The 57,671-nt window shown below is 36.0% G+C and carries 40 protein-coding genes (1 of these 40 running past the window's edge); 19 read left to right on the top strand and 21 right to left on the bottom strand.

All coding sequences use genetic code 11. The features are described 5' to 3' along the window. Positions 1-510 carry the 5' portion of a TerB family tellurite resistance protein gene (locus F1003_RS04210; protein WP_155087970.1) on the bottom strand. It extends 279 nt beyond the left edge of the window, so only the first 510 of its 789 coding nucleotides appear in the window; the start codon lies at positions 508-510; the stop codon falls past the left edge of the window. A 177-nt stretch (positions 511-687) separates the two neighbouring features. Here F1003_RS04210 and F1003_RS04205 point away from each other — a divergent pair, with 177 nt between their 5' ends. The 3 genes from F1003_RS04205 to F1003_RS04195 all read left to right on the top strand — a co-directional run bounded on the left by F1003_RS04205 (position 688) and on the right by F1003_RS04195 (position 2,659). Beyond that, positions 688-1,098: a BrxA/BrxB family bacilliredoxin gene (locus F1003_RS04205; protein ID WP_155087969.1), complete on the top strand. Its 411-nt coding sequence runs from the start codon at positions 688-690 to the stop codon at positions 1,096-1,098. A gap of 170 nt (positions 1,099-1,268) precedes the next feature. Next, complete coding sequence (locus F1003_RS04200) at positions 1,269-2,006, top strand: lysophospholipid acyltransferase family protein (RefSeq protein WP_155087968.1); 738 nt, start codon at positions 1,269-1,271, stop codon at positions 2,004-2,006. Continuing rightward, a complete protein-coding gene (locus F1003_RS04195) occupies positions 2,003-2,659 on the top strand; it encodes an HD domain-containing protein (protein WP_155087967.1) in 657 nt (218 codons plus the stop codon). Before F1003_RS04200 ends, F1003_RS04195 begins: the two co-directional genes overlap by 4 nt. Position 2,660: 1 nt before the next feature. Here the strand turns inward: F1003_RS04195 and F1003_RS16795 are convergent, their stop codons facing one another. Beyond that, positions 2,661-2,834: a hypothetical protein gene (locus tag F1003_RS16795; RefSeq protein ID WP_202913877.1), complete on the bottom strand. Its 174-nt coding sequence runs from the start codon at positions 2,832-2,834 to the stop codon at positions 2,661-2,663. Positions 2,835-2,847: 13 nt separating this feature from the next. After that, the gene (locus F1003_RS04190; RefSeq protein WP_155087966.1) at positions 2,848-3,732 is read right to left on the bottom strand and encodes an AraC family transcriptional regulator; all 885 of its coding nucleotides are present in this window, start codon (positions 3,730-3,732) and stop codon (positions 2,848-2,850) included. Between the two features lie 216 nt (positions 3,733-3,948). On the opposite strand from F1003_RS04190, the gene F1003_RS04185 reads away from it, so the two are divergent. Next, positions 3,949-4,512, top strand: a complete 564-nt coding sequence (locus F1003_RS04185) for a T9SS type A sorting domain-containing protein (protein WP_155087965.1) — start codon at positions 3,949-3,951, stop codon at positions 4,510-4,512. 65 nt (positions 4,513-4,577) lie between these two features. Here F1003_RS04185 and F1003_RS04180 read toward each other — a convergent pair whose 3' ends face one another. The 7 genes from F1003_RS04180 to hemH form a co-directional block, all read right to left on the bottom strand. After that, on the bottom strand, positions 4,578-5,651 hold the full coding sequence (locus F1003_RS04180; RefSeq protein ID WP_155087964.1) for a PA0069 family radical SAM protein: 1,074 nt from the start codon (positions 5,649-5,651) through the stop codon (positions 4,578-4,580). A gap of 61 nt (positions 5,652-5,712) precedes the next feature. Next, positions 5,713-6,495 carry an enoyl-CoA hydratase/isomerase family protein gene (locus F1003_RS04175; protein WP_155087963.1) on the bottom strand — a complete coding sequence of 261 codons (783 nt, stop codon included), beginning with the start codon at positions 6,493-6,495 and terminating at the stop codon, positions 5,713-5,715. Positions 6,496-6,557: 62 nt separating this feature from the next. After that, positions 6,558-8,012, bottom strand: coding sequence for a sensor histidine kinase (locus F1003_RS04170; protein ID WP_202913876.1), 1,455 nt, complete (start codon positions 8,010-8,012; stop codon positions 6,558-6,560). Between the two features lie 71 nt (positions 8,013-8,083). Continuing rightward, on the bottom strand, positions 8,084-8,632 hold the full coding sequence (locus tag F1003_RS04165; protein WP_155087962.1) for a CopD family protein: 549 nt from the start codon (positions 8,630-8,632) through the stop codon (positions 8,084-8,086). Positions 8,633-8,787: 155 nt separating this feature from the next. After that, positions 8,788-11,892: a WD40/YVTN/BNR-like repeat-containing protein gene (locus tag F1003_RS04160; RefSeq protein WP_155087961.1), complete on the bottom strand. Its 3,105-nt coding sequence runs from the start codon at positions 11,890-11,892 to the stop codon at positions 8,788-8,790. Between the two features lie 47 nt (positions 11,893-11,939). Continuing rightward, complete coding sequence (locus F1003_RS04155) at positions 11,940-13,295, bottom strand: MATE family efflux transporter (RefSeq protein WP_155087960.1); 1,356 nt, start codon at positions 13,293-13,295, stop codon at positions 11,940-11,942. Then, positions 13,295-14,335 carry a ferrochelatase gene (gene hemH, locus F1003_RS04150; RefSeq protein WP_155087959.1) on the bottom strand — a complete coding sequence of 347 codons (1,041 nt, stop codon included), beginning with the start codon at positions 14,333-14,335 and terminating at the stop codon, positions 13,295-13,297. Before hemH ends, F1003_RS04155 begins: the two co-directional genes overlap by 1 nt. Positions 14,336-14,558: 223 nt before the next feature. Between hemH and F1003_RS04145 the strand changes: the two genes are divergently transcribed. Then, positions 14,559-18,080 carry a TraB/GumN family protein gene (locus F1003_RS04145; protein WP_155087958.1) on the top strand — a complete coding sequence of 1,174 codons (3,522 nt, stop codon included), beginning with the start codon at positions 14,559-14,561 and terminating at the stop codon, positions 18,078-18,080. On the opposite strand, the gene F1003_RS04140 is transcribed toward F1003_RS04145, so the two are convergent. Beyond that, positions 18,077-18,976, bottom strand: a complete 900-nt coding sequence (locus F1003_RS04140) for a helix-turn-helix domain-containing protein (RefSeq protein ID WP_155087957.1) — start codon at positions 18,974-18,976, stop codon at positions 18,077-18,079. The two genes, F1003_RS04145 and F1003_RS04140, sit on opposite strands and share 4 nt — an antisense overlap. 200 nt (positions 18,977-19,176) lie before the next feature. Between F1003_RS04140 and hemA the strand changes: the two genes are divergently transcribed. From hemA to F1003_RS04115, 5 genes are all read left to right on the top strand, one after another. Continuing rightward, positions 19,177-20,427 (top strand): glutamyl-tRNA reductase, encoded by a 1,251-nt coding sequence (gene hemA, locus F1003_RS04135; RefSeq protein WP_155087956.1) that lies wholly within the window; start codon positions 19,177-19,179, stop codon positions 20,425-20,427. After that, positions 20,420-21,997 carry a hydroxymethylbilane synthase gene (hemC, locus tag F1003_RS04130; RefSeq protein ID WP_155087955.1) on the top strand — a complete coding sequence of 526 codons (1,578 nt, stop codon included), beginning with the start codon at positions 20,420-20,422 and terminating at the stop codon, positions 21,995-21,997. The genes hemA and hemC overlap by 8 nt, the downstream gene beginning before the upstream one ends. 122 nt (positions 21,998-22,119) lie before the next feature. Then, on the top strand, positions 22,120-23,151 hold the full coding sequence (gene hemE, locus F1003_RS04125; protein ID WP_155087954.1) for a uroporphyrinogen decarboxylase: 1,032 nt from the start codon (positions 22,120-22,122) through the stop codon (positions 23,149-23,151). A gap of 140 nt (positions 23,152-23,291) precedes the next feature. Further along, positions 23,292-24,062: an EI24 domain-containing protein gene (locus F1003_RS04120; protein WP_155087953.1), complete on the top strand. Its 771-nt coding sequence runs from the start codon at positions 23,292-23,294 to the stop codon at positions 24,060-24,062. Next, on the top strand, positions 24,059-24,604 hold the full coding sequence (locus F1003_RS04115) for a GNAT family N-acetyltransferase (protein ID WP_155087952.1): 546 nt from the start codon (positions 24,059-24,061) through the stop codon (positions 24,602-24,604). Before F1003_RS04120 ends, F1003_RS04115 begins: the two co-directional genes overlap by 4 nt. Positions 24,605-24,614: 10 nt before the next feature. Here F1003_RS04115 and F1003_RS04110 read toward each other — a convergent pair whose 3' ends face one another. Continuing rightward, positions 24,615-26,459, bottom strand: a complete 1,845-nt coding sequence (locus F1003_RS04110; RefSeq protein ID WP_155087951.1) for a hypothetical protein — start codon at positions 26,457-26,459, stop codon at positions 24,615-24,617. Between the two features lie 173 nt (positions 26,460-26,632). On the opposite strand from F1003_RS04110, the gene hemF reads away from it, so the two are divergent. From hemF to F1003_RS04075, 7 genes are all read left to right on the top strand, one after another. Further along, complete coding sequence (gene hemF / locus F1003_RS04105) at positions 26,633-27,535, top strand: oxygen-dependent coproporphyrinogen oxidase (RefSeq protein WP_155087950.1); 903 nt, start codon at positions 26,633-26,635, stop codon at positions 27,533-27,535. A 64-nt stretch (positions 27,536-27,599) separates the two neighbouring features. Further along, complete coding sequence (hemB, locus tag F1003_RS04100) at positions 27,600-28,589, top strand: porphobilinogen synthase (protein ID WP_155087949.1); 990 nt, start codon at positions 27,600-27,602, stop codon at positions 28,587-28,589. A gap of 29 nt (positions 28,590-28,618) precedes the next feature. After that, positions 28,619-29,737, top strand: coding sequence for a CNNM domain-containing protein (locus tag F1003_RS04095; protein WP_155087948.1), 1,119 nt, complete (start codon positions 28,619-28,621; stop codon positions 29,735-29,737). Next, complete coding sequence (locus tag F1003_RS04090; RefSeq protein WP_155087947.1) at positions 29,737-30,210, top strand: methylated-DNA--[protein]-cysteine S-methyltransferase; 474 nt, start codon at positions 29,737-29,739, stop codon at positions 30,208-30,210. The genes F1003_RS04095 and F1003_RS04090 overlap by 1 nt, the downstream gene beginning before the upstream one ends. Before the next feature lie 37 nt (positions 30,211-30,247). Further along, positions 30,248-31,414, top strand: a complete 1,167-nt coding sequence (locus F1003_RS04085; protein ID WP_155087946.1) for a serine hydrolase domain-containing protein — start codon at positions 30,248-30,250, stop codon at positions 31,412-31,414. Positions 31,415-31,422: 8 nt separating this feature from the next. Beyond that, positions 31,423-32,112 (top strand): CPBP family intramembrane glutamic endopeptidase, encoded by a 690-nt coding sequence (locus tag F1003_RS04080; RefSeq protein WP_155087945.1) that lies wholly within the window; start codon positions 31,423-31,425, stop codon positions 32,110-32,112. 87 nt (positions 32,113-32,199) lie between these two features. Beyond that, positions 32,200-32,913, top strand: a complete 714-nt coding sequence (locus F1003_RS04075) for a 3'-5' exonuclease (protein ID WP_155087944.1) — start codon at positions 32,200-32,202, stop codon at positions 32,911-32,913. 56 nt (positions 32,914-32,969) lie between these two features. Here F1003_RS04075 and F1003_RS04070 read toward each other — a convergent pair whose 3' ends face one another. From F1003_RS04070 to F1003_RS04060, 3 genes are all read right to left on the bottom strand, one after another. Continuing rightward, complete coding sequence (locus tag F1003_RS04070) at positions 32,970-37,709, bottom strand: immunoglobulin-like domain-containing protein (RefSeq protein ID WP_155087943.1); 4,740 nt, start codon at positions 37,707-37,709, stop codon at positions 32,970-32,972. A 211-nt stretch (positions 37,710-37,920) separates the two neighbouring features. Next, positions 37,921-42,708, bottom strand: a complete 4,788-nt coding sequence (locus tag F1003_RS04065) for a reprolysin-like metallopeptidase (RefSeq protein WP_155087942.1) — start codon at positions 42,706-42,708, stop codon at positions 37,921-37,923. A gap of 166 nt (positions 42,709-42,874) precedes the next feature. Next, complete coding sequence (locus F1003_RS04060; RefSeq protein ID WP_155087941.1) at positions 42,875-46,744, bottom strand: M14 family zinc carboxypeptidase; 3,870 nt, start codon at positions 46,742-46,744, stop codon at positions 42,875-42,877. Between the two features lie 225 nt (positions 46,745-46,969). Here F1003_RS04060 and F1003_RS04055 point away from each other — a divergent pair, with 225 nt between their 5' ends. Beyond that, the gene (locus F1003_RS04055) at positions 46,970-48,661 is read left to right on the top strand and encodes an ABC transporter ATP-binding protein (protein ID WP_155087940.1); all 1,692 of its coding nucleotides are present in this window, start codon (positions 46,970-46,972) and stop codon (positions 48,659-48,661) included. A 359-nt stretch (positions 48,662-49,020) separates the two neighbouring features. On the opposite strand, the gene F1003_RS04050 is transcribed toward F1003_RS04055, so the two are convergent. The 5 genes from F1003_RS04050 to F1003_RS04030 all read right to left on the bottom strand — a co-directional run bounded on the left by F1003_RS04050 (position 49,021) and on the right by F1003_RS04030 (position 54,503). After that, complete coding sequence (locus F1003_RS04050; protein ID WP_155087939.1) at positions 49,021-49,674, bottom strand: CoA transferase subunit B; 654 nt, start codon at positions 49,672-49,674, stop codon at positions 49,021-49,023. A 2-nt stretch (positions 49,675-49,676) separates the two neighbouring features. Then, positions 49,677-50,378: a CoA transferase subunit A gene (locus tag F1003_RS04045; RefSeq protein ID WP_155087938.1), complete on the bottom strand. Its 702-nt coding sequence runs from the start codon at positions 50,376-50,378 to the stop codon at positions 49,677-49,679. A 90-nt stretch (positions 50,379-50,468) separates the two neighbouring features. Next, a complete protein-coding gene (locus F1003_RS04040; RefSeq protein ID WP_155087937.1) occupies positions 50,469-52,826 on the bottom strand; it encodes a penicillin-binding protein 1A in 2,358 nt (785 codons plus the stop codon). A 5-nt stretch (positions 52,827-52,831) separates the two neighbouring features. After that, complete coding sequence (locus F1003_RS04035; protein WP_155087936.1) at positions 52,832-53,335, bottom strand: gliding motility lipoprotein GldH; 504 nt, start codon at positions 53,333-53,335, stop codon at positions 52,832-52,834. After that, positions 53,319-54,503 carry a PSP1 domain-containing protein gene (locus F1003_RS04030; RefSeq protein ID WP_155087935.1) on the bottom strand — a complete coding sequence of 395 codons (1,185 nt, stop codon included), beginning with the start codon at positions 54,501-54,503 and terminating at the stop codon, positions 53,319-53,321. Before F1003_RS04030 ends, F1003_RS04035 begins: the two co-directional genes overlap by 17 nt. 193 nt (positions 54,504-54,696) lie before the next feature. On the opposite strand from F1003_RS04030, the gene F1003_RS04025 reads away from it, so the two are divergent. After that, positions 54,697-56,097 (top strand): T9SS type A sorting domain-containing protein, encoded by a 1,401-nt coding sequence (locus F1003_RS04025; RefSeq protein WP_155087934.1) that lies wholly within the window; start codon positions 54,697-54,699, stop codon positions 56,095-56,097. 39 nt (positions 56,098-56,136) lie between these two features. Here F1003_RS04025 and trhO read toward each other — a convergent pair whose 3' ends face one another. Continuing rightward, a complete protein-coding gene (trhO, locus tag F1003_RS04020) occupies positions 56,137-57,207 on the bottom strand; it encodes an oxygen-dependent tRNA uridine(34) hydroxylase TrhO (RefSeq protein WP_155087933.1) in 1,071 nt (356 codons plus the stop codon). Between the last annotated feature and the right edge of the window lie 464 nt (positions 57,208-57,671).

The following is a 57,671-nucleotide window of genomic DNA, read 5'->3' as shown; positions in this document are numbered from 1 at the left end:
TTGTCGCATTTCGTCTTCCGTTACATGGCCATCTGCTTTAGCAATCCCGAATAAAAAATGAAGCAGTTGCAAACGTGATGGATGATCCATCATTTGACGTATTTGAGTACAAACTTTGTGCGTAGAAATGTTTTGTTTGGTTATACCCTTAAATAACTTAAAGGCGTGGTTGGCACGTTCCTTACCATACATATTTCTAAACTGCTGACGTACGTAATCCAGCTCACGTTGATCTTGTTTACCATCTGCCTTTATCACAACTGAAGCCAATATTAAAAGGCTCACTTCAAAATCACCAGATTGTGTTTGAGGGCGACTAGTTCTGGTTTGTGTTCGTCGTTGACTATAAGGGTCCCGTCTTTGCCTTCCTGTTTGTTGCTCACCTAGCAGTGGAGTTCCGTTTCCAGCTAAATTATCAACAAAACTTCCTATTGCCAATCCGATTATAGCACCAATTGGCCCACCAAATGACCAGCCTATGGCACCTCCTATCCATTTTGCAAAACTCATGTATTCTCTCGTTATCTATTAAAATTCAAATATACTACTTGTTAGTAGATTATTTCTGCCGTTTGTTACCATTGAAAATCAAAATAGCATGATTGATACTGCTTACTAAATACTGAATACTGCTTACTTTTTTCCGTATCTTTGCAGTTCAAAATTAGTTTAATAAAAAATTGAAATATGTATCCAGCAGAATTAGTAAAACCAATGCGTGAAGATTTAACCAACGTAGGTTTTGAAGAATTACATACAACAGAGGCTGTAGATGAGGCTTTGGCAAAAGAAGGAACAACTTTGGTAGTGGTGAATTCGGTTTGCGGTTGTGCAGCAGCTAACGCAAGACCTGGTGCTCGTATGAGTTTACAGAACGCAAAACGCCCAGATCACTTAGTGACTGTTTTTGCAGGTGTTGATAAAGATGCCACGGACAAAGCAAGAGAATATATGATTCCTTTTCCACCAAGTTCACCAAGTATGGCCTTGTTTAAAGACGGAGAATTGGTTCATATGTTAGAACGTCACCATATTGAAGGTCGTCCTGCAGAATTAATTTCAGAAAATCTTATGGATGCTTATAATGAGCATTGTTAATTTCATGTCATTTCAAAGACGAATGACGCAGCAATCTCGCTAAATTTTATCTATAAATTAAAAAGATTGCTTCACTGTGTTCGCAATGGCGATTCATTTTTTAAATATTTAAACCACGAATTAATTCGTGGTTTTTTTGTGCATCTACCTCATTGATTTACTTTTGTATTATGACAAAATTGCTGGCTTACCCTCTTACAGTGCTTTATTTCATCTGCTTTGGGCTAACTTTGGTAGTATTTCACCCAATACAATGGTTTTGTAAAAATGTATTTGGTTACCAAGCCCATAAAATCAGTGTGGACTGGCTGCAGTTTTTCATCATGAGGTGCCTTAACGTTTTAGGCACGACCTTCTCTTTTACCAATCCTTATAACATTGAAAAGGGAATTCCTCTAATCTTGGTTGCCAACCATCAGAGCATGTATGACATTCCGCCTTTAATATGGTATTTCAGGAAGCACCATGTAAAATTTATCAGTAAAAAAGAATTGGGTAAGGGCATTCCAAGTGTGTCCTATAATTTACGTCATGGTGGATCGGTTTTAATCGATAGGAAAAAACCTGTTGAATCCATTAAAGCCATTGAAGCGTTTGCCGAACGCGTACAAAAAAACAATTGGGCTGCAGTTATTTTTCCTGAAGGTACCAGAAGTAGAAATGGTCATCCAAAACCTTTTAAAACCAAAGGATTGTTAACCATGGTAAAGCATGTACCAAACGCATTAGTGGTACCGATAACTATCAACAACTCATGGAAAACCTTGCGCTATGGGAAATTCCCAATGGGAATTGGTGCACATATCACATTTAGGGTTCATAAGCCTTTACAAGCTAATCATTATGAAGACAAAATTGAGTTGATAAGCCTTATTGAAGCTCAAGTAAAAAGTAGTATCGACACATGACCAATGATAAACTCATAGAAGCCACAAAAGCCTTTGTAAAGGAACAATTAAAACATGCTGAAGGTGGCCACGATTGGTTTCATATTGAGCGTGTTTATAAGAATACTCTACGGATTGCTAAACATGAAAATGTTGACTTAACTGTAGTTTCATTGGCGGCATTACTTCATGATATTGCCGATCCAAAATTCAATGATGGTGATGAAACCATTGGGCCAAGAAAAGCAAGCAAATTTCTCTTAGAACAAAATGTGGATAGTGAAATCATTGAGCATGTCACCAAGATTATTGAAAACATGTCCTTTAAAAATTCCTTTGATTTAAACACCTCTTTTACCTCAAAGGAAATGGAAGTGGTACAAGATGCTGACCGATTAGATGCTATTGGTGCTGTTGGTATTGCGCGCTGTTTTAATTATGGAGGGTTTAAAAACAGACCACTCTATGACCCAGAAATAAAACCAAACCTAAACATGACCAAGACCGAGTATAAGGCCGCAAAAGCTCCAACCATAAATCATTTTTATGAAAAACTGTTACTATTAAAAGACCAGATGAATACCAAAACTGGGAGGCGAATTGCGGCAGATAGGCATAAATATATGGAAGGCTTTTTGAAACAGTTTTATGACGAATGGGAAGGTAACAAGTAACTTAGTTTTCCTTGGCTATCTCAAGTGCTGTCAGTTTATACTCAATAACAGCCATTTCTTCACCATATTTAATAAGTTCATCTGCCGTAAGATTTGAATTTGCATTTACACTATTTAAAATATTTTGTCCTTTTTTAGTGTAATATTCTATAGCTATATCAATCTTTGTGTCCATTACGTTCTTATTGCTATTGCACCATTAATTTTAATTCGCTTCGGTATTTTGAAGCACTCTTCCCTGTAAATTCTTTAAATAGCTTGTTAAAATGCGAAAAGTTGTTAAATCCACACTCATAACAAACATCTGTAATACTCATTTGGCTCTCTGAAAGCAATTTGGTAGCATGTACAACACGGTATTCATTGACTAGCTTAGTAAATGTTTTTCCAGTAACTTTTTTAAAATAACGGCAAAACGCAGGCACCGTCATACTTACCTTATCTGCAATCTCTTCTAAACTAATATGCTCTTGAAAATTTTGATTGACATGCTTAAAGACAATATCAATCTTGGCACTATCTTGTGGTTCTGTTTCAAACGCATAACCATCTGCATTTAGTATCGTATAATCTTCTGACTTTGCCAAACCATGCAATATTTCGAGGAGCACCAATATTTTTTTAAAACCCTCTTTTTCTGATAGTTTTTCTATTTTCTTACCAATTTTTTTCTTTGTTTTTACGCCAAATAAAATACCGCTTTTAGCACGTTCGAATAGATTATTAATGCCTTCCATCTCTGGAATATTAAAGAAATACTCACCTAGAAATTCGGGTCTAAACTGTACAATCGTTTCGCTACCATTAACTGTAAGACGATCCGTAAAACCGTTATGTGGGAGATTAGACCCAATAAGTAACAACTGACTATTGTTAAAATAAGACAAGTGGTTTCCTATATGACGCTTACCCTTTCCTTTATTAACGTAAACTAACTCAATTTCTGGGTGAAAGTGCCAAAAAGGCTTCACTTCTCCAGCATATGCATCAACATTATGTTTTCTAATTAAAATAGAACTTCCAAACTCTGGACTTATCTTTTCTAATGTCGGTTTACGTTTCGTGTTATTCATTGTCATAATCAAGTGCTTAAACAAATTTAGCTGATATTAAGACATAAAACCTATGTTCAATTACCAATAATGTGTGCTATTTTAACCCATATAAATTCAAATATCGAATATAAGGTTAATTTAGAACATAAATGTGCCAAAATCCTTGTTTTCTAAGCTTTAGATGCAACATACCTTTGTAGTGTTAATTTAGTTTAACCCCAAAAATTGAAAACAATGAAAACACTTATTAAAAGTATTTTAGTAGTAGCAGTGATGTTTGGAACATACACAGGCTACGCAAGCGAAACATTAAGAACCCTACCTACATTTAAATTTATAAATGAAGGAGATAGTATATCTGTAACTGATTCATCTGGTGAAGTCATCTACCAAGGACGTATTAATTATAACGGAAACCTTATAAGACTTTTTGATTTCAGTCAATTAAATGATGGTGTTTACACTGTTGAGATCAGTAAAGACTTTGAGGTTGAAATTGTAAATTTAAATGTAAAAAACAAGGAAGTAACCTTGTTAACGGACTCTCAAGAGAAAATCTTCAAACCGGTTTTTAGAACAGAAAACAGTAAAATTATCATTTCTAAAATTGCTTTAGACACAAAGGAAATGGAAGTGGAACTTTATTACGAAGATGAGTTGATCTACAACGAAAGTGTTGATGGACAGGAAGAAGATATCTTAAATAGGGTTTATAAATTAGATGAAACTAATCGTGGTGATTATACAGCAATTGTAAGAACTAACGATAGGGTTTACATCAAGAGGTTTAGAATATAAATTGTTGTTTATATATTAGTTAATTATTTAGTGATAAAGTGGGCCTAGTTAGCCCACTTTTTTATTTAAAACAGTTTCATCTGTCCTACTTTATATTGCTCGTGCAAATCTGTGTTAAGCCTTGGCATACCTTTATCTTTAAAATATTTAAGTCTAGCTAATTTCACCAAATCATTGATTTGCTTAGCTATGTTGCCTTCTCCACGCATTCTCACTCCATATCTACTTTCGTTTAAGGTTCCGCCATGGCAATTTTCGATTTGATGTAATACTTTATCTGCTCTATCTGGTAGTGTTTTTTTAATCCAATCGGTGAAAATCTCACCAATAGCTCCGTTTAACCTTACAATGGTATGTGCAATACTGAGGGCTCCAGCCTCTGAAACTGCTTTTGCCATGGGTAAAATTTCATGACTATTTATCGATGGAATTATAGGCGCCAACATCACATTTACAGGAATGCCATTATCACTTAACGCTTTTACAACCTGAAGTCGTCTTTTAATCGTTGCCGTTCTTGGTTCTAAAATGCGTCTGGTATCTTCTGATAAGGAAGTAATGGATACATTGACTGAAATCAAATTATCTTTAGCTAATGCTTTAAGCAAATCCAAATCCCGAAGGATTAAAACATTCTTTGTTATTATTGCTGTTGGGTGTTTGTACTTTAGAAACACTTCTAAACATTGTCGGGTGAGTTCAAATTTCTTTTCAGCAGGTTGATAACAATCCGTATTACCAGACATCACTATTGGATGTGCTTTCCAATTTTTCTTTTTAAGGTGGGCTTCTAAAAGTTCAGGAGCTGTTTTCTTCACTAAAATGCGACGCTCAAAATCCAAGCCTGCGCTGTAACCCCAAAACTCATGGCTATTGCGAGCATAGCAATAAATACAACCATGCTCACAGCCTTGGTACATATTCATGGAATAAGCCATACCAACATCTGGACTGGTGACTTTATTGACTATGGTTTTAGGAAATACGTTAAGGTAAAGTGTCTTGTTTTTGTCCGCTATTTCACCTTCTTTTTCGCAGAACTCCAAGAAATCATCACGCATCTCGTGTGATAATTCGAAAAAACGGTTGTGGACATTGCGCTGGGCGCCACGACCAGATAAAGTAGATTTGGTCTTCATTACACAAAAATATTGAGTAATGCTTTAACGTATTGCTACCGATTGTAGTTTTATGAAAGTGTTACTTCCCGGGAAAATCAGCCTTACGTTTTTCCAAAAACGCTGTAGTTCCTTCAGTAAAATCTTCTGTCCCGAAACAATTACCAAAGGCTTCAATTTCTACATCAAAACCGTCGACACCATCTTTATAATTGGCATTAATGGCTCTAATGGCTTCGGCAATGGCAACGGAAGAATTTCGCATTATTTTACCTGCTATCTTTTCACAAAACGGTATCAGCTCTTCAAGTTCTGTTACATGGTTTACCAACCCATAGTGAGAAGCTTGTGTGGCATCTATCATACCAGCCGTCATTACCATTTCCATAGCTCTGCCTTTACCTACTAATTGTGGTAAACGCTGAGTACCACCATAACCAGGAATAACTCCAAGAGAGGTTTCTGGTAAGCCCATTTTGGCATTGTTGCTTGCGACCCTAAAATGACAAGCCATGGCCAATTCTAATCCACCACCAAGTGCAAATCCGTTGACGGCTGCAATCACTGGTGTGCTTAAGTTTTCAACAAAATTAAATAATAACGCTTGACCTTGAGCTGCTAACTTACCACCTTCTTCAACACTGAAATCTGCAAATTCGCTGATATCAGCTCCGGCTACAAAAGCTTTATCACCGCTTCCGGTAACGATAATAACTTTGGTGTCACTATCGTTATCAGCGTCTTCAAAAGCATCGTGCAACTCTTGGATGGTATCCTTGTTTAAAGCATTAAGCTTTTTAGGTCGGTTAATGGTTATGGTTGTAATTCCATTGTTGTATTCAGATAGAATGTTTTCGTAGTTCATTGATAGTTGATTTTTATTAGAGACCTTTCGACTGCGCTCAAGGTGACATATATTTTTGAGTATTATTCCTTAGGGAAAGACACGGTAAATATCGTTCCTTCACCTTGTTGAGATACAAAGGTAATACTTCCGTTATAAGTTTCTACAATGTTTTTTACCATAGCCAATCCCAATCCCATTCCGCTACTTTTGGTGGTGAATTTAGGTTCAAAAACCTTGGTTTTATTCTCTTCCGAAATTCCTAAGCCATTATCTTCTACTGTTATTCTAACTGAATTCTCTTCGCTAAAAACTTTAACTTCTATTTTTGGGTTTTCTGCATCTTCTGGTATCGCCTGAATTCCATTTTTCACCAAGTTGGTAACCACTCGTATCAGCTGTGTTCTATCGAACTTGGCGATAATTTCTTCTTCTTCAGCTTTAAACGCAATGTAGTGTTCGTTAAAAATATCGAGTGCCAGTTTTACGATATGTACTACATTGAGGACTTCACTTTTTTGTGCTGGCATTTTTGCAAAGTTTGAAAACGCAGAAGCTATGGAGCTCATCGTATCTATCTGCTGAATCAAAGTATTGCTATATTCCTCAACTTTTTGATGAATGTTTTCATCTTCAGGATTGAATTTTCGTTGAAAACTCTGAACGCTCAAACGCATTGGTGTTAGCGGATTTTTAATCTCGTGCGCTACTTGTTTTGCCATTTCACGCCAAGCTTGCTCACGTTCACTAGTAGCTAATTTCACAGCACTGGCTTCAAGCTCATCAATCATACTGTTGTATGAATTAACCAAGGTTTCAATTTCTTCGCTAGAAGATTCTATTTGTATTTTCTTATTCCGCTTTTCGAGACGGATTTCATTCATCTTTTCACTTATGTTCTTAAGTGATTTCGTGATGTATTTTGAAATGAAATATGCAAAAACAATAGCCGCTAATATCATGGCCAAATAGGCATAGCTTAAGCGACCTAAAAACTCTTTTAGCTCTTTGTTGAGAAAATCGTCATTCTCTAAATATGGTAAATTTAAAATAGCGAGATTCTTAAATTTTTCATCTGTAATGTAAGAGTAGGACGACTGAAATGTTTGTCCGTTTTCCTCTTTCTTTATCACATGGCGATGTTCTACCGTGTTGGATAATGCGTTGAGCACTTCTGCATCCAAACAAGTTTCGGTTGTATCTCGTTGTATTGTTCTTTTGGAACTTATCAACAACTCTCCCTCTAAATCATAAAGATTGATTTGAAGGTTATGAATGGCATCAATATCAAAGATTTCTTCCTTAAAAATTAAGGGAATATTCTCTGTTTTCACTTCCCATGTGGTTTCCCTGATTGCAAAATCTATACTTTGCCTAATGGCTTTCTCTTTACGTTCAAGCCTCTCTCTGTGGTAATCTTGAGCCTCTTCATGATATTGATAAATGGTAACAGCGGCAATAAGAACAGAAGCCAACAACACTAAAAGTATCATGGCTACAAATATTCTTGCTCTTAAGGACAGGCGTTTTATTTTCATCAAAGTGCCCTTAAAAAAGGGTAACTGTTAATTCTTAATTTTGAGTTTAAATATAGCAATAATCAAGCCAACTAAGCATTCGGGTTTTTATCACGTATGCCTTTATAAAGTTTAAAGCCCAGCATAAGAAGAATACCCAAAACAACAATCCCTATAACTCCAAAAATCCAGTTGATGGCATTTTTTAATATCACTAAAAAGACTACCGCAAATAAAATAAATGTTGCTCCTTCATTCCAAATACGCATAAAGTTAGATGTGACTTTGACCTCATCTCTTTGAAGTTGCTTGTAATAGAGATGCGTTTTGTAGTGATAAATAAAAAGTAGAAGTACAAACGTTAGTTTTACGTGCATCCAGCCTTGCTCAAGCCAACTAGGTATTAATATCAATAGCCAAATGGCGAAAATAGTTGCTAAAATTGCTGAAGGCCATGTAATGATAAACCATAATCGCTTTGCCATTAACTTGAGTTGTTTGCCCAAGATTTCCTTTTCTGGAGATGGTTTGTGAAAGGCTTCAATTTGATATACGAATAACCTAGGGATGTAAAACAAACCTGCAAACCACGTGATGACGAAGATTAGATGTAAGGATTTTATGTAGTTATAGTATTCCAATTCTGAAAATATAGTGTTAAAATAAAATCGTCATTACGAGAAATTTATTTTGAAGTAATCTCTTGATTTAAAAACTAAACTTCATGAGATTGCTTCGTCATTCTTCCCTGTCTGTCGACAGGCAGGCTCGCGATGACGAATATATTGATGTTTTGCTAGTCCTCAACAAACAAATAATTGAGATTCTTATTATTAAAGGCTTCATTAAAAGCTTTAACCTCATCACTCAAAATGTTATTGAATGCGTTTAATTGCTTCTCAATCTTAGCGGTTAATTCATTTTTTACAGCAATATCTTGTTCTGTTGGCGGGAAATCTCCCATGCTCACCAATGAATTTAAATGCCCTAATTTGTTGGTTAATTTAATTGGGAAATTTAATGGGTCTTGGCCACTTCGGTTTTTGGTTTGATAGAGTTCTTTTTCGATATTTGACAATTCCTCCTCCAATTTTTTAGCCTTTTCAACCAAGTCTTTTACGTTGTCATCATTTTTATATTGCTTTTGAAACCCACCTAATTGTTTATTGATATTTCTAATTTTCTTGATGGATTTGTGCGCATCATCCATCGTTTTATTTACATCCTTAATAAAATCGAACTGCTTTTGCATATCTGCCAACGTGCTTTCTGCTCTTGGGTCTGCAACAATGGTGAAGGGTTTCGACATCTCTATTGCATTTGATGGGATTGAATCTTCAACACGTAAAGTCACTTTATAATCACCAGGAATGGCTCTCGGTCCTTCCAAGCTTGCCCACCACAAAATCATTCCAGGCAATCGCTCTGCTCCATCGTAGGTCATGTCCCAAACAAATTGATTGGCACCTTTTTCAACCTTGAGCATGTTTTTTTTGTCTTTATTTGAATACGTTTTAATAGTGTCGCCTTTGGTATCGAAATAGGTCAAAGAGACTTTGTCATCTTCATCAAAATCTTTCAAGTTAAAATAGGTTATCACACCATTTGGATGGTTTGTGCCTGTGGTTTTGCTTCCTGTTCGACTGCCTCCGCGCATTCTGTACGTGTCTTTTGGTTTGAACAATGTTGTTTTACTCAAATCTGCGTCATACAATTGATGGATTACTGATAAATCATCAATCATCCAAAGGCTTCGACCTTGTGTGGCAACGATGAGGTTATTGTCTTTAATGGTTAAGTCTGTAATTGGTACGATTGGCAAATTCAGTTGAAACGGTTTCCAGTTTTTTCCATCGTTAAATGAAATATACATTCCTGTTTCTGTTCCAGCATACAACAACCCTTTACGTTTTGGGTCTTCGCGAAGTACTCTTGTAAAATGCTCTTCGTTGATGCCATCTGTAATTTTCTTCCAAGTTTTTCCGTAATCTGTGGTTTTATATAAATAAGGTGCAAAATCTCCTGTTTTATATTTTGTGCCTGCAACATAGCACGTGCCTTCGTCAAATGCGCTTGGCTCAATACTGTTAATCATCATCCATTCTGGCATCCCTTTTGGCGTAACGTTGTCCCACGTTTTTCCGCCATCTTGCGTCACATGAATCAATCCATCATCACTACCAACCCAAAGCAAACCTTCTTTTAAAGGCGATTCCTGTGCGGCAAAAATGGTACAGTAATATTCAACCGACGTATTATCTTGTGTTATTGGTCCTCCAGAGGATTTTAATTTTTCTGGATCGTTTTGAGTTAAATCTGGACTAATTATTTCCCAAGATTGCCCTTCATTTTCGGTCACATGAACATGTTGCGAAAACGTATAAAGTCGGTCTGGATTATGCTTTGAAAATATAATAGGGAAATTCCACTGAAAGCGATATTTCATCCCTTCAGCTCCATGACCCATTGGATTGTCTGGCCACACGTTGATGGCTCTTACTGTTCCTGTTTCGTGGTTTACTCGTGTTAGGAATCCGTCGTAGCTTCCGCCATAAACAATATCATTATTTTCTGGATCAACGGCAATATGTGCACTCTCACCTCCTGCTGTACTTTCCCAATCGTCTTCGGTGATGGCTCTTCCGTCCGTTCTATGTGGAATTCTAATAGTTGAATTATCTTGTTGTGCTACGTATATACGATATGGGAAGGCATTATCCGTTGTCACACGATAAAATTGTGATGTTGGTTGATTATGATACGTGCTCCACGTTTCTCCACCATCATAAGTCACTTGCGCTCCTCCATCATCGCCTATAACCATTCTATCTGGGTTTTCTGGTGCAATCCATAAATCGTGATGATCACCATGAGGTGCATTGTGCGTACTAAACGTTTTTCCGCCATCGGTGCTTTTATGGTAGCGCACGTTTAAAACATACACTTTATCAACGTCTTCGGTATCTGCATAAACGCGTGTATAATACCATGCGCGTTGACGTAACTTTCGTTCGTCGTTCACTTGATTCCAAGTTTCGCCACCGTCGTCACTTCGATACAATCCTCCTTGATCTTTGTTTTCAATAATTGCCCAAACACGTTGATTGTTCACTGGTGAAACTGTTACTCCAATAATACCTAAAATCCCTTCTGGAAATCCTTTTTTGGTTGAAATCTCCGTCCAGGTTTCGCCACTGTCTGTACTTTTCCAAAGTGCAGAACCTTCTCCGCCTGAGCTTAAACTGTAAGGTGTACGTTGCACACGCCAAGTTGAAGCATACAAAATTCTTGGGTTGGTTGGGTCCATAATTAAATCGACAACTCCTGCATGGTCGTTAGCGAATAAGGTTTTTTTCCATGTTTTTCCACCATCAACACTTTTATAGACTCCGCGTTCTTGGGTTGGTTTATAGATATTACCTAAAACTCCAGCATATACTATATTATGATTTTGCGGATGCACAGCAATTCGTGGTACGTGGCGGGAATTTTTCAATCCAGATTCCGTCCAGGTTTTTCCTGCATCGACACTTTTCCAAATACCGTAACCAGACGACACGTTTCCACGAACGGTTTTTTCTCCTCCGCCAACATAAATCACATTCGGGTCACTTTTAGAAACTGTGATTGCACCGATACTTCCACCAAAAAAACCATCTGAAATATTCTCCCATTCGCGACCTCCATTAGTAGTTTTCCAAATACCTCCACCAGTGGCTCCAAAATAGAACAAGTTGGGTTTATTGGGAACACCTGTTACGGCTGCACTTCTTCCGCCTCTAAAAGGGCCAAGCAAACGATACTCTAAAGCACCGTAATCGGCTTCTTCAAAATTTTGGGATTGAACGTTTAGACTTAAAAATGACAGCAGAACGACTGCTAGGATGGTTGAAAATCGCATAATTATTTGAATCGTTAGTTTTGAATTCTAAAATTACGGATTTAAAATTATTCCGTCGTCTTTGGTTTCAAATTTAACTTCACTTCACGATGTAAAAAATAAGCTGTAACTATTGTTGCCAACACGTCAGCAATTGGGAATGACATCCAAACACCCATTTCGCCATAAAAGTTTGGCAGAATTAATATTAGTGGAATAAAGAAAAAACCTTGTCGTGTCAATGTTAATAGTAATGCAGGAATGGCTTTCCCAACAGCCTGAAAATACGCGGCACCAATCAACTGTACCGCAATAATTGGTGTGGCGGCAAACACCCAACGCATTGCTGGTGGTGTCTCTTTCAATACTTGTGCGTCTTGTGTAAATACGCTTGTAATGGTTTCTGGAAACACCATTAAAAAAATGAACACAATACCAGCCAACAAAGCGGCATATTTAATCGCAGTATAAATGGTTTGCTTAACTCTGTCGTATTTATAAGCTCCGTAATTGAAGCCTGCAATCGGTAAAAATCCTTGTGTAATACCGTAAACGGGAAAGAGCGCAAACATCAACATTCGACCAACAATGGCATAAGCCGTAACTGACGTTTCTCCACCTAAATCGAATAAAATATTATTCATTAATAAATAAGTGACGCTCACGATGGCTTGTCTTGAAAGGGTCACAAATCCTAAAGATCCTATTTCCTTGACGATTGGTAAGTCCAACCCAAAATGTTTTACATTGATTTTTAGTTCTGAATTTTTCGACAGGAAAAACCAAAGAATAAATATGAAACACATGATGTATGAGCCTGTTGTTGCCCATGCAGCACCAGTCATTCCCCAATCAAAAACATTAATAAAAAGGTAGTCTAAAATCAAATTTCCAACGGATGGAAACATCATCGCGTACATGGCAAATTTCGGTTTACCTTCAGCTCGGATGACTGTATTCCCCATCATACAAAGTGCCAAGACCGGAACACCGTACAATACAATTCTGTAATAAATTTTTGCAGGCTCAAAGATGTCTCCTTTTCCTCCAAAAGCTGGAATGAGGTCGTTGATATAAATCAACCCGAAAATCACAAAAAGAATAGTTATAAAAATGGTTAGGGTAATCTGATTGCCAAACGTCTTGAGTGCCTTTTTTTCATTGTCAGCTCCCAAAGCTCTTGAAATTATAGACGAGCCACCAACACCAATAGACATACCCAAAGCCGCAATAAAAAACGACACAGGAAGCACCATATTGATTGCCGCAATGGCTGTTGGCCCAATCCAATTTCCGACGAAAATTGTATCGATTAGAATGTTGAGTGACATGACCAAAATCCCAATAGATGCTGGTACAGCCTGTTGAATCAGAAGTTTACCGATCGATTTGTTGCCTAGTTCCTGTGAGGATGCTTTTGCCATTAGGCTGGTACAGTTTTATCTGAACTTGCCCATTCTTCAATCATATTTGCAAGGACTTGAGCAAAATCTTCACGGTCGTTTAGACAAGGAATTACTGTGAATTCTTCTCCTCCTACTTCATGGAAAATCTCTTCGCCTTCCATGGCGATTTCTTCCAGAGTTTCAAGACAATCGCTTACAAATGCTGGTGTGACGATGGCCATTTTTTTAGTTCCTGCTTTGCCCATCCTTTCAATAGTTCGGTCTGTGTAGGGTTTTAACCATGGGTCGAAACCTAATCTGGATTGGAAGGTTGTGGAATAGGTTCCATTTTTTAATCCTAATTTTTTAGCCACGTTTACTGTTGTAATTTCGCATTGATGACGATAACAGAATTCGTGTTGTTTACTGCCCATTTTAAAACAGCATTTACCGTTCATTTTGCAGTTGCCATTAGTGATGTCACTTTTTCGGATGTGGCGTTCTGGAACTCCGTGATAACTAAAAAGTATGTGCTCATAATCCAAACCTTCAAGGATTTCACCAATACTTTTTGAAAGCACATTGATGTAATCTTCACGCTTATAAAAGGCTGGTGTTCTTGTAATTGTAACTTGCGGAAAATGTTCAGCAACCAATTCATCCACTTTTACGTCAATCGTTTCTGTTGTTGCCATGGCAAATTGTGGATAGAGCGGAATAGTTTTTATTTCCGTACAGCCTTTATCCACCAATTCTTGAATCCCTTTTTTCAGCGTCATGCTTCCATAACGCATGGCTAACGCAACAGGATAATCAACTTTACCCTGTACTTTTTCTTGTAGCCTTTCGGACAAAACAATTAATGGAGAACCTTCGTCCCACCAAATTTTTTGATAGGCTTCTGCCGAAGCTTTTGGTCGTGTATTTAATATTATACCTTTAACTAAAAGCGTTCGTGCCCAAAGTGGCACATCAATAACGCGTTCGTCCATTAAGAATTCGCCAAGGTATTTTTTAACGTCCTTTGGTTTTGGACTGTCTGGCGAACCAAGATTAACAAGAAGAATTCCTTTTTTCATGCTTCAATTTTTCAAATGCAAAAATACAACTCTAATTGCAATAGAACTGATTATCTCCAATAGGAATTAGTTATTGAGCTATCATCAAATATTTTCGTGATTTATTTGTTCTATTTAAAAGCTAGAACATCTATAATATGAGTTTTTAAACGAGTTTTATTGACGAACTATGGCTATTTCAATGATTTAAATATCTTTACGAGTTCTGATTATAATATTAAAAATGAAAAAAATTCTTACAGCCCTAATATTTTTAGTTTCAATAACATGCTTTGCCCAACAGAAATACCAGAGCTTACTTTGGGAAATCACTGGTAATGATTTGGAAAAACCATCGTACCTATATGGAACGATGCACGTGAGTAAAAAAGTGGCCTTTCGCTTGGATGATGTGTTCTATAAAGCCTTAAATGAAAGCGAATGTATTGCTTTAGAGTCTGACCCAATTACTTGGCCAGGTTTTAACTACGACATGATGATAAATGAGATTGCGTTTTACAATAATTACCAAAACGAGTTCTACACCAATCTTTTTAAACTAACCCATCCTGAGGAAATGGCCATTAGAGCTTCAGTAAGAATGGATAATGGTGCCGTAAATGCTTATTTGTACAGAAAGAGTAATGCATCTGACAATTTTGAGGAGGAAACCTATTTAGATATGTTTATCTATCAAGCCGGAAAGAAAAATGGAAAGGAAATTTATGGCTTAGAAGATTTAGCAGAATCTCGCTATTTAACTACAAAAGCAGCGTATAACGCTAACAAGAAAGATTTAGATCCTTGGATTCAAAAACTATATGCCAAGGAGAATCCATATTTGATTCAAGAAAATTTATATCGCGATAGAAATCTCGATTTATTGGATTCTATTGGTGCCGGAGTCAATACAAAATTCTATAGAGAGAATATGCTGTTTATTAGAAATGAGAACATGGTAAACTCTTTGGTAGAGTTGATGCCATCCAAATCCGTTTTTGCAGGTGTTGGTGCGGCTCACTTACCTGGTGATAAAGGTATGATTAATATGTTACGCCAAAGAGGATACAAAGTAAAAGCCTTAACCTCTGAGCAAACCGATTTCAGCAAGGCAGAAAAAACAAAACTCGATAGTCTCTTTGTGGCTCCTAAGCTGAAAATGCACAAAACACCTGATGGGTTTTTGGGGCTTAATACTTATGACAAGCTAAGAGAGTTTTCTTATGCTGGACAAAAATATTATTTAGATCCTGATATGACCAATGGTGCTTATTTAACCGTTACAAGGATTAGCCGTTTTATGTATTTGCCTAATGAGAAAGACAATATCACGCTTAAGGACATAGACGATTTATTGTACGAGGATATTCCTGGAGACATCATTAAAAAAGAAGAATTGGCTGAACCATATCCTGGTTTAAGTATTGTAAATAAAACCAAAAAGGGAGAGTTTCAAAAGTATCATATCTATCAAACACCCTTAGAAATAATCATTGTAAAGTTTGCTGGGCGTAGTGATTTTGTATTACATCATGAAGCTAAAATTTTTAACTCTATCACTATCAAAAAGCCTTCAAGCTTAAGTAAGGTTTTTGTGTCGCCAAACAAAAAATTCAGTGTTGATTTCCCAGAATATTACATCACAAGTAATATGAGCAATAGCGGAAAGAAGTTATTAGAAGGCTATAAAGATGATGGCTACTATTTTCTTGAAGAAGTAGCGTTACACGATTTAGACTATATTGAAGAAGATAGTTTTGAGGCTAAATATTTTCACCATGCACTGTATAAAAACTACAAGCTTAAAGAAGCTGAAGGTGGTTTTAAGAAAGGTATATATAAAACCTATGAATCTCGCGCAGTTTTAGATTCTACTTCTGGTAAAAACTTGCATTTAAAAACTGTGGTTAAAGATGGCAGTTACTATCTATTAGGTTATGTTGGCACAAATGAAACTGAAAAAACCGACTTTTTTAAATCCTTTAAGTTCAACAAAACAAATTATACAGGTTTTGAGAAAGTTGTAGACACTTCGTTACATTTCTCAGTAAACACAAATGCAAAAGCACCAATACCTAATCCTTATGGGTATGGCAGTTACAACAATAATGATGAAAAAGATTACGAAGAGAAAACAAAATCGACAACATATTCTACAAAGGCCAATGAACAAATTTTAATATCGAGACAGAAGTTTCATGATTTGCAGATGTTTCATAATGTTGATAGCCTTTGGAAAGACCTAGAGCGAAACATAAACTTCAGCACTCGATTTTATAAGCCAGAAAAAAGATTTAACATCGCTAATCGGTCTAAATCTAAATTAGAAGATGTTCATTATTACAATTTCACCTATACCGATTCAGCAAGTGCAAAGCAGGTTATGGTTAAGAATATTTTAAAGGAAGGTGTGCTTTTTCAGCTTAAAACTTTAATCGATTCCATAAGCGGACCTTCAAAGTTTGTAACCGAATTCTACGATTCCTTTACGCCAATAGACACATTAATGGGCAAAGATGTTCTTAAAGACAAGACCAAGCAGTTTTTTGAAGCCTTAAGAGCAAACGACAGTATTGTCCTAGAATCTTATGGTCTCGTAAAATTTAAAAAACATAACAGCAAGGATATTGTATCTGTATTGAAGGATTTTGAGTTTGAAAAAGACCGAATGGACATAAAGTCTCATCTGATAGGAAAACTTGTTGAGATTGACTTAAAAAACAATTTAGATTTCATTAAGCAATTGTATTACGATAGCTACTCAGATCCGCAAATACAGTCGTCTATTTTAGAAGGTTTATTCGATTCCAATAAAAAGGAAAATTACGACTTGGCCTTAGATTTAATGGAGCGCGATCTACCTTTAGGTGGTATTGGCGGAATTTTCTACAACTATTATGGCAAAGACTCATTACAATTAAAAGCCTCGTTGTACCCTAAAATACTTCAGTACAGCACTATAAGCGAATACAAGCAACCGCTTTACGATTTGTTAGCACGTGTTAAAGACAGTGGTTATATAAAGACTAAAACTTATAATAAATATAAGAATCAACTGATTAATGATGGTAAAATTGAGGTAAAACGTAGTTTGAGCAACAGCGGTTATGGCTACGGTTCTTATTCTGATGACCTTTCAACTTATATCAATCTTATTTTTCCATATAGAAAAGAGCGTACTGCCCAAGATTTCTTTGAGAAGATGCTCAATGTTGATGAAAAATTAGCACTGGTAAAGTACTATGTATTGTTATCAAAGAACAAGGAAAACATACCAGATCAGCTTAAGGAAAAATTAATTGAAGACGAGGAAAATCTATATCTACTTCTAGAAAAGCTTGATGAGGCTAAACTGCACAAAAAGATAAAGTCTCTTAATATTAGCCAACAACAATTTGCTAAATCCAAATTACTGGCACATTCTAATTACGAGAAAGAAAAGGACTCCATTAGTTTTCTTTTAAAACGCGATTTTGTTACAGACAAAGGCAAAAATGCAGTAATGTATTTCTTTAAGATAGATAAGGATGACGAGTATTCTGGTAAGTCTGAAGTACTACACTACATTTCTTTTATAAAACCTAAAGACCCTAAACAGTTGGTGGTAGACTACTATAGTATTTCTCAAAATTATGGTACCACTGTTGATGAAACTAAGGAATTAGAAGAACAATACGAAGAGATTATCAACCTAGCCATTTATAAAGACCGAAAACGAGTGACTCCGAGTGCTCGAGGTGGTTATAATGGGTATTATGATTATTAACTAGTAGCCTGTATATACTTCTTGGGTGTAGTCCCAAATTTCTTTTTAAATGCCGCAATAAAATGACTTGCTGTACTGTAGCCCACTTTTAACGCGACTTCGTTAACATTGTAATCATCAGACTCTAAAAGTTTGCGAGCCACTTCCATTTTATAGTCAAACAGAAAGCCATAAACCGTATCGCCATAAATTTGCTTAAAGCCTTCTTTTAATTTTTTAAGGCTTAGTCCTATGGTTTCTGAAAGCTCTTGTAGCGTTGGAGGCTCAGCCATATTGGCGATGATGATATCCTTTGCCTTTTTAAGTTTGGCTACATTTTCCTCATCTACTAAAAACGGACATTGCTCAATATCAGCTTCTTCGTTGCGGTTAAAGTAGAGGCTCAACAGCTCATAAACCTTACCTTTAAAATAAAGTGGCTTTATGGAATTGTGCAAACCAAAACTTATCAATTGGTTGAGCACCACAGCCATTGATGGTGAAATTTTACCATCCGTATAGTATTTTTTATCCTTGTTGTCGTCGGTTAAAAAGGTAATATAGTTGGCATCCTTAGAAAACAAACCGTGGAATTTTTTAATCGAAATCACAAAAGACACCAACCAAGACTGTGGTTGCAATTCTAAATGAATGGGTAAATCGCGTTGCGGATTATAAAGCAATAAAGACATGTCTTCAATAATGTTTAGCGTGTAATTACCATTATTAAAAACAAAGTCTGCCTTGCCTTTTGTACAAAAATGAAACTGAAGGTAGCTGCTATCAATTTCTCTTTCAAGAATTTGAACCGCATTGTCGTCATTCTTATATGTTAAGACAAAAAAGCCATCTTCTATAAACGTTTCATCAAAAGTACCTCTAGCGATACTTTTTGAAGTCGATCTTTCTAAATTCATTTTATTGTTATTTAGATTCGTTCTAAACAAAGAGCCCAAAAACCCCTAATTTTACTGTAAAAGTATGATAAAAATCATGTTTTAGTAAAAAACAATCCAAAAAAACCAGAAACGATACTTTAAGTTCTTCTAGCGTTATTTTTTCTTCATTAAGCAAATTATTTTTGTCCAGCTTAATACACAAAGCGTTTATTGCCCTAATGCAACAACAAAAAAGTACATATTTTTATGCCGTTGGCCTTAGCTACAAAAAAGCTGATGCTGAAGTTCGTGGTCATTTTAGTCTAAGTGATACGGCTAAGCAAAATTTGTTGAACCAAGCCAAGCATAACGGTATTGAAAGTGTTTTAGTGACTTCCACTTGCAACAGAACTGAACTTTACGGTTTTGCAGAACACCCTTATCAGCTCATTCAGTTACTTTGTGACAACACCAAAGGAACGGTTGAAGAGTTTCAAGAAGTGGCTTATGTTCACAAAAATAAGGATGCGATAAATCACATGTTCCGAGTAGGCTCTGGATTGGATTCGCAAATTTTGGGCGATTTTGAAATTATTAGTCAGCTTAAATTCAGTGCGCGTGCTTCAAAAAAGGAAGGGCTTCTCAACTCGTATATGGAGCGTTTGGTCAATTCTGTAATTCAAGCCAGTAAGCGCATTAAGAACGAAACGGAACTGTCTTCTGGAGCAACATCAGTATCCTTCGCCTCTGTTCAATACATCATGAACAACGTTGAAGCCATTTCAGATAAGAACATCTTGCTTTTCGGAACTGGTAAAATTGGAAGAAACACCTGTGAAAACTTAGTGAAGCACACCAAGAATTCACATATTACGCTTATCAATAGAACCAAAACAAAAGCTGAAGAAGTTGCAGGAAAGTTCAACCTCATCGTTAAAGATTATCAAAACCTTGAAGCCGAAATCAATGCATCGGATATCGTAATTGTTGCTACAGGTGCTGAAAACCCTACGGTTTATAAATCGTTAATTTCTACTCAAAAACCTTTATTGGTATTGGATTTATCGATTCCGAAAAACGTAAATGAAGATATTCGCGAATTATCAAATGTGACCTTGGTTCATTTAGATGATTTGGCAAAAATCACTGATGGCACCCTTGAAAAGCGAAAAGCGTACATCCCAAATGCTGAAGCGATTATTACTGAGATCACAAACGAATTTAATGCTTGGTTAGATACCTTAAAATTTGTGCCTACCATTCAAGCCATCAAACATAAATTAACGGATTTTAAAAATTCCGAACTTAATACCCAACGTAAAAAACTCAGCGACTTCAACGAAGACCAAGCCGAGTTGATTACATCAAATATCATTCAGAAAATTACCAACCAATTCGCGCATCATTTACGCGAAGATGGTAACACTTCAGACGAAAGCATTGAGCTTATCAAGAAAATTTTTCAGTTAGAAAACACTAGTAATGTCTAAAATTATTCGCATTGGCACACGCGACAGCCAACTCGCTATGTGGCAAGCAAAAACTGTGCAAGCACAGTTAGAAAACCTCGGCCATAAAACTGTATTGGTTCCTGTAAAATCTACAGGCGATTTGGTTTTAGATAAGCCACTTTACGAACTTGGTATTACGGGAATTTTCACAAAAACCCTAGATATTGCTATGCTTAATGGCGATATCGATATTGCCGTACATTCGTTAAAAGACGTGCCTACCGTTTTGCCAAAAGGCATAGTACAGGCGGCAGTCTTAAAGCGTGGCAATATTAACGACACTCTGGTTTTTAAAAAGAACGAAGAGTTTCTATCTACAAAAGATGCTGTTATTGCCACAGGAAGTTTACGTCGTAGAGCGCAATGGCTCAATCAATATCCTACACACAAAGTCGTTGGATTACGTGGTAATGTCAATTCCAGATTAGAGAAGTTAGAGGATAATGAAGATTGGGATGCTGCTATTTTTGCAGCAGCAGGATTGGGACGGTTGAATATTAGACCAGAAAATTCAATTAATCTACATTGGATGATTCCTGCACCAGCACAAGGAGCCGTTATGGTTGCTGCTCTGGAGGATGATGAAGAGACACTAGCAGCATGTGCGGAAATCAATCATGAGGAAACCGAAATTTGCACATCTATTGAGCGCGAATTTTTAAACAGACTCGAAGGAGGCTGTACTGCACCAATCGGAGCTTTAGCGTTTATAAAAAACGAGGAAATCAACTTTAAAAGTGTTTTGCTCAGCAAAGATGGTTCGAGGAAAATTGAATTTTCTAAAGTTGTGCCGCTAGACCAAAAAGATGATTTGGCAAAGTTTGCCGCTGATTACGTAATTGAAAAAGGTGGAAAAAAGCTGATTGACCAAGTTAAGCGCAGCGAAAAAGAGATAAATATCTATTCCACTAAAAAGTTGACGGATGACCAGATGATGCTGTTTCACAATGACGTCATAGCTGATAGTAATGATGCTATAAAAATCAGTTTGAACCGTATTCCTAAAACTTTTGTTCGAAACGAAATTGAGAATGTCATCATTACCAGCAAAAATGCTGTTGAAGCATTATTGCACAATTTTTCAGCTCCCGAATTGCAATTCAAAAACATCTATTGTGTCGGTCGAAGAACAAAGCGCATGATTGAAAGACGCATTGGCAAAGTAAAGCACACGGAAGCCAACGCTAAAAAATTAGCTGAGCATTTAGTGGAATTTATGGAGGGTACTGAAGTCACATTTTTCTGCAGTGATTTGAGATTAGATGATTTACCAAACATCTTAACTGAAAACAACATCACAGTCAACGAAGTTGAGGCTTATCAAACCAAATTTGATGCAGATAAAGTTGAAGCAGAATTAGATGGTGTGATGTTTTATAGCCCTTCTACTGTTGAAAGTTTCTTAAAGCAAAATAAAACCAGTGGTATTGCTTTTTGTATTGGAGAAACGACGGCTAAAGAAGCTAAAAAGTATTTTGAAGACGTACGTGTTGCTAAAGTGCCGACTGTTGAGAGTGTTATTGAGTTGGTGAATGAATATTATGTTTAAAAGCCCATCCTAGCTTTCCTAGAGGGAAGGAAATGGAAACGCAAAAAACATGACCTTGCAGATCTGAGATGTAATAACTTAAAGTTTAATTAAAAAGATTCCCGTTTTCAAGGGAAGTGAGCATGATAAAAAACGATTTATTCCTAAGAGCATTAAAAGGTGAAACCGTTGAGCGTCCACCAGTTTGGATGATGCGCCAAGCAGGTCGGTATTTGCCAGAGTTTATGGAAATCAAGAAAAGATATGATTTCTTTACACGCTGCCAAACACCAGAGTTAGCGAGTGAAATTACAGTTCAACCCATTAGACGTTATGGGATGGATGCTGCTATATTGTTTTCAGATATTTTAGTGATTCCACAAGCGATGAATATTGAGGTACAGATGAAACCCAATTTTGGGCCTTACTTACCAAATCCTGTGCGCTCTCAAAAAGATGTGGATAATGTTATCGTTCCAGATGTAAAAGTAGAATTAAATTATGTTTACGAAGCTATAAAAGCGACCAAAGAGAAACTGAATGACGAGATTCCGTTAATCGGTTTTGCAGGTTCACCTTGGACGATTCTTTGTTATTGCGTACAAGGACAAGGCTCTAAAAACTTTGATAAAGCCAAGGAATTCTGTTTTACAAATCCGATTGCAGCACATCAATTACTACAGAAAATTACAGACACAACAATTGCTTATCTTAAAGAAAAAGTAAAAGCAGGATGTAATGCCGTACAAGTGTTTGATTCTTGGGGAGGCATGTTATCACCAGTAGATTACCAAGAGTTTTCATGGCAATATATTCAGCAGATTATTGATGCGTTAAAAGATAACACTCCTGTAATTGCTTTTGGAAAAGGCTGTTGGTTCGCTTTAAATGAAATGTCTAAATCTGGAGCATCAGCTTTAGGTGTTGACTGGACCTGTTCTGCAAGAAATGCACGTTATTTAACTGGAGGCAACATCACGCTACAAGGTAATTTTGACCCAACACGATTATTTTCACCTCCTTCAGAAATTAAAAAAATGGTGACCCAAATGATAAATGAGTTTGGAAAAGATAAATACATTGTAAATTTAGGTCATGGTATTTTACCAAATATTCCGTTGGAAAATGCAAAAGCATTTATTGATGCAGTGAAGGAATATAAAAGCCCGTCCTAGCCTTCTAAGGAACGCTTACTCAAACACAAAGAGGTGGAGTTTTTTTTGTAATTTGTAACTTTAAAAGTTCAGTGAACTCAAAAGTTGAATTAATTACTATATAAATTCCTTTTCTTCTTGGAAGGATTAGGAAAAGGCTTATGTTTAGAAACATACTCAAAGGCATACAAGGATACTCAGGTGCGCTGGCACTGATTTCAAAATTAAAACTTTGGAAATACTTTGCCATACCTATTGCCATCAGTATTATTACAGCTACTATAATTGGTTTTTCTGCTTATGGCCTTTCGGATAATATTGGAAGGTTCCTAGCTAGAATCTGGATTTGGGATTGGGGAAAGGAAACCTTTACCGCGATCTCTACCTTTATAGGAGCCATAGTGATTATCGCCATTGGTTTGATTCTTTACAAGCACATCATTATGGCATTATCCGCGCCGTTCATGAGTCCTGTTTCAGAGAAAATTGAAGCGCATTTAACAGGTGTAGAATCACATCAGCATCGCAACACAACGTTTAAAGAGCAATTATGGCGAGGCATAAGAATCAACGTTAGAAACTTAGGTAAGGAACTGTTGATTACGATTCCTATTTTAATATTGAAGTTTATACCAGTGGTCAATATTTTTTCAACGGTTTTGCTGTTTTTAGTTCAAGCCTATTATGCTGGTTTTGGTAATATGGACTACACTTTGGAACGCCATTTTAAGTATCGCGAAAGCATTCGTTTTGTAAGGCAACATAGAGGTGTTGCGATTGGCAATGGTATTATTTTTATTCTATTTTTATTGATTCCTGTTATCGGTGTGATTTTAGTTTTACCGATGAGCGTAACAGCTGCATCATTAAAAACAGTGAACCTTCTTAAAGAACAGGGAGTGCTTCTAGAATCAGAAGAACTTATGGCATGATCGCTCAGTTCAATGGTTTTGAAATAAACCCGGTCCATTCTGGAGATGCTTGGAAAATCTGTGATTTTTGCGTCGTTAATGCCTATCGATTGAAACGCTTTTTCCCGAAGACCTTGGAGCAAAATTTAAGTCCGACCTTGTCACAGATATTTGTAGATCAAAAAGTAAAACAATTTCAGAACCGAGATGAATTTCTGTTTACTTTAAAAGATTCTGAAACCAGAAAACTTGCCGCTCTAATCTATTTAAAAGAACTCGATTGGCAAAAGAAACAAGGTGAATTTGCTTATGCCACAGATTATAATTTTGAAGGTCAAGGATTGGCAACTAAGTCCATAAAGATTTTGTCTGAATACGCTTTTAATAGTTTAGAGTTGGAATCGCTTCAAATTATAGCACACAAAGAAAATTTATCAAGTATTAAAGTGGCTACAAATAATGGTTTTAAATGGCAGAAAACATTATTAAATGAATTTGCTCCTCCTAATGAACACGTTTTAGATATGGAGCTGTATAAACTTTCCTATCAAATTGCGCTTTAGTGACATCTAATTAAAAGCTCATAATATGCTTTTCCAAATTTTCATCAGAGGATAGGTTTAATTTTTTTCGAAGTCGATACCTAGCTTTCTTTACTCCTTCAGTTGATATATTTAACAAAGAGGCTATTGTACTGGTATCAAATTTCATTTTCAATAACGCAATTAATCTGATATCGTTCTTTGTTAAATCATCATAAAGTTCTGTAATCCTGTTAAAAAAATCTGGATTCATTTCCATGAATTGCGTTGTAAATTGCTCCCAGTTATCATCAATTTGCTTGTCAAAACGCAACTTATTTAGAAGATGGTTTACCTCGTTGATATTAGAGTCTTTTTTTAAATTATTCAGATCCTCTTTAAGTTCATTTAGCATTTCGTTTTTCTGAGCAATATGAAGTGCTTTTGAGGCTAATTCACGTTTTTGATGTTCAATCTTTTGGTTGAGATTGTCATTTTCAAGTTCCTTTACTTTTGTTATAGCCTTTTGTTTGGTTGCTCTTAATCTAAACTTATTGATGAGCGCATAAGCGATGGTACCCAATAGCAATAAAGTAATGAGTAAGGCTATGTTTCGGTTGTTTGCAGCCCTGTTTTTGGTTGTTAGGAGATCATTTTCCTGTTGTTGAATCTTAATCTGGTTTTCGCGCTTTTCAGCTTCATAAAATTTTTCAAGTGCCGCAACTTCTTTTAATTTTTCTTCGCCTAAAAGGCTATCTTTCAATTTTATGTAATCTAAAAAAGCATTATGGCTTTGGCTGTTTCTTCCAACGTCGTGGCTAGCTTTTGCCAGAGTCAACAGACTATTCAATCTTTCATAATTATTACCAATGGATTTTGATACAGAGTCTGATTTTAATGCGTAGAAATACGCAAGATCAGGCGTTTTTTTCCCTTTGTAAGCCAAAACCAAAAAATTATACAGATTGATGTTTAGACTTCTATCACCTATATTTTTATTGACCTCCAACCCTTTTTTTAGGTTTTTAATAGCTTCATCATATTTCTGTTGTTGAATATTTAAATTACCATAATGTTGATACACATAAGCATTGGCAAGCTGATGCCTGTTTTCAACAATTTTATGTGCAATAGGCAAATATTTTATGACGCTGTCTGTTTCCATAATGTCCAAATAAGATGAACACATATCGATTAATGCCACTGCGTAATTTAAATCCCTTCCTGCCCCTTTATAAATTAGTGCAGCCTTTTTTGTCACTGCTATTGATTTTTCATCTTCTTGTAAGTTAGAATAGACAATTGCCAAATCGAGGTTGACCATGGCCATTCCTAAAGAATCATTAATCTTTGCATAGTTCTTTTCAGAATCGATAAGGTTGCTTAAGGCATTTTTATAATTGGCGGCGTTTATATATGCGGCACCCAAAAAAGACTGTGCATGTGCAATGTGTTTTAATTCTCCACATTCTTTAGCGAGTTCTAACCCATGTTTTGCAAGGTCTAACAAATTTTTACCATCTTGAAAAAGAGCAAATCGCGTTAAGTTAAACAGACTAACAACTTGTTTACAGACATCACCAGAAGCCTCAATTCTATTATACCCTTTTTGATGTGTTTGTCTAGAAATGTTGTCCCAATGACCCATATCTTGTCGGAGGTTGGCGAATTTGTGGTAGAATTCACCAGCTATGGTATCATTTTCTATCTTTTCAATAGATGTAATAGCCCTTTCAATTCTAACTAAATTAGATTCAGTATTCTTTAAATTAGATTTTATGTCTTTATAAATACTATCTAAATCAGCTTGGTCATAAAACTCAGTTTGAGCTAGGATAGAAAAAGAAAAAAAGCTGAAAATTAAAGCACAACAGGTTTTTACAACTTGCACTCTCATATTTAATTGACGGATAATTAATTTATTAATAAAAGTAAGACTTTTTCAAGGATTAAAAAATGAAGTTGTCATTTATAAATTTCTAGTTTATAAAATCCACTTGAGATAGTTCTATTGTTGTATTTTTGCCTTGTATAATCAAGTCTCTAAAATAGGGTTAGCAAACCTACGGAATGAAAGACAAATTCTTCAACTACATACACGAACTACAAGACACCATTACTTCCAAGCTAGAGGCCATTGACGGTAAAGCCAAATTCCAAGAAGATATCTGGGAACGTACAGAAGGTGGAGGAGGAAGAACACGAGTTATAGAAAACGGTAACGTCTTTGAAAAAGGAGGAGTTAATATTTCTGGTGTTCATGGAAAACTGCCAGAATCTATGCAAAAGTATTTTGATGTAAAAGATGCCGATTTTTTTGCCTGTGGATTGAGCTTAGTATTGCATCCCAAAAACCCAATGGTACCAACCGTACATGCCAATTGGCGTTATTTTGAAATGTATGATAAAAAAGGAAACATTGTTGACCAATGGTTCGGAGGCGGACAAGATCTTACACCCTATTATTTGTTTGAAGAAGATGCCAAACATTTCCATCAAACCTGTAAAACGGCCTGTGATAAACATAACCCAGAATTCTACCCAAAATACAAAGCAAGATGCGATGAGTATTTTTACAATGCACATCGAAATGAAGGTCGTGGAATAGGTGGTTTATTCTTTGATTATTGCAAAGCTACAGAAGATATGAGCATGCAAAACTGGTACGACTTCGTTACTGAAGTTGGCAATAGTTTCCTCGATGCTTATATTCCAATAGTTGAAAAACGAAAAGATTTACCATACACTAAAGCGCAACGCGATTGGCAAGAAATACGTCGTGGACGCTATGTGGAATTCAATTTAGTACATGATAAAGGCACACTATTCGGATTGAAAACAAACGGAAGAATTGAAAGTATTCTGATGAGTTTACCACCACATGTGCAATGGGTTTATGACCATCATCCTGAAAAAGGAAGTGAAGAAGAGAAATTGATACAAGTATTACAGCATCCAAAAGAATGGGTTTAACATAAAATTGAATGTTAGGTTGAGCGCAGTCGAAACCTTATTCAATAACTAAAAAACATTGACTATGTTTCCTATAAGAAGAAACCGAAGATTACGAACAAACGAAGCCATTAGAAGTTTAGTAAGAGAAACTTACATCACTCCAAATGATTTTTTAGTACCATTATTTATAGTCGAGGGCAAAGGTGTTAAAGAAAAAATCGCCTCAATGCCTAATTACTATCGCTTCAGTTTGGATTTACTAAAAGATGAAGTAAAAACACTTTGGAGCTTAGGCTTAAAATCAGTGTTGCTTTTCGTAAAAGTTGAAGACAACTTAAAAGACAACAAGGGCACAGAAGCTTTAAACCAAAACGGATTAATGCAGCGTGCCATAAAAACCGTAAAAGACGTTTGCCCAGATATGTTGGTGATGACAGATGTGGCTTTAGATCCTTTTTCCTCTTATGGACATGATGGCATTATTGAAAATGGCAAAATAATAAACGATGCTACGGTTGAGGTATTAGCCGAAATGAGTATTTCCCACGCTGAAGCTGGTGCCGATTTTGTAGCGCCTAGCGACATGATGGATGGAAGAATTATTGGAATTAGAGAGGGCTTAGACCAATCTAACTTTTTAGATGTTGGTATTATGAGTTACTCTGCCAAATATGCTTCGGCTTTTTATGGGCCTTTTAGAGATGCATTAGATTCTGCACCTGTGGATATGGTAGATGTACCAAAGGATAAAAAAACGTATCAAATGGACTTTGCTAATAGAGATGAAGCCATTAAGGAAACCGAAATGGATATTAACGAAGGTGCTGATATCGTTATGGTTAAGCCTGGTTTATGCTATCTAGATATTGTACGTGATATTAAAAACACATTTAATGTGCCTTTGGCTGTTTATCAAGTGTCCGGTGAGTATGCCATGCTTAAAGCTGCTGCGGAAAAAGGCTGGTTAGACCATGATGCGGTAATGCTTGAGCAAGTGACGTCTATTAAACGTGCTGGTGCTGATATTATAGCTTCCTACTTTGCTAAGGATGTTGTAAAATTGATTTCGTAACTTCGCACTAACTAAACTTCAATATATTAATGGGCTTACTCATTTTTTACGCCATAATTTCCATTTTCTTTTCTTTTTTATGTTCCATTTTAGAGGCTGTACTTTTGAGCATAACACCAACATTTATCAATGTAAAAAAGAAAGAAGGCAAGACTTATGCTAAAGATTTAGAGGAATTAAAAAAAGATGTTGACCGTCCACTGATTGCTATACTTACCTTAAACACCATTGCTCATACAGTTGGTGCCATTCTTGTTGGTGTACAAGCAAAGGTGGCTTATGCCGATCTCTATGGAAGTACGCAACGCACTGTTTTAGGCATCGAATTTACCGAGGATATTATGGTTGGTGTAGTATCGACAATAATGACAATATTAATTTTAGTTGCTTCGGAAATCATTCCAAAAACGATTGGTGCAACATATTGGAAACGCTTGGCAAATTTTACATCTAAAGCACTCAATATTCTAATTTTTCCTCTAAAATGGACAGGTATACTTTGGATATTACAACTCACTACTAAACTTATTGGAGGAAAGGGTCATGGTAGTGTATTGAGCCGAGAAGGATTTGTCGCTATGGCGGATATTGCGCACGAAGAAGGTGTTTTTGAGGAAAATGAAAGTAAGGTGATTAAAAATCTACTTAATTTTAAAGAGGTACAAGCCAAAGATATTATGACTCCTCGTACCGTAATGAAATCTGAAGATGAAACCATGTCTGTACGCGATTTTTTTGATGCCAATTCTAATATTCGATTTTCCCGTATTCCTGTTTATACAAAAAACGCAGATAATATTACTGGATTGGTATTAAAGGACGAAGTGTTTAAGGAAATGGGATTGGGCAATGGTGATAAGCTACTCTCTGACATTAAAAGAAGTATCATTGTTGTCAATAGAAGTTTGCCAATTCCGACGCTGTTCAATCAACTTGTGGAAAGTCGAAACCATATGGCCTTGGTGGTTGATGAGTATGGTTCCGTAAGTGGTATTGTTACTATGGAAGACGTAATTGAGACCTTGTTAGGGTTGGAGATTATGGATGAAAGCGATAACGTTTCCGACCTACAAAAGTTAGCCAGAAAAAGCTGGGAATATAGAGCCAAGCGCTTAGGCCTAATAGAAAACGACAATCCAGAAAACTAATGCCAACTTGCTATATTGAAACACCACTTGGGCATGCTAAAATCGTTGGAGATGATGATGGTATCTCATCCGTTTCAATATTAGACTCAAAAGAAGAACTCGTTGAAGTTATTCCCGAAGCACTTTTAGACTGTGTGACACAGCTTAAAGCTTATTTTAATAACGAGCTTCAGCATTTCGACTTAAAACTAAATCCTGAAGGCACAGATTTTCAAAAAAAAGTCTGGAACCAACTCAAAACCATTCCTTACGGTAAAACCATCTCTTATTTAGAGTTGTCTAAACAAATGGGCGACGTAAAAGCTATTCGTGCTGTTGCTGGTGCCAATGGAAAAAATCCACTTTGGATTATTGTGCCTTGTCATCGTGTTATTGGAAGTGATGGAAGTTTAACAGGTTATGCAGGTGGATTGCATAGAAAACAATGGTTGCTCAATCACGAAAGCGAATACAAACAACAAACACTTTTTTAAATTCACTTTTACTATATTTAGTTCTTAAATCTTCTTTATGAAATTCCTCAAAAAACTATTAAAGGTTTTAGTCATCTTTTTCGGATTGCTAATTGCCATACTTTACATCACAGATACCGATTACCTCATCAAAGCGGTAAGAACTATTTACATGAAAGGCCATACCACTGCTTTTTTAGAAGATTATAAAGAATTTGACAACCAAACTATAGAGGCAAGCAGCAATCCAGAGCCTTGGCCAAACCATAAAGATTATAACTCAGTTGAACCCACTAAAGAATTAGCCAAGGCCAATAAAGATTGGGGAACGGTTGCATTTGTGATTATAAAAAATGATAGCATTTGGTTTGAAGACTACTACGATGGTTTTAATGAAGACTCAAAAACCAATTCGTTCTCAATGGCAAAAAGCTATGTATCTGGTTTAATGTTTAAAGCCATACAAGATGGTTATATTAAAAGTTTAGACCAACCGGTTTGCGATTTTTTACCTGCATTTTGCGAGGGCAATGCGGCAAAAATGACGGTTGGCGATTTAAGCAGTATGGCATCTGGCACCAATTGGGATGAAGCTTATTATTCGCCATTATCCATAACTACACGTGCTTATTTTGATGATGATTTAGCCAAAGTAATGAACGGCCTAAAAATGGAAACTGAACCAGGACAAAGGTTTAAATACGCAAGCGGAGACACACAAATGTTAGCTATGGTCATTGAAAAAGCTACAGGTAAAAAACTCTACGATTATTTTGAAGAAAGCTTTTGGAAACCTTTAGGTTCAGAAAATTCAACCTTATGGCAAGTGGATAGTGAAGACCATGATTTGGTAAAAGCCTATTGTTGTATTGCCAGTAACGCAAAGGATTTTGCACGTTATGGTAAACTATTTAAAGACCATGGTAAATGGAACGGGAAGCAAATTTTGGATTCTAGTTATGTTGCTTTGTCCGTGAAACCTAGATTTAAGGATAGTCCAGAATATGGCTATGGTTGGTGGCTACACCGTCAAATAGGCAAGGATTTCTTTATGATGCGTGGTCATTTGGGTCAGTACGTTATTGTTCAACCAGAGGATAATGTTATCATAGTACGTTTAGGGCATCAAAAATCGCCAAACTTGGCAAGCGATGGTATTTATACTTATGATATAAGTTTGTATATTGATGAGGCTTATGAGATGATGAATAAAGTTTCTAAATAGACTTTTGTATGCTAGGAATTTTAGTCTTGTTAGCTACGTCATGGCTATTACTTTACCTTGCTGAAAAGAAATCCATTTTAACACTCGGTTTCCTTCCTGTTTTAAATCGGCTTCAACAATTCATTACTGGTTTTCTTATTACTGCTGTACTCTGCGTAATTGTTCAATATCTAGAAAGCCTTTTGAAAACCTCACATTTTGTTTTAAGTGAAAATTTTTCAATACAACTTCTCTTTGAAGCTTTTTGGTGGGACATAAAATCTGTTTTTACGGAAGAATTAATTTTTCGCGGTGCTTTGTTATACATTTTAATTAAAAAGTTAGGCTCAAAAATTTCAATCTCAATTTCTGCAGTGGCTTTTGGTATTTATCATTGGTTTACATTTGGAGTTTTAGGTAACCCAATGGCAATGCTAATGGTGTTTTTAGGAACTGGCCTTATGGGATATGCATGGGCTTTGGCTTTTTACAAAACTAAATCTATAATGCTTGCTTTCGGCTTGCACCTTGGATGGAATTTTACTTATAACACTGTATTTTCAAAAGGTCCATTAGGAGATATAATATATATTTCTCAGGGAGGAAATGAGCTTACAGGCTGGCTTTCATTTTTAAATTTTTCTATGGGAATGTTAATAGTGCCGATCATTGTTTTAATATATGTTAGCTATTTTACAAAAAACACTAACCCTACCTAAACCCGTATCTAATTGTTCTTGAATTTGTTATATTTGACTTAAGGTGAAAAATTCTAACAGCGAACATTGTGCCTTTATTAACGTATTATGATTAGCAAACTCAACTTAGAAAACATACTATTCTTAGATATAGAAACGGTTCCTGAAACGGAAAATTTCTCGGATTTAGACAAAACCAAACAAGAACTTTGGGACGCCAAATCAAAATATCAACGAAAGGAAGAGTTTACTGCTGAAGAGTTCTATGATAGAGCTGGCATTTGGGCTGAATTTGGGAAAATCATTTGTATTTCGGTTGGTTATTTTAATATTGAGGGTGATATAAGAACATTCCGAGTGACCTCTTTCTATGGTGACGAAATAAAGATTCTTAAAGACTTTAAAAACCTCATCATTTCACATTTTAGCCAAAACAAGCATTTACTTTGTGCGCACAATGGTAAGGAATTCGATTTTCCTTATATCGCAAGACGAATGATAATTCATAATATAGAATTGCCATACAAACTCAACCTCTTCGGTAAAAAACCTTGGGAAGTTCCTCATCTCGATACTTTAGAATTATGGAAGTTTGGTGATTATAAAACCTACACTTCACTTAAGTTGCTTACTAATGTTTTAGGCATTCCATCACCCAAAGACGATATAGATGGCAGCGAAGTCTATCGTGTATATTATGAAGACAATGATATTGACCGAATCATCAATTATTGCGAAAAAGACACCATAGCTGTTGCTCAAATTTTCTTACGCCTTCGTGGTGATGAACTGCTTCATGACAATGAAATAAAACACATATAAAAAAACCCAAAAGCTTAACACCTCTGGGTTTCCTTTTTTAAAAAGTTATTACTTAATTAGTTCTTAATAAACTTCTTAGTGATTAATTCGTCACCGTCATTCACTTCAATAAAGTACATACCTCCATCAAGTTCAGATACATCTATTTTACCTTGAGATGTTCCGCTAGCAATTGTTTTTCCAAGTATGTCTACTATGCGATACTTAAACGTTTCTAAGCTCGGTACCTCAACATTCAGTATGCTTCCTTTAACTGGGTTAGGATATACATTAATATCAAATTCCGAAAGTTCAGGACTATCTAAATAACCAACGGCTTCTAGATTATCTCCTTTTCCTTTTCCACCTCCAGAGATACCTGTAATAGTTACTTGATCGATGAATATTTGATCATTATTCCCAGAAGCATCATTTTGAAATCTAAATCCAGAATTCACGGCAAAATTATACTGAGCAGGTGTAACAGTTATTGTTGCGTTATAGAAGGTATTGTTGTTAATATTTACACCTCTCGTCCATGTTGCAACGGTATTCCAGCTAGAGCCATCAAAGAAACGTAACCAAAAATCTTCACCGTTCTCCATGCTAAGCACATAGAAGTAGAAATCTATTTCTACTGATGTAAATGGTGTTACATCTATATTAGATAATGTCATCGATGAAGCCACGCCAGAATTATCTCTAATTCTTATAGAATATTCTCCTTCATAAGATCTGGCAGCATCTAGTCTCCTAGCACAATCACTTCCTCCGTCAATCCAACTATCCCATCCAGTCTCAAAGTAACCTTCATTAAGCGTTACGTTAGACGTGCTACAAGGCGCACAGGTTGAACCACCACAATCTACTCCCGTTTCGTCTCCATTCTGAATTCCATCAGAACATGTTGGTACTACTGGTTCTGATAACTGCACATCGTCTATGGCGATATCGGCTTGCCAAGTACTTCCCACAAATCGATTAAATCTTATCTGAATATTGCTTCCTGCATAACCCGATAAATCTAAATCTACTGTTAACCATTGGTTACCTTGGTTACCAGTTTGACTCCAAATGCTAGTCCAATTTGTACCATCATCATCAGACAGTTCAACCGTAATTGAGCCCATATCCGATGCACCAAACATATGATATTTAAAGCTGAATGTTGGAGTTGTTAATCCGCTTAAATCAAAACATGGAGATGTTATAATCGCTCTTTTGTTAGGGTAGCCTGTGCCATTGCCAGAAGCTTCAACATAAATATAATCAGAGCCTTGCACAGCACTTGATGGACCTGTATTGCTAGAAGGTGTTCCCGCTGCATCGACCAACCAGTTTAAATCATCTGCTGTCGATTGTGTCCATGCTCCAATTGAGCCTTCAAAACCTTCCGTATATGGATAAGTAGTAATACCACTGGTACATCCAGTAGAAGGGTCTGATACATTTACAGTTCTCACAACTTGTGCAGCAGCATTTCCTGCGGAATCACTAACATCGTAATTTATAAAATAGGTGCCAGCAGTTGATGTGTTAACGCTCCCTGTAATAACAATATTTGCAGTAAGGTCACCATCTATATTATCTGTTGCAGTAGCCCCTTGTTCGTTATAGGTATCTCCAACAATCAAGTTGATTGTTGATGCTCCATTTAAAGTTATAACTGGTGCTGTTGTATCTGCACTTACATTAACTGTTCTCGTTACTTCATTTGCGGCATTGCCAGAAGAATCACTTACATTATAAGTGACGATATAAGTTCCTGCTGTATTTGTATCTACAGTATCTCCTCCAATTACAATACTAGAAGTTATATCACCATCAAAATTATCGGTTGCTGTTGCTCCTTGTTCGTTGTACGTGTCACCTATATTTAGATTTATAGTTGATGCTCCATTTAATGTTATTACCGGAATTGTAGTATCTGGATTTACATTAACAGTCCGAGTAACTTCAACGGCATTATTTCCAGCAGTATCACTTACGTTATATGTCACCACATAAGAACCTACTGTATTGGTGTCTACAGTGTCGCCGCCTACAACAATATTTCCTGTTATGTCTCCATCAATATTATCTATTGCAGTTGCTCCAAGTTCAGAATAAGTATCACCTAATTCTAAATTTAATGTAGAGGCACCATTTAATGTAATTACCGGAGCTTCGGTATCTGGTCCATTACCTTCAATAATAATAGTATAATCTTCGACCTCACCATAAGTGAAATTATCACATGGTCCTGGTACTTGATTGTAACGCATGGTTACTCTCATTCTTGTTGAATTTTCAACAGCACTAGATGGCACGGTAAAACTTCCACTAACCGAAGTAGCTTGAGTATTGCCTTGAGTGAAAACTTGTTCGCCTGCATCTGTAAAATCACCATCTCTATTATAATCTATCCAAACACCATACGCTTCATTATAAACCGTACCTGTCCATGTTGGAGTCACCGTAATTGTATATTGTGTGTCTTTAGTTAGGGTTGTAGAAATACTTGTAAAATCGGAATAAAACTGAGGCCCAGAACTATTGTCAATAGTATTTAACTGAACTCTACTAATGTACTCATCATTAGTGTTTGTACTTGCAGAATTACAGTAATTTAATTGTACATCTGTAGTTGTAAAGTTAACCGAACTGCTATATGCGGAATTTGAACCTCCAGAACATTTACTTCTTACTTGTGCTTCGTACTGTGTTAGAGCCGTTAAGCCAGAAAGGTTAGACGATACACCTGTTACGGCAGTAGTAGTCCAAGTTGATGCCCCTAATTCTCTATATCTTAGATCGTAAGTTGCTCCTGGCACAGCATCCCAGCTTAGAGTAGCTGTAGTTTCTGCTAAGTTTGAGGCCGTTAAACTTGTTGGTACTGTTGCATTACAAACCACTGGCGCACCAATGGTAAAATTGCTATTAGAAATATCGAAGAATATATTGTTAGAACCTCTAACCATAATTCTATTTTGATTTCCTTGGTTGTTTGGTACTACAATATCATGCGACCCATCATTTGGTACTCCAGATGCAATTGTTATTGGGTAAGTATCACCACCATCGGTTGATAATAAAATGTCAACATTGGCTGCATTTATTCCATTACCTGTTGTACCTGCAACATCCCAACTTACATTTTGAGTTGTTCCTGCATTCCATGTTACATTGGTGTTGGGTGAGTTTAATATAAATGGGCCTGCTGTACCATTAACCGTAACAACCATATCATCACTATTATTAGTTCCTCCACCAGCTACATTGTCTCTTACCGTAAGCCTAAAATTTAATGTTCTTGCTACATTAGGCACTGCTTCCCATTGCCAAGATGTTGCTCCAGCTTTTATAGTTTGTAGTCTTGGTAAGTAACGATTAGGATTGGTTGTAGGCTCATAAGCTCTAAAGGCCACGCCTGTTGTTGCTGTTGTGCTAGGGTATGTCGATGAGGCATTATTCTCATCCATTTGCTCCCAAGAATAAGTTAATACATCGCCAGTGTCTGCATCTGTTGCTGATCCTTCGAGAACAAAAGGCGTTCCTCTTGGAATTGTATAATTAGAACCTGCATTTACAACTGGTACTGCATTACCTGTATTGGTATTGGTTTGGCAACTTGTGCCTTTTATATAATCTGTTACTTGCTCTATAGAAACAGCATGGAAGTTTGGGTGAACATTAGGCTGCACATCTGTTGCTCCTGTGATACCAGCATAACTCATAATAGTAGAACCACTACCTGGTTCTACCTGTACATTTGTACCTTCATTTCCTCCGTGAGTCCATGTATGGTTCGCTCCAAACTGATGGCCCAACTCGTGTGCTACATAATCAACATCAAAGAAATCCCCCTCAGGAATCGTAGCAGAAGTCCAACCGCTACCCTTTTGACCATTAACGCAGACACATCCTATACAACCAGCATTACCATTGTTTTGAAGATTTGCAAATAAATGACCAACATCATAATTAGCCTCTCCAATTACATTTGTGAGGGTATTTTGTAAAGCACTATTATATCCACTAGTTGTATTTCCATAAGGATCAGAAGACGTGCTGGTATAAATAACATCATCTGTATTTGCAATTAAGGTCATGGTGACATTAAAATCCACTTCAAAGATACCATTGACTCTGGTCATTGTTGTATTAATGGCTGCTAATGCCTGAGCTTTTGTTCCTCCATGAAACTGTGTATATTCTCCCGTTGCTGAAACCGCCAAACGGTAAGTTCTTAAAATAGAATCGTCTGCATTTCTTAAAGCTGTATTACTGATTGTATTATTTATTTGCTCTGTAACAGAACACTCAAAGTCATTATCCGTATTTATTCGGTTTTTTCTATTGAAAACAATGTAGCTATTAGACCCTTGCGTTGCTTGTTCAATAAATGTATTTCTTCCATTTGAAGATAGTATCATTCCGCTAAAACCGTAAGGCGATAAACTGAATCTTAATACAGACGAAGCATCGTCAATACCTTGACCAATGTATGATCTAATTTCTGGAAAACGTTCTTGTAAATCTGGATGCATTATAGAGGCTTCCTTAATAGAAAAGCGTTCTAGTTTTCCCTCAGAATTAGGAAATGATAAAATAGTGTTTGACGAAACAGAAAAATCGTTTCGTTGAACAATATCATTAAGCGATTGCCTAAGTGCGTCAGTGTTTAAACTAAACGTTTGAAACGTCTTTAATGATTGGTGGTTTTCTTGTAAAACAGTTGTGGCATTAGAAGTTTGTTTTTGCCATAAAGTTGTGTTTTGAGTCCACACGATGGTAGTGTTCATCATTACGATGAGTAACAGTAATTTAATTTTCATAATATGCTGAGGTTTATGGATTAATTAATAGCATTCATCTCTGAAATTAATTAATTATGTTATTTAAAATTACAGTGTTAATAACTTATTGCCTTAAAACCGAAAATGTGCGGAAAAACCGTAACATAAAGTAAGAATGCATTTACTTATCAGCAACTAACAAAAAAAGCTCAGATTTCTCTGAGCTTTTAATCAAATACTTATATAACAATTACCTTACAATTAGTTTTTTAGATATTTTGTTTTTCGTATCTTTTAGTTGAACTAAATAAACCCCACTTACAAATCCAGAAGTGCTTATTGTATTAGACAAACTACCTACTGGTAGATCTTGGTTTAATATTTCTCTACCTCGAACATCAAAAATTGTGAGTTCCGTTAACTCATCTAGCTGGCCTTTTACAACGATTTGTTTTGGGTTTGCCAAGCTTATAATTTGAATAGTTTCTAAACTAGAGTCATCAACATTTAAAACACTTTGATTGAAACGCAAAAAGAACCGTCCTATCCCTTGCAAATCTGATGCGTCAGATAGAATAAAATCAGTATCATTTAAAAGCGTAAAGGAATTGTTTTGACGATCTTCCAAATAAATATCGATTTCTTCAGGGAAACTATAATCAGATAAACTTATCGTTAATTGCTGACCTGCAACTGCATTTATTCCAATTGGGACTATAGCATCATTTGCAATATCTAAATTAGAAATAGCTTGAATGGCCATATCAGTGCCATCATTATCTTCAACTAGCTGAGAGTAAATGCTAAAGTCTGGGGCAATACTTCCGAAAGTTCTAGCATCATAGCCAGGATCTAAACTTAAGGATGCATCATCAGAAACATAAAATTCTGTATGGTATGAATTACTTTCGCTTGTAAGATTTAATTTAAAATAAGATATGCTACTTGGGTTATTTCTACCTGCAATAAAATCATCAGAATTTCCGGTTTCTCTCATGCTAGGTGTAAAACTAATTGTTCCCCCTCCAGGAATTGAAGCGACTAAAAAGCCCTGTCCAGGTGTGATTTTCGCATTCGGATTTAGCAAAGAATATGCTTGATTCCAAATGGTCCATCCGTTTGATGCATTACCATCATACCCATAAATACCTACATTAGGCACAGCCAATTGAGAATCGTTTGCCGTTAAAAAGTCTGCCAACGAAATATAAGATGGATAAGGGTTACCTACAAGATTCCATTCTGGGTACGTTGATCCTGATACCTCTATTGGGACATTTATATTTCCTGTATTTACAGTTCCAAAAAATTCAAAAGTTGAGTTATTCGTAGATGCGGCTCTATAACCAGTACCAGCATCTAAGGTAGCTGTTTCTGTATTTGAATACAAAACATATGTATTTGCTGGCTTTTCAAACGGGCCAAATAAGTAAAGGGTGTTATCATTACTACTTACTATATTACTGTTGCTACTTGCAAATACGTTAAAGGCTTGTCCTGATACTGGTGGAGCAATTAAATCGTTTGCGTCACCTTCGCCAACTGTAGCGGTATTATTGGCATGTCTAAAATATCTCACGTTACCTGTTACAGTACCATCGACAATTAAACTTGAGTAATTAGTTGAAACAGAATTGAGCGATAACATTCCATCGCTGACTAAATTGCCATTTAACGTAAGCGAACCAGAAGAATCTACCTGCAGTTCAGCACCTGTTCTTATAATAATATCATTCAATTCTACATCAGATGTTATTGTACTTATACCATCAAGTACAAGAGCATTGTCGGTGCCAGTTGTATTATCTGGTGCATTTGGTGTCCATGCATTATTAGTGAATAGTAGTCCATCAAAGGCCATATTGACCGTATAGTCTTCAACTTCACCAAACCCAAATGATTCACATTGAGTTGGGATGCCATCATATTTTAACGAAACTCGCATCCTTGTTGGTCCTAAGAGTGCATCATTAGGTATAGAAATATTTCCTGTAACCGGATTATCTTGTGTAGGCGCTTGTGTAAATACCTGCTCACCAGAATCATCAAAATCACCATCTTGATTAAAATCTATCCAGACAGAATATCCTTCATCATAATTTGCCCCTGGCCAAAAAGGTGTAATTGAAATAGGGTATGATGATCCAATAAATAAGTTTGTACTTATACTGGTAAAATCTGAATACCCTAAACTAGTTGCACTATCACCAGAATCATTATCAATGTTATTTAAGGTAACTTTAGAGATATACTCATCACTTGTATTATTACCATTAGAGTTACAATAAGTTGGTGCTCCTATTCTAAAATGATCAATAGCTATGTCGCTTTCAAATCCATTTCCAGTTAAACCTGTAATCCTAAATTTAACGGTAAGTCCGTTATACGCAGAAAGGTCTAACTGCACAAAATTCCATTGGTTACCTTGATTTCCACTTTGGGTAAATAGAGTAATCCAATTAGACCCATCGTCAGTTGTAACTTCTAAAGTAAGTGTTCCTGTATCTCCACCAAACATATGATTATAAAATGATAAAAAAGGATTACTTTCTGAGCTCAAATCAAAGCATGGACTATCTAATATGGCTGTTGCATTAGCACCAATCTCACCAGGTGTATTATTAGAGGATGCTTCTATATATAGATAATTTCCTCCTCCAGTAATATCATCTGAAGGTCCAGTACCTCCAGAAGGGGTTCCGTTATTAGCTAAACCATTATATAAAATCCAATCGCCATCATCTCCACTAGCTTGAATCCAATCACCAATTCCAGAATCATAGGATTCTTCATATGGAAAAGAATTTATTAATGCTCCTGTACATGGTGGAATTGCAGTCGTAGAAAACAACAATGTTGTTGAATATACTGAATTAGATGCCGTACATACACTTCTTATTTCAAGTTCATAATCCGTTGTAGGAGTTAAACCAGTTAGTTGGTATGCGTTTGAAGTGACACCAGTAATATTTGTATAAGGTGTTGTACCTACTTCTCTGTATCTTATATCAAAGGTAGCCCCTACATTCGAGTCCCAATCAATTGTTGCAGAATTGAAACTTACATTTGAAGCTGATAAACCTGTTGGTACAATAGGGTTACAAGGAATAGGTGCATCAATTGTGAAATTAGTGTCAGAAATGTCAAAGAATATATTATTAGATCCTCTTACCATTATTCTATTTTGGTTTCCTTGATTGTTAGGTATTACAACGTTATGAGACCCGTCATTGGTAACACCTGTTGCAAGGGAAATTGGATACGTATCTCCTCCATCAGTAGACAAGAATATATCGACATTAGCGGCATTTACACCATTACCTGTCGTCCCTGCTACATCCCATGTTATTGTCTGTGTTGTTCCTGCGTTCCATGTAACATTCGTATTTGGTGAGTTAACTACAAATGGTCCTGCAGTCCCATTAACAGTAACCACCATATCATCACTATTGTTTGTTCCACCTCCCGCAACATTATCTCTAACTGTTAGTCTAAAATTTAATGTTCTTGCCACATTAGGAACCGCTTCCCATTGCCAAGACGTTGCACCAGTTTTAATGGTCTGTAATCTTGGGAAATAGCGAAAACTGTCTGATGTGGGTTCATAGGCCCTAAAAGCAACGCCTGTGGTCGCCGTTGTACTAGGATAAGTTGTTGAAGCATTGTTTTCATCCATCTGCTCCCAACTATATGTTAAAGCATTTGAAGGCGTATCTGCATCAGTAGCCGAACCCTCTAAAATAAAAGCTGTACCTCTAGGAATTGTATAGTTAGAAAGTGCTGTTATAACAGGAACTACGTTGCCTGTATTAGTATTGGTCTGGCAACTTGTTGATTTTACATAATCCGTAACTTGCTCAATAGACACTGCATGAAAATTAGGGTGAACATTTGCTTGCACGTCAGTAGCACCAGTTATACCTGCGTAACTCATAATTGTAGATCCACTTCCTGGCTCTACCTGTACATTTGTACCTTCATTTCCTCCATGAGTCCATGTATGATTAGCACCAAATTGATGGCCCATCTCATGTGCTACATAATCTACATCAAAAAAGTCACCAACAGGATTTGTTGCAGAAGTCCATCCACTTCCCTTTTGGTTATTAACACAAACACAGCCTATACAACCTGCATTACCATTATTCTGAAGATTGGCAAAAAGGTGTCCTATATCATAGTTTGCTTCACCAATAACAGAGGTTAATGTGTTTTGTAACTCTGAATTATAATTCGTAGTTGTGTTGCCATAAGGATCTGATCCAGAGTTAGTATAAATGACATTTGTGGTGTTAGCAATTAAAGTCAAGGTAACATTAAAATCCACTTCAAAAATACCATTGACTCTTGTCATTGTCGTATTAATAGCGGCTAAGGCATTAGATACTGTTCCACCATGAAACTGTGTATATTCTCCTGTTGCAGAAACTGCTAACCGATATGTCCTTAGAATTGAGTCATCTGCATTTCTAAACGCCGTACCATTATTTATGACGCTGTTAACCTGTTCTGTTACTGAGCATTCAAAATCATTATTAATATTAACCCTATCCTTTCTGTTGAAAACAATATATGAATTGGTATCCTGTCCTATTGGTTCAATAAATGTGTTTTTACCATTAGCCGAAAGAATCATTCCACTAAAACCATAAGGAGACAAACTAAACCTTAAAACGGATGAAGCATTATCTATACCTTGGCCAACATATGATCTAATTTCGGGATAAGCTGCTTGTAAATCTGGATGCATAACAGACGCTTCTTTAATTGAAAAGCGCTCTAATTTTCCATCAGAATTGGGAAACGATAAAATTGTAGTTGTAGAAACTGAATTATCACTTCGTTGGGCAACACCCATTAAAGATTGTCTTAACCTATCTGTGTCTAAATTAAAGGACTGAGAATTGTTTAAGGATTGATGACTCTCCTTTAAAACCTCATTAGACCTTAAGGATTCTTTTTGCCATATTGCATTATCTTGAGACCAGGTCATGGTCGTTGCCACCATAGCAATAATCAACAATATTTCTTTTTTCATAACATTTTGAGTTAATATTCTAAATTTTACAAATACCACTCTTATTTAGCTTGCTACTATGTAAATAATGATAAACCTAATTTTAAGTAAGCACTGTTTATTTACTGCGTAAAATACAAAAACAGCCTAGATTTCTCTAGGCTGTTTAATAAAATTAATATGTCATTTATCTTATTACTAGCTTTTTAGTGATAACATTTGTTCCGTTATTTAGTTGCACTAAATATATACCCTTCATTATTCCAGAGGTATTTACTGTATTAAAGTTTTTATTAATATCTAAATCTTTAACAATAACTTCTCTTCCTTGGATATCATATAATGCTAATTTTGTTTTCTCATTTAGTTGCCCTTTTATAACTATTTGCTGCAATTCAGCATCATTAAAAATTTGCAATCCGTCAAATTCTGATGTATTAGTTGACAATACTTCTTGTCCAAATCTTAGGTAAAATCTACCTATGCCAGATATGTTTGAGTTTGGTATAAAACTAAAGTCTTCTGAATTTAAATGTGTAATGGTATTATCAACTATGTCCTCTAAGTAAACATCTTGAGTAACATTAGAACCTTCTAAGCTTATCACTAATTGTTGTCCTAGATTAGCATTAATTCCTAAAGGTATAGTTGTAGTATTGTTAAGGTCATCATTACCTATAGACTGTATTGCCATATCTTTACCTTCATTATTTTGGGCAAGTTCTGAATATATTGAAAAATCTGATGGAGCTCCTCCAAAATGTTCTGCATCATAACCCATATCTAATCCTAAAGTAGAGTTATCGTTAAAATAAATATCAGTCTCGAAAGTGTTTTCTGTTGATGTCATTTTTAAGACAAAATGCCCAACTGTTGTTGATGGATTTCTACCAGCAATAAAATCATCTGATGATCCTATTGATCGCATTGATGGTGTAAACGAAATATTCGCTCCGCCGTCTTTAGACGATACAAAAAATCCTTGACCTGGTGCAATTAATGTACCTGGGTTTGCCGATGCATATGCTAAATTCCATATAGTCCATTTACTTCCATTTGAAGCATCAGCGTCATATCCGTAAACCGCTGCACTAAATGGATCTAGTTCAGACACATTTGCAGATAAGAAATCTTCTAATTTTATATAGCTGGTATATGGATTTCCTATTAAATTCCACTTATCGTAATTACTTCCGGTTTTTTCAATAGCAACGTTAACATTTCCTGTGCTGACTGCTCCCGAAAATGTGAATGTACCATTATCTGTTGATGCCACTCTATATCCCTTTCCAGCTTCCAAGTTTACTGCTTCATTATTTGCGAAAAGCAAATAGTCATTAATTGGCTTTTCAAAATTTCCGAATAGATATTGTGTTTGGCCTGTATTTGATAAAATGTTGGAATTGTTAGATAAAAAATCTACAAATGATTGTCCACTAACAGGTGGGGCAATTAAATCATTACCGCCAGCATTAGAATTAACATGACGGTTATAATTAATATTACCTGTTGCCGCACCTGACAGCATTAAACTAGAGAATTCGTTAGAATCTGAGTTTAATACAAACTCGCCGTTGTTAGTTATGTTTCCCGCTACTGTAACTGACTGACTTTTGTCAACATTGATTGTAGCTCCTGAATTAACTGTAATATTATTAACACTAATTGCAGAGTTAACATTATATGTTCCGTCTTCTATTAAAATATTTGTAGAAGATGTAGCGCCAGTAGGTGCGCTAGGTGTCCAAACATTACTACTAAAGACTAAACCGCTGAACAAATTAATAGTATAATCTTCAACCTCTCCATAGTTATAGCCATTTGTATCACAAGCTGGTGGTGTTGCATTGTATTGCATAGCTACCCTCATTCTGGTGTTACCTATGCTAATTGATAATGGCACAGTAAAAGTAGCACTCACAGTTGTATTTTGTGTAGGGGCAATGTTCATAACACGCTCTGCTGTTGTAAAATTTCCATCTCTATCATAATCTATCCATACACTATACCCTTCAGAATAAGTCGTTCCCGTCCATTGAGGAGTAACTGTAATAGTGTATTGTACTCCAGAAATTAATGTTGTGGAAATATTTGTGAAATCAGAATAGCTTTGAGCACCTGATACATTATCGATAGTGTTTAGTTGAACTCTTCCTATATATTCGTCAGAAACATCACCACCTAAATTAGCACAATAGGTTACCGCAGATGTACTAAAACTATAGGCGCTAGAATATGCTGAGGTATTAGAATTACATAATGACCTTACTTCGAATTCATAATCAGTATCAACAGTTAAACCTGTGATATTATATGAATTTGTAGATAACCCATTAACGTCTATCCAAGTAGGAGATCCTACCTCTCTATATCTTAGGTCAAAAGTAGATCCTGTTGAGTTCCAGCTTAAATTTGCTGATGTTGTTGTTATAGAAGAAGCGTTTAAGGTACTAGGTACCGAAGGTGTAATCGGAGTAAGTAATATGTCCGATAAATCTACTATCGCCCCATCAGTTATTGATTGACTACTTAAAGTAACGGATTGATAACATGGAGCGCTAATCAATAAATCATACGTTCCTCCTTTTATAGGTCTGTAAAAATCACCATCTACGTCTGATGAAACTTCAGAGCCATATGAATCATGACCAACTACAGTAATTGTAGCACCCTCTATTGGGTTTGCATCCGAAGCATCTTTTACCAAACCTCTAAATCCATAAGTTCCTTGAGTTAAATAATCTAGTAAGGCATCTCTATTATAATACCAATAATCTACTAATGAACTCTCTGGCAAAACTTTGGTATCTGATAATTCTATGGTTACCTCTCTACATTGCTGATAAACATTCATATAATCTTGTCTTCCACCATATACACGATACCATTCAGCACCATGAGTTACTCCCGGACTTTGGGAGTAATTGTTTTGCCAAGGTTGACTTCCTGCACTGCCATCCCAATCGTCATCATCAGTCATATAAGACGATTTATTAGTATACGTTGGTGTTGATGTATTACCAGCATTAGCATCGGTTTGGCAATGTGTGGCATATTCTACACTTACATATTCATACCAATCTGTGTCTGCATGTGTGTATTGCGATGTGGCATAGGCATTATCAAAAGGATAATTCACAAGTTCAGTACCACCATGAAAATTAGCAGCAATTACAAAATTATGCTGATCTGCAAAGTTCATAAAGGCAATAGTTTCTGTTTGATAAACTTCACCATCAGGATGTGGTCCCGCTACGTTATCTGGATAATTTCTATTTAAATCTATATTGTTACCGTTTCCTCTTCTGGCACTCCCTACAGAAGTGTTTGATGCACTATTATGATAGGTTCCATCTGGATTTGCACTAGGGTTAATCCATATTTCGGCATTTTCAACTAGGTTTTTTACTCTAGCATGATCCGCATGACCCGTATCACTATAGACCGTTAATATATAATCTATCAATGTTAACATCATAGGGTATCCTGCAATTTCATCGCCATGCATAGAGGATGTAAACATCAATTTAGGTTCTGCCTCATCTACTGAAACATTATCAGATATTTTTACAAATAAAAGTTCTTTATCGCCTTGACCTGTCGTGCCGATACTTATTTTCTCTACCAAAGCAGGATAATCATCTTCAAAATCTTGCATTTGTTGCGCATATTCTGCATAGGTTGGATAGCTACTAAGCGGAAATGTAAGTGTTGACATCATACCTCGACTTGCTAAAGGTCTAACATCGTAAATTGTAGCTTCATCAACTTCGTTTTCATTTTTTGGTACCTGATAAGAAATATTTAAAGCTTCAAAAGCTCTAAACTGAGCCTCATTGGCCCAAGCTTTTACCGTATTGGTAGTTTCATCGAAATTAATTAAGGAAATATTTCTGGTTAAAGATTTTAACCGGGATCCATCCTCAATTTGAAAGGTAAAAGTCAATTCACCTTGCTTGGATAGATAGTTCTCAGCTTTTTCTTTTTCTGATAGTTGAGCGTTTACATTAAGTAAACAAAAAAATAAAGCGGTTAAGGTTAAAGTAATTTTTTTCATTTGTTTTGGGGATTAAATGAATTTGTTGAGGGGCTAATATATTGTAAAATTTTTATAAAAACAGATAAAATGCAAATAAAATCGATGAAATGCAATATTGGTTTTTTGTTGATTTATTTATATACCTGTCTTACAGTCTTTTAATTGTATTCGTGAGCAATTTGCTTTTAAAGTCAATATCATTGAAATATCATAATTCTATCCTTTATTTAATTATTTTTACACATGCCAAATCAAGATTTACTTAAAGTTAATGCACTCTCAATTTCATTTTTTGGTGAAGGAATAGAGAAGAAAATTATTAAATCAATTACGTTTGCTCTAAGACAGAATGAAATAACTGCAATTGTAGGCGAATCTGGGTCAGGAAAGTCTGTATCTTCATTAGCAATAATGGGGCTTTTACCAAAAGGAATTTCTAAAATTACGTCGGGTTCAATATGGTTTGAAGATTATAACCTTGTTAAAGTTGACAACAATGCTTTTCAAAAATTAAGAGGGAATGAAATTGCTATGATTTTTCAAGAACCTATGAGTTCCCTAAACCCATCTATGCGATGTGGCAAACAGGTTGAAGAAATTATGAAACAACACACAAAACTATCTAATTCAGAGATTAAAACCGAAGTTATTGATCTGTTTGAAAAAGTAAAACTTCCTAAACCTTTACGAATCTTTAAATCCTATCCACACGAAATCTCTGGCGGCCAAAAGCAAAGAGTTATGATTGCTATGGCAATTGCATGTAAGCCAAAATTACTCATTGCTGACGAGCCCACTACTGCTCTAGATGTTACTGTACAAAAAGATATTTTAGATTTATTGAAAGATATCCAAGAAGAAACTAAAATGAGCATTTTATTTATCTCACACGATTTATCTTTAGTTTCAGAGCTTGCAGATAAAGTTTTGGTGATGTACAAAGGGGAAATTGTAGAGCAAGGTGACACTAGTTCTATTTTTAAAAATCCAAAACACAATTACACCAAGGCGCTCATTGCGGCAAGACCTTCCGCAGATTTTAGGCTAAAGCAATTACCAACTATTTCTGATTTCATGTCGAATGAAGTCGATAAAACCATTATCTCAAAAGAAGATAGGCTTAATCATCATAAAACATTATACGCTCAAGAACCTTTACTAGAAGTCATTGATGTTGAAAAAACATATCTTTCAAAATCAGGTTTATTTTCTAAAGATGTTCCTTTTAAGGCGGTTGATGGTGTAAGTTTTAAAGTGTATCCTGGCGAGACCATTGGTTTGGTTGGTGAGTCTGGTTGTGGAAAGTCCACTTTAGGAAACTCCATACTTCAATTGGATAAAGCCACTTCTGGAATTATAAAATACAAGGGGAATGATATTACTAGGCTAGAAAAGAAGGAGTTACGTGAATTACGCAAAGATATTCAGATAATATTTCAAGATCCTTTTGCCTCTCTCAACCCTCGTCTAACAGTTGGTAACGCCATAATGGAGCCTATGAAGGTCCACAACGTTGGCAATTCTTCAGCTGAACGTAAAGAAAAAGTGTTAGATATTCTTAATAAAGTAGGACTAGAAAGCTCGGCTTTTTATAGGTATCCGCATGAATTTTCTGGTGGACAACGTCAACGTATAGGCATTGCAAGAACTATTGCCCTAGAACCTCAACTGATTGTTTGTGATGAATCCGTGTCTGCATTGGATATTTCGGTACAGGCACAAGTTTTAAATCTATTGAATGATTTGAAATCGCAATTTGGATTTACCTATATTTTTATTTCACACGATTTAGCCGTTGTAAAATATATGGCAGACCAATTATTGGTTATGAATAAAGGAAAAATTGAAGAATTAGGAGATGCTGATGATATTTATGCATCCCCAGAAAAGGAATACACCAAAAAATTAATTCATGCTATCCCAAAAGGGTTATAGCATGAATATTTTCTTGGTTAACTTTAAAACACCTGAAATTACTCTCATTGTGTTTTTAATGTTCGAAAACAAAACGTTTTCGTTCAAAGTAGGTTCTGGTAGATTTGATTTAGTTTTCATAAGCTAAGTTTATGGTAGATTTGGGGCCAAATCAATAAATTAAGTTTATGGTAAATTTGGTTAATTTAGTTTTTATTTGGGTCTGCTAATATGAAACAAATATTCATTTCATCAGTTGTAATACTTTATAATTCGATAAAATGCATATAATTTTAACATTTGTAGTCTGTTTCGTCTTCTTTTCTTACAAAAAAACCGCAAGTTAATATGCGGTATACCATTTTTGCAAATAGAATTCTCTAAAACTCCATTTCTTTAATCTCACCTTCAACGATTAAGTAACCATCGGTAGCGTTTTTAATGTCCTCAACAGATACACCTGGAGCACGTTCCAATAGTTTAAAACCTTTATCTGTAACTTCTATAACTGCCATATTGGTTACTATTTTCTTTACACAACCAACGCCAGTAAGCGGTAATGAGCATGTTTTAAGCAGCTTAGATGCTCCTGCTCTATTAGTATGCATCATCGCAACAATTATATTTTCGGCACTGGCAACCAAATCCATGGCACCTCCCATACCTTTGACCATTTTTCCAGGTATTTTCCAATTTGCAATATCTCCGTTCTCAGCGACCTCCATCGCTCCAAGTATGGTTAAATCTACATGTTGTCCTCTAATCATTGAGAAACTCATAGCAGAATCAAAAAAAGATGCTCCTGGTAATGTAGTTATAGTTTGTTTTCCTGCGTTGATAATGTCCGCATCTTCCTCTCCTTCAAAAGGAAATGGGCCCATGCCCAAAACTCCGTTTTCACTTTGAAATTCTACCTCAATATCATCTCTCACATAATTTGCAACTAAAGTAGGTATGCCAATCCCTAGATTAACATAATAACCATCTTGTACTTCCTTAGCTATGCGTTTTGCTATTCCGTTTTTGTCTAACATTCTTAATTCTTTTGCCTAACTGTTCGTTGCTCAATTCGTTTTTCGTAATGTGCACCTTTAAAGATTCGTTGCACGAAAATACCAGGTATATGAATTTGATTAGGGTCCAATTCACCTACAGAAACAAGTTCCTCTACCTCAGCTACATTTATTTTTGCCGCACCGCACATATTGGGATTAAAATTTCTGGCTGTTCCTTTAAAAATTAAGTTGCCCGCTGCATCACCTTTCCAAGCCTTTATAAATGCAAAATCTGCTTTAAATGCATGTTCTAAAACATACATTTTACCATCAAATTCTCGTGTTTCCTTTCCCTCTGCCACTTCAGTGCCGTAGCCAGCTGGTGTGTATATTGCTGGAAATCCTGCTTGGGCTGCCCTACAACGTTCTGCTAAAGTGCCTTGTGGAATCAACTCTACGTCTAATTCTCCTGAAAGCATCTGACGCTCAAACTCATCATTCTCACCAACATAAGATGAAATCATTTTATTGATTTGCTTTTGCTGTAACAACAGCCCTAAACCAAAATCATCGACACCTGCATTGTTAGAAATACAGGTTAAGCCTTTTACATTCAGCTTCACAAGTTCTGCAATGGCATTTTCAGGAATACCAGATAAGCCAAAACCACCAAACATAAAGGTCATATTATCCTTTACTCCTTGCAAAGCTTCAGTAACATTAGCTACTTTTTTACTAATCATAAATTGAAAAATTATCTTCTGAAAAATACGAAAGACTAAACAAACTTCATAATAAAAATTTGCTTAAATATGTCGAAGAAGTATGTTGCCTTATTCGAAATCTACATCAACTTCGACATCATCATCAGTATCAGAATCGGCACCAAGATCACCTTCATCGTGCACAGAACAATCAACATTAATGGTCAATCCAGATGGCTTTTCAAAGTCATCTTTAGAAACATCCAGAGTTTCATCGGCATAACAAGCCTTCATATAAAGTCCCCAAATAGGTAGTGCCATAGAAGCTCCTTGACCATAAGTAATAGTTTTAAAGTGAGCAGCCCTGTCTTCTGCACCTACCCATACACCAGTTACTAAGTTTGGCACCATGCCCATAAACCAGCCATCACTTTGGTTCTGTGTCGTACCAGTTTTACCAGCTATCGGATTTGTTAATTCATAAGGATAGCCTGTCATAATTTCTTTATACATGGCATTCCATTTATCAAACCCTTTGTGCCTTAATCTTCTACCTGAGCCTGCTTGTGTTACTCCTTCCATAAGGTTAACAGTTACGTAAGCGACTTCCTCACTCAAAACATCTTTACTTTCTGGCGTTACTTGATAAAGAACGGTTCCGTTTTTATCTTCAATACGCGTAACCATTACGGGTTTATTATAAACACCTTTATTGGCAAAAGTAGAATAGGCTGCCACCATTTCGTATACACTTATATCAGCAGTTCCTAATGCAATAGCTGGTACAGGTAAAATCTCTTGCTCAACTCCTAATTTTTTAGCCATTTCAACCACAGGTTGTGGACCAATTTCATTCATTAGGCGTGCAGTGACAGTATTAGTAGAACTTGCTAGAGCATCTTTTAAGGTTTGCTTACCAGAATAATTACCGTCAGAGTTTTTTGTTGTCCAAGACTCTGGATTACCAAATTTATTAGCTTCAATTGTGATTGGTGTTCTTGGGAAAGAATCGCACGGAGACACTTGCAATTGGTCAATAGCTGTGGCATAAACAAAAGGCTTAAACGTAGAACCGACTTGGCGCTTACCTTGCTTTACCATATCGTACTGAAAATGCTTATAGTTCATACCGCCAACCCAAGCTTTTACATGGCCAGTTATTGGGTCCATAGACATCATGCCTGGCTTTAAGAACGACTTATAGTAGCGCATAGAGTCTATTGGCTTCATAACCGTATCTACCTCACTGGCTTTTCCATCTATCCATTTAAATACCGTCATTTCAACTGGTTTGTGAAATGATGCCTCAATTTCTTTGTCTGATTTTCCTTGGTTTTTTAAAATTCTCCAACGTTCTCCTCTACGCATTCCGTCTTTCATCAACTTATTGATTTCAGCCTGGTCTAATTCCAAAAACGGAGCTGTTGGGTTTCTATCCGGAGTATTTTGATGATCAAACTCTGCCTGAAGTCTTGGCATGTGTTGAGCTATAGCGTCTTCAGCATATTGTTGCATACGCGAATCAATAGTGGTAAATACTTTTAACCCGTCGCTATACAAGTCGTATTTACTACCATCTGGTTTTCTATTGTTTTCATCTTCAGCCCATTCTTTCATAAAACCTCTAAGATATTCTCTGAAATAAGTGGCTATACCTTCGCGATGAGACTCTGGTGAGTAATTTAAATCTAATTCCGTTGCTTGTAATGAATCCTTTACTTCTTCGGTAATGTATTCGTACTTATGCATTTGCGCTAAAACAACGTTACGTCTATTTTTAACTCCTATAGGATTTCTTCTTGGGTTGTATAATGAAGAGTTTTTAAACATGCCTACCAGCATAGCTGATTCTTTTAAATCCAAATCCTTAGGCTCTTTACCAAAATAGATTCTGGAAGCGGAACGAATTCCATCACCATTGTTTCCGAAATCGTAGATATTGAAATATTGAGCTATGATTTCCTCTTTAGTATATTGACGTTCTAACCTAATAGCTATTATCCATTCTCTAACTTTTTGAAGTGCGCGTTCTATACTGTTTTTTGAAACTTGATCAGTAAACAATTGTTTCGCCAATTGTTGCGATATCGTACTTGCTCCACCTCCTCTACCAAGTTTGAAAATTGCTCTAAGTGTACCTCTGCCATCTATGCCTGAGTGCTCATAGAAACGAATATCTTCAGTAGCTATTAAAGCATCAACCAAATTTTTTGGCAAATCTTCATAACCAACTGGAGTTCTATTATCGTTAAAATAAAATTTGCCTAAGGTTTCGCCATCTGAAGAAATAATTTCGGTAGCTAAATTAGTCTCTGGGTTTTCTAATCTGGTATGATCTGGCATTTCGCCTAAAAGTCCCCAAGATGCTAAAAGAAACAATAATACGAATGCAAAAATACCGCTTGCAAAAAGTATCCAAAATCGTCTTATATATTTTGAAAAGTCTAGTGCCTCTGTTTTAGATTTTGTCGTTTTCTTTTTTGCCATAATTATCACTCTTGAGCGTTCTCTACCCTAAAACCAATATCTGTTATACCTTCTAAGTTCACCACGCCATTTACATCACCATTTTTTCGCATAGCATGTTGAATGTTTACATTATAGTCTCCTGTTTCACTAAATTTAAACGGCGACTTATAACCTCTATACCAAAGCTTGTTTTCCTTAATGTCAGAAAATCCTGTCCCTAAAAGCTCACCATTTGGCGCTGCCATTTTATATTCTAAAGTGTCTTTTACAGCTTTACCGTTTGGATAATTTAACTCTACAATGAGAAATAAATTACTGAACTTATAATCGTTCGTATTTCTGAGATTAACATAGAGATTATAATTCTTTATAGTGTCTGGCGCTTTAAAATTAAAACTCGCAACTGAATCTTTATGCCATTTGTTAGGAACAGATTTATATTCGTCATAAACCGCTTTAGAATCACAACTTGTAACCATAAACAAACTAACAAGTGCCAATAGTAACCAACTAGTTCTTTTTTGCATTTTGTTTTTGATTGCGGTTTCTGTTGCGGTTTTTGTTTCTCTTCCTATTGTTTTTACGTTTCTTATTTGATTTTGGATTATCGAAACGTGTTAAACTATCCTGACCTACAACGTTCTCAAACTCGGTTTTAGTGTCTTGAATGTGCTCAGCTGCATATTCTTCAAGGCTTGCAACTTTTTCTTTTTTCTTGTTTTTTGCAATAATTTCGTTAGCCTGTTTGGTTGTAATGACGTGCCAATTCATCCATTCTCCTTCATAGGCGTACCACATAAGACCTTTAAAAATATCAGTCTTTTGGCAAACTGCAGTTCCTTTTTCAGTGTAAAGTTTTATGTCGGTTTTTGGAAAATCCTTTAATGCATCTAAGTAAGCATCAAGTTCATAATTTAAACAACATTTTAACTTACCGCACTGGCCAGCTAACTTTAAGGGGTTTAAAGATAATTGTTGATAACGCGCTGCAGAAGTGCTCACAGATCTAAAATCCGTCAGCCAAGTAGAGCAACACAATTCCCTTCCGCAAGAGCCAATACCACCAAGTCTTGCCGCTTCTTGCCTAAAGCCAACTTGCCTCATCTCTATACGCGTTCTGAACTCACGAGCAAAAACTTTGATGAGCTCCCTAAAATCTACACGTTCTTCAGCAGTGTAATAAAAAGTTGCCTTGCTGCCATCTCCTTGATACTCTATGTCGGAGATTTTCATCTTCAGATTAAGGTCAATAGCAAACTGGCGTGCTTTTACCTTCATTGCCTCTTCCTTGTCTCGCGATTTTGACCAAACATCTATATCTCTTTGAGATGCTTTTCGGTATATTTTTAGAACGTTTTCTTCGTCATTGATATCCACCTTTTTGCGCTTCATCTGTACACGCACCAATTCACCTGTTAAAGTGACCATGCCTATATCGTGCCCAGATTTTGCTTGGGTGGCGACAATATCACCTATACTTAACGTTAAGTTTTCTGTGTTTTTGTAGTATTGTTTTCTTCCGTTTTTATAACGAACTTCAACACCATTAAAGGGTTCTTGTCCGCTAGGAAGTGACATATTTGCCAACCAGTCAAAAACCGTGAGCTTATTGCAGCTATCTGTACCGCAGGTCCCATTGTTTTTACATCCTTTTGGTTGGCCGTCTTTACCAGTTGCACAACTGTTACAAGCCATAAAAAGTTTTATATATTCAATCTAGACATAAAAAGCCTAGATAAAGGATTCATAATTTATTAATGAGTAAAGATAAGATTATTTCTTGAGTCAAATAAAGAGTTGGCTAATAATAACTTATAGAATATTATTTATCTTAATGCTCACATTTTCAGATTAGTTCGATGTTACTACAAACCAATACCTTAACATTATGAAATCAAAAATTACATTATTCAGTTTTGTCCTCAGTTTTATCTTCAGTTTTGCTCAACAACCTTCATCTGACGTTACTGGTGGTGAATTTGTTTTTAATCCTGAAAAAGCGGAATGTCTAACTGATGCTCAACGAGAAGTCATTTATCAGAATATTCAATCCCGCATCTCCGAATTAAGTCAAAATAACCGCTTAGCTTATTCTGCCGAAAACAGAGGTGTTCATCCTTTATTTGTATGGCCTTTACAAAAATCAACCAATTCAACTTATAATGAAATTTATGGTATTTCTGGTTATATAGATCATAATGCTGCATACCCAGACCAATTGACCGATTACAATTGCGGTACACGATCTTACGATACCGACAACGGGTACAATCACCAAGGTATAGATTATTTTACTTGGCCCTTCGGATGGAAAATGATGGACAATGACGAAGTAGAGATTATTGCTGCCGCTCCTGGACAAATTGTTGCTAAAAGTGATGGTAATTTTGATCGCAGTTGCGATTTTGATACTACAACACCTTGGAATGCCGTTTACATTCAGCATAGTGATGGTAGTATTGCTTTGTATGGACATATGAAAAATGGCTCAACTACGACAAAGAATATTGGTGATATGGTCATTGAAGGGGAATATCTTGGTGTTGTTGGTAGTTCTGGTGTTTCTACTGGACCTCATTTGCATTTTGAAGTATTTACTGATGCTACATTCACCCAACTTGTAGATCCTTATGCTGGCACCTGCAATAGTTTTAATGCTGATTCTTGGTGGCAAAACCAAAGGCCTTACAATAATCCTGGAATCAATGCCGTGTTAACGCACACAGCTGCTCCGGTTTTTCCTGCATGCCCAACTACTGAAACTTCTAATGAGAGTGATCAATTTGATTTAAATGATACTGTAACTTACTTCATTTATTTAAGAGATCAGGTTGCCGGAACAACGGTAAACCTTAAAGTAATAAGACCAGACAACACCTATTTGTATAATTGGGATTTTGATCTTAATGACAATTACTATGCTTCATATTGGGGAGGATGGACTTCGGTCGCAAATATTGCTGGAGAATGGAAATGGGAAGCCACGTATAATGGACAAACTGTAACCCATAGCTATTATGTTGGTGCTTTAAGTGTGGAAGAAGAAGGGCTGGAAAGCACTTCAATTTACCCAAACCCCTTTAATGATATAGTTAATATTAATTCTACCTCAAAAGTTAAAAGTGCAAAAGTTGTTGATATTTTAGGTAAGACCATCAAAACTTTCGAAGAAAATTCTCCTGAAGGTATTAAAGAATTAAATCTCTCAGAACTTTCTGACGGAATGTATTTTGTAACTCTAGAAGGAGAACAAAACCAAAAGAAAACAATCAAACTTATTAAAAAATAGACATTAAAAAAGGCTCTGTTTTAACCAGAGCCTTTTTATTTATTTTGAAGATTTAAGTGTTTCAAATATATTTCTCAAATCTTTCTTATACGGTAAGTGATCCGCTCTTCCTTTTTTAAATATGTCGTTACTGTTTCCTTGCCCTCTGCGCAAAGCTTTTTGTTCTTCATAAGACAGTTTAATGATTTCTTGACAATTTGTGGAGCAGCAATTATCCATCTTTTCTTTACACTCATCACACTGAATAAACAATAAGTGACAAGCTTCATTAGCACAATTGGTATGCAAATCTGCGGGCTTGCCGCATTGGTGACAACTAGCAATCACATCGTCGCTAATGCGTTCTGACCGTCGTTGATCGAAAACAAAATTCTTTCCAATAAATTTATTTTCAAGACCTTCTGCTTCAACTTGTCTGGCATAATTTATTATACCACCTTCTAACTGAAATACATTTTTAAATCCTTTGTGTTTATAGTAGGCACTGGCCTTTTCACATCGAATTCCACCAGTACAGTACATAACTAGCTTTTTGTCTTCTTTGTATTCTTTTAAATCTTCTTCTATCAAGTCCAGTGATTCCCTAAACGTATCTACATCTGGTGTAATGGCGTTTTTAAAATGGCCTATTTCACTTTCGTAATGGTTACGCATATCTACTAAAACCGTGTCTGGGTCTTCAATAAGTTCGTTGAACTTTTCTGCATTTACATGAACCCCTTTATTGGTCACATCAAAAGTATGGTCATTTAAACCATCGGCAACAATCTTATTACGTACTTTAACTTTTAGTTTTAAAAACGCAAAATTGTCGTGCTCAATGGCAACGTTCAACCTTGCATTTTCAAGAAACGAGATAGTGTCTAAATGATTTTTAAAGGCTTCGAAATTCTCTGCAGGGACAGATAGCTGAGCATTAATGCCTTCGTTAGCAATGTATATTCTACCTAAGACATCTAGCTGGTCCCAAGCCAAGAACATATGGTTTCTAAAAATTTCGGTATTGCCAATTTTGGCGTACTTATAGAAAGAGATTGTTAAGCGGTCTTTTCCCGCTTTTTCAATAAGTTCTGCTCTTTCTTTAGCACTTAAGTTATTGTACAGTTGCATGCTATACTAATTTTTTAAGGTTAAAGAATTAAAATACATCTCTGCTAAAGCCTTGATGTATATTGTGCAAAGGTATTCATTTTAATATTTTTTCATTAAAAAAGCACCGTGAAATTATCAAGGTGCTTTTCTAACTAACCACTAACTTAAAACTAATTGAAAAAGTTAATTAACTTAGACTTTTCGGCTGTTGAACTAAACAACAGCCGAGTCGTCATGTGTTTTGCTAATTGTTATTAAAAAGTAGAAAATTTATTTTCAAGACTTATCTCAACTTTTTAAAGGGTTTTCATAGCAACTTTTTCCTTTTTCATATAGTAGATGCAAAAAATGTAAAATGGTTGCGTCATAAAATTGAAAAAAATTAAATTTTATTATTCTGACGGCAGTTAATTAATTTTGTTCGTTAATGAAAACGTTACTTTGAATTTCCAATTCAGGGATTTCAAAAGTTAAACGCTCAT

Origin of the sequence: Winogradskyella ouciana (assembly GCF_009709615.1) — a bacterium.
GTDB lineage: Bacteria > Bacteroidota > Bacteroidia > Flavobacteriales > Flavobacteriaceae > Winogradskyella > Winogradskyella ouciana.
The sequence above is the reverse complement of the archived record's forward strand: the minus strand, read 5'-3'. Positions and strand labels throughout refer to the sequence as shown.

Bases quoted from the DNA above. Each gene is read 5' to 3' on its own strand.
- F1003_RS04205 (WP_155087969.1), top strand. From the start codon at position 688: ATGTATCCAGCAGAATTAGTAAAACCAATGCGTGAAGATTTAACCAAC.
- F1003_RS04200 (WP_155087968.1), top strand. From the start codon at position 1,269: ATGACAAAATTGCTGGCTTACCCTCTTACAGTGCTTTATTTCATCTGC.
- F1003_RS04195 (WP_155087967.1), top strand. From the start codon at position 2,003: ATGACCAATGATAAACTCATAGAAGCCACAAAAGCCTTTGTAAAGGAA.
- F1003_RS16795 (WP_202913877.1), bottom strand. From the start codon at position 2,834: ATGGACACAAAGATTGATATAGCTATAGAATATTACACTAAAAAAGGA.
- F1003_RS04190 (WP_155087966.1), bottom strand. From the start codon at position 3,732: ATGAATAACACGAAACGTAAACCGACATTAGAAAAGATAAGTCCAGAG.
- F1003_RS04185 (WP_155087965.1), top strand. From the start codon at position 3,949: ATGAAAACACTTATTAAAAGTATTTTAGTAGTAGCAGTGATGTTTGGA.
- F1003_RS04180 (WP_155087964.1), bottom strand. From the start codon at position 5,651: ATGAAGACCAAATCTACTTTATCTGGTCGTGGCGCCCAGCGCAATGTC.
- F1003_RS04175 (WP_155087963.1), bottom strand. From the start codon at position 6,495: ATGAACTACGAAAACATTCTATCTGAATACAACAATGGAATTACAACC.
- F1003_RS04170 (WP_202913876.1), bottom strand. From the start codon at position 8,012: ATGAAAATAAAACGCCTGTCCTTAAGAGCAAGAATATTTGTAGCCATG.
- F1003_RS04160 (WP_155087961.1), bottom strand. From the start codon at position 11,892: ATGCGATTTTCAACCATCCTAGCAGTCGTTCTGCTGTCATTTTTAAGT.
- F1003_RS04155 (WP_155087960.1), bottom strand. From the start codon at position 13,295: ATGGCAAAAGCATCCTCACAGGAACTAGGCAACAAATCGATCGGTAAA.
- hemH (WP_155087959.1), bottom strand. From the start codon at position 14,335: ATGAAAAAAGGAATTCTTCTTGTTAATCTTGGTTCGCCAGACAGTCCA.
- F1003_RS04145 (WP_155087958.1), top strand. From the start codon at position 14,559: ATGAAAAAAATTCTTACAGCCCTAATATTTTTAGTTTCAATAACATGC.
- F1003_RS04140 (WP_155087957.1), bottom strand. From the start codon at position 18,976: ATGAATTTAGAAAGATCGACTTCAAAAAGTATCGCTAGAGGTACTTTT.
- hemA (WP_155087956.1), top strand. From the start codon at position 19,177: ATGCAACAACAAAAAAGTACATATTTTTATGCCGTTGGCCTTAGCTAC.
- hemC (WP_155087955.1), top strand. From the start codon at position 20,420: ATGTCTAAAATTATTCGCATTGGCACACGCGACAGCCAACTCGCTATG.
- hemE (WP_155087954.1), top strand. From the start codon at position 22,120: ATGATAAAAAACGATTTATTCCTAAGAGCATTAAAAGGTGAAACCGTT.
- F1003_RS04120 (WP_155087953.1), top strand. From the start codon at position 23,292: ATGTTTAGAAACATACTCAAAGGCATACAAGGATACTCAGGTGCGCTG.
- F1003_RS04115 (WP_155087952.1), top strand. From the start codon at position 24,059: ATGATCGCTCAGTTCAATGGTTTTGAAATAAACCCGGTCCATTCTGGA.
- F1003_RS04110 (WP_155087951.1), bottom strand. From the start codon at position 26,459: ATGAGAGTGCAAGTTGTAAAAACCTGTTGTGCTTTAATTTTCAGCTTT.
- hemF (WP_155087950.1), top strand. From the start codon at position 26,633: ATGAAAGACAAATTCTTCAACTACATACACGAACTACAAGACACCATT.
- hemB (WP_155087949.1), top strand. From the start codon at position 27,600: ATGTTTCCTATAAGAAGAAACCGAAGATTACGAACAAACGAAGCCATT.
- F1003_RS04095 (WP_155087948.1), top strand. From the start codon at position 28,619: ATGGGCTTACTCATTTTTTACGCCATAATTTCCATTTTCTTTTCTTTT.
- F1003_RS04090 (WP_155087947.1), top strand. From the start codon at position 29,737: ATGCCAACTTGCTATATTGAAACACCACTTGGGCATGCTAAAATCGTT.
- F1003_RS04085 (WP_155087946.1), top strand. From the start codon at position 30,248: ATGAAATTCCTCAAAAAACTATTAAAGGTTTTAGTCATCTTTTTCGGA.
- F1003_RS04080 (WP_155087945.1), top strand. From the start codon at position 31,423: ATGCTAGGAATTTTAGTCTTGTTAGCTACGTCATGGCTATTACTTTAC.
- F1003_RS04075 (WP_155087944.1), top strand. From the start codon at position 32,200: ATGATTAGCAAACTCAACTTAGAAAACATACTATTCTTAGATATAGAA.
- F1003_RS04070 (WP_155087943.1), bottom strand. From the start codon at position 37,709: ATGAAAATTAAATTACTGTTACTCATCGTAATGATGAACACTACCATC.
- F1003_RS04065 (WP_155087942.1), bottom strand. From the start codon at position 42,708: ATGAAAAAAGAAATATTGTTGATTATTGCTATGGTGGCAACGACCATG.
- F1003_RS04060 (WP_155087941.1), bottom strand. From the start codon at position 46,744: ATGAAAAAAATTACTTTAACCTTAACCGCTTTATTTTTTTGTTTACTT.
- F1003_RS04055 (WP_155087940.1), top strand. From the start codon at position 46,970: ATGCCAAATCAAGATTTACTTAAAGTTAATGCACTCTCAATTTCATTT.
- F1003_RS04050 (WP_155087939.1), bottom strand. From the start codon at position 49,674: ATGTTAGACAAAAACGGAATAGCAAAACGCATAGCTAAGGAAGTACAA.
- F1003_RS04045 (WP_155087938.1), bottom strand. From the start codon at position 50,378: ATGATTAGTAAAAAAGTAGCTAATGTTACTGAAGCTTTGCAAGGAGTA.
- F1003_RS04040 (WP_155087937.1), bottom strand. From the start codon at position 52,826: ATGGCAAAAAAGAAAACGACAAAATCTAAAACAGAGGCACTAGACTTT.
- F1003_RS04035 (WP_155087936.1), bottom strand. From the start codon at position 53,335: ATGCAAAAAAGAACTAGTTGGTTACTATTGGCACTTGTTAGTTTGTTT.
- F1003_RS04030 (WP_155087935.1), bottom strand. From the start codon at position 54,503: ATGGCTTGTAACAGTTGTGCAACTGGTAAAGACGGCCAACCAAAAGGA.
- F1003_RS04025 (WP_155087934.1), top strand. From the start codon at position 54,697: ATGAAATCAAAAATTACATTATTCAGTTTTGTCCTCAGTTTTATCTTC.
- trhO (WP_155087933.1), bottom strand. From the start codon at position 57,207: ATGCAACTGTACAATAACTTAAGTGCTAAAGAAAGAGCAGAACTTATT.